Origin of the sequence: Actinocorallia libanotica (genome assembly GCF_039525175.1) — a bacterium.
Taxonomy (GTDB): domain Bacteria; phylum Actinomycetota; class Actinomycetes; order Streptosporangiales; family Streptosporangiaceae; genus Actinocorallia; species Actinocorallia libanotica.
The window spans coordinates 1-55,477 of record NZ_BAAAHH010000026.1 but is presented as its reverse complement, the minus strand read 5'-3'; the positions used below and the strand labels follow the sequence as shown (position 1 = coordinate 55,477).

The window sequence follows — 55,477 nt, the reverse complement described above, 5'->3', positions numbered from 1 at the left end:
CGCCGCCTCCGGTGCGCCGGGCGCGCGGAGGGATAAGCTCCCGGGCATGTCCGATCTGGTCACCCTGGCGGAGATCGAAGCTGCCGCCCGCCGACTGGCCGGGGTCGCGGTGCGCACTCCGCTCGTGCGGTACCCGGACGCGCCGCTGTGGATCAAGCCCGAGTCGCTGCAGCCGGTGGGCGCGTTCAAGCTACGGGGCGCGTACGCGGCGATGACCACCGCGCCCCTGGGCAGCCCGCTCCCCAAGGGCGTCGTGGCGCACTCCAGCGGCAACCACGCCCAGGCGGTCGCCTACGCGGCGCGGGAGCTGGGCATCCGGGCGGTGCTGGTGGTCCCGCACGACGCGCCGGAGGTCAAGGTCTCCGAGTGCGTGCGGCTCGGCGCCGAGGTGGTCCTGGTGGAGCCGACGATGGAGGCGCGGACGGAGACGGCCGAGCGGCTGGCGCGGGCGCACGGCTACGAGCTCATCGCCCCCTTCGACGACCGGCGGGTGATCGCGGGCCAGGGCACGGTCGGGCTGGAGATCATGGCCGACCACCCCGGTCCCGGCGTGGTGCTGGTGCCCGTGGGCGGGGGAGGGCTGCTGGCCGGCACGGCCACCGCGGTCAAGAACCTGCACCGGGACACCCGGGTGGTGGGCGTCGAGCCGGCCCTGGCCGCCGACGCGCGCGACTCCTTCCTGCTGGGCCGCCCGGTGTCCTGGGCGGCGGCCGAGACCCGGCGCACCATGGCGGACGCGCTGCGGGTCGGCCGGGTCGGCGACCTGCCCTTCCGGCACATCGCCGCGTACGTGGACGACATCGTCACGGTGAGCGAGGAGGAAATCCGCGAGGCGATGCGGCTGCTGGCGGTGCGCACCCACCTGGTCGCCGAGCCCGCGGGGGCCGTCGCCGCGGCGGCGTTCCTCTTCCGCCGCGACGAGCTCCCCCCGGGTGAGGGAGTGGCGGTCCTGTCGGGCGGGAACGTGGATCCCGCGCTGCTCTTCCCCGCCTGAGGGCACCCTGAACCGGGGCTCTCCTGACCTGGGGATAACCTCGAAGGACCATGCGTTCAGTCATCCTGTACACACTCGCGCGACTCGTGCTGGTCGCGGCCACCGCCGCGATCCTCTATCTGATCGGCCTGAGCGGTCTGCTGAACCTCGCCCTGGCCTTTCTGATCTCCGGCATCGTGAGCTACGTCGTGCTGTCCCGCCAGCGCGACCAGATCTCGGTCGCCCTCACCTCCAAGATGCGGTCCCGGCGCCAGGGCACCGCCGGAGACGCCTCCCTCGCGGATTAGGCTGCTCCCCATGACCCGCGCTGACCTGACCAAGAAGCCCTCCGACGTGGCCGCGATGTTCGACGACACGGCCGAGCGCTACGACCTGCTCAACACCCTCATGACGGGCGGCCAGGACCGGGCCTGGCGGCGGGCGGTGGCCCGCGCGGTCGACGCGCGTCCGGGCGAGCGGGTGCTGGATCTGGCGGCGGGCACCGGCACGTCCACCGCCGCGCTGGCCGAGAACGGCGCCGAATGCGTCGCGTGCGACTTCTCGCTCGGCATGCTCCAGGTCGGGACGCGGCGGCAGCAGGGCAGGCGCGGTGTGACTTTCGTCGCGGGAGACGCGCTGCGGCTCCCCTTCCAGGACGCCTCCTTCGACGCCGTCACCATCTCCTTCGGGCTGCGCAACGTCGCCGACACCACGGCCGCCCTGCGCGAGATGCTGCGGGTGACCCGGCCGGGCGGCCGGCTGGTGGTCTGCGAGGTCAGCCACCCCACCAACCCGCTGCTGGGCCTCGGGCACCGGATGCACCTCAAGGTGGGCCTGCCGCTGCTGGCCAAGGTCAGCTCCAACCCCGACTCCTACAACTACCTGGCCGAGTCCACGCTGAAGTGGCCGGACCAGCCGGCGCTGGCGGCGCTGGTCGCCGAGGCGGGCTGGGAGCGCGTCCAGTGGCGCGACCTCACCTTCGGCGTCGCCGCGATCCACCGCGCCCGCAGGCCGGAGGACGTCTCCGCCTGAGCGGAGCGGTCCGTGACCCCCGCGTCACCGGGATGTTTCACCTGGTGAAGTTAGGCAGACCTTAACTACTGGTTGGTAACAACCTCGCCAGTCCCTCTTTTGCGCAACGGGTGTAGCCTCGCAACTAAGGGTGCTTGTGAAGTAGTTCACAAACGCACTTGCCGCAGCGTAGCGAAAAGGGTTGGAAGTTGAGCGAGCATTCCCCCGAAGCCGCCGACGTGGTGGTCGTGGGCGCCGGACCGGCCGGTTCCACCACCGCGTACTACCTGGCGCAGGCGGGTCTGAAGGTTCTCCTTCTGGAGAAGGCGACCTTCCCGCGCGACAAGATCTGCGGGGACGGGCTCACGCCGCGGGCGGTGCGGCAGATCATCGCGATGGGCGTGGACATCAACGCCCCCGGCTGGATCCGCAACAAGGGCCTGCGCATCTACGGCGGGGGAGTGCGGCTGGAGCTGCCCTGGCCCGAGCTCGCCACCTTCCCCGACTTCGGGCTGGTGCGCCCCCGCATGGACCTGGACCAGCTGCTGGCCGAGCACGCCGTCAAGGCGGGCGCCACGCTGCTGCAGAACACCACGGTCACCGAGCCGATCATCGACGAGCGCACCGACCGGGTGACGGGCGTGCGCACCAAGGACGGCAGGGAGTTCCGCGCGCCGCTGGTCGTGGCCGCCGACGGCAACTCCGCGCGGCTCGCGCTGGCCATGGGCATCCGCAAGCGCGAGGACCGCCCGATGGGCGTGGCCGTCCGGCGCTACTACGAGACCCCGCGCCACGACGACGACTACCTGGAGTCCTGGCTGGAGCTGTGGGACGGCGAGCGGCTCCTGCCCGGCTACGGCTGGGTGTTCGGGTGCGGCAACGGCACCTCGAACGTCGGGCTCGGCCTGCTCAACACCTCCAAGTCCTTCCAGAACACCGACTACCGCGAGATGCTCCGCCGCTGGACCGCCGGAATGCCCAAGGAGTGGCAGTTCGACGAGGAACACGCGACGGGGCCGATCCGCGGCGCGGCACTGCCGATGGGATTCAACCGGCAGCCGCACTACTCCCGGGGCCTGCTGCTGGTCGGCGACGCCGGGGGCATGGTCAACCCGTTCAACGGCGAGGGCATCGACTACGCGATGGAGTCGGGCCACCTGGCCGCCGACATCATCGTGCAGGCGCTGGCCAGACCGACCGCGGCCCAGCGGGAACGGGCGCTGTACGAATACCCCCGCATCCTCAAGGAGGAGCACGGGGGCTATTTCACGATCGGCCGGATCTTCGTGAAGGCCATCGGCGACCCGCGGGTGATGAAGTTCGCCACCCGGCACGGGCTGCCGCACCCGACGCTGATGCGGTTCACGCTGAAGCTCCTGGCCAACCTCACCGATCCGCGCGGCGGCGACGCGATGGACAGGGTCATCACCGCGATGACCAGGATTGCGCCGAACGCCTGATTTCTGCCCACAACTGAACCCACCGGTACGGACCAATGCGCGTTCTCACTAGGATGATGCAGCTCACACGGGTGAGATGCATCACGAGCTATGAGGGAGGTGTGTAAACCCGTGGACCTCTACTACCCGATCGTCGTACTGGCGGCGCTGGCGGCGGCCTTCGCCATCGGTTCGGTGATCATGGCGGCCTTCACCGGGCCTAAACGCTGGAACAGGGCGAAGCTCGAGGCCTACGAATGCGGGATCGAGCCGACCCCGCAGCCGGTCGGCGGCGGACGCTTCCCCGTGAAGTACTACCTCACGGCGATGCTCTTCATCGTCTTCGACATCGAGATCGTCTTCCTGTATCCCTGGGCCGTCGCCTTCGACGGTCTGGGGATCTTCGGTCTCATCGAGATGGTGCTGTTCATCGTCACCGTCCTCGTCGCGTACGCCTATGTCTGGCGGCGCGGCGGCTTGGAGTGGGACTGATTCACATGGGTCTGGAAGAGAAACTTCCCAGCGGTTTCCTGCTCACCACGGTCGAGCAGGTCGCCGGATGGGCGCGCAAGAGCTCTCTGTGGCCGGCCACCTTCGGGCTCGCCTGCTGCGCCATCGAGATGATGGCGGCGGGCGACCCGAGGCATGACTTCTCCCGCTGGGGCATGGAGCGCGCCTCGGGATCGCCGAGACAGGCGGACCTGATGATCGTCGCGGGCCGGGTCAGCCAGAAGATGGCTCCCGTCCTCCGGCAGGTCTACGACCAGATGTCGGAACCCAAGTGGGTGATCGCGATGGGTGTCTGTGCGTCTTCTGGAGGCATGTTCAACAACTACGCGATCGTTCAGGGAGTGGACCACATCGTACCAGTGGACATCTACCTGCCCGGATGCCCCCCGCGGCCCGAGATGCTGCTGGACGCGATCCTCAAACTCCACGACAAGATCCAGAACACGAAACTGGGCGCGCAGCGCGAGAAGCAGGTCCAGGAGCTGGAGCGGGCGAAGCTGCGGCAGCTGCCGCTGCTGGGCCAGTCGGGAGCGCGGTCATGAGCGACATCGTCCAGCGCCAGGGCATGTTCGGGGCGAACACGACGGGCGACACCTCCGGGTACGGCAGGCTGGTGGTACCCCAGCCGGTGTTGGAATCGACGCCCCGGCCCTACGGCGAGTACTTCGACGAGATCGCGGACGAACTGGAGCGGTCCGGTTTCTCTGACGCGATCGAGCGGGTCGTGGTTCATCGCGGAGAGGTAACTTTCCACGTGCGGCGCGAGCGGCTGCTGGAACTGGCCAGGACGCTGCGCGACGCGCCCGGACTGCGGTTCGAACTGCTGTCCGGCGTCTCGGGCGTCCACTACCCCGCCGAGACCGGCAGTGAACTGCACGCCGTCTACCACCTGCTCTCGATCACCCACAACCGGCGCGTCCGGCTGGAGGTCGGCATCCCCGACGCCGACCCGCACGTCGACTCCCTGGTTCCGGTGTACCCCACGGCCGACTGGCACGAACGGGAGACCTGGGACTTCTTCGGGATCGTCTTCGACGGCCACCCGGCGCTGACCAGGATCGAGATGCCCGACGACTGGGTGGGCCACCCCCAGCGCAAGGACTACCCCCTCGGCGGCATCCCCGTCGAATACCGCGGCGCGGAGATCCCGCCGCCGGACGAGCGGAGGTCGTACTCATGACCACCACCTACGACGCGTACCGGGCGGGCGCCACGGACGACGGAGCGGCCGAAGGCAAGGTGTACAACCTCGCCGGGGCCGACTGGGACGAGGTCGTCGAGGGCGCCAGGGACACCGACACCGACGAGCGGCTCGTGGTCAACATGGGACCGCAGCACCCGTCCACCCACGGCGTGCTGCGGCTCATCCTGACCCTCGACGGCGAGACGGTCGAGCGGGTGCAGGTCGGCATCGGCTACCTGCACACCGGCATCGAGAAGAACATGGAGTTCCGCACCTGGACGCAGGGCACCACGTTCTGCACCCGGATGGACTACCTGGCGCCGATCTTCAACGAGACCGCGTACTGCCTGGCCGTGGAGAAGCTGCTGGGCATCACCGACCGCATCCCCGAGCGGGCGAACGTCATCCGGGTGCTCATGATGGAGCTCAACCGGATCTCCTCCCACCTGGTGGCGATCGCGACGTTCGGCCTGGAGCTGGGCGCGACCACGGTCATGCTCAACGGCTTCATCGAGCGCGAGTACACCCTCGACCTGTTCGAGGAGATCTGCGGCCTGCGGATGAACATGGCCTACGTCCGCCCCGGCGGCGTCGCCCAGGACATCGGCCCGGCCGCCATCGCCAAGCTGCGCGACTACCTCAAGCGCATGCCCGAGCGGTTCCAGCAGATGCGCAAGCTGCTGGACGCCAACCCGATCTACCTGGCGCGGACCAAGGACATCGCCTACCTCGACCTGACCGGCTGCATGGCGCTGGGCATCACCGGCCCGGTGCTGCGCTCCACCGGCCTGCCGTGGGACCTGCGCAAGTCCCAGCCGTACTGCGGTTACGAGACCTACGACTTCAAGGTGCACACGCAGGAGTCCTGCGACGTGTACGGCCGCTACCTCGTCCGGATGGCCGAGATGGAGGAGTCCCTGAAGATCGTCGAGCAGTGCGTCGAGCGGCTCACCAAGGGCTCGGCCAAGGACGGCCCGGTGATGATCGAGGACAAGAAGATCGGCTGGCCCGCCCAGCTGGCGATCGGCACCGACGGCATGGGCAACTCGCCCGCCCACATCGGGCACATCATGGGCGAGTCCATGGAGGCCCTGATCCACCACTTCAAGCTGGTGACCGAGGGCTTCCGGGTGCCGGCCGGCCAGGCGTACGCGGCGATCGAGTCCCCGCGCGGCGAGCTGGCCGCGCACGTCGTCTCCGACGGCGGGACCCGGCCCTACCGCGTGCACTTCCGCGACCCGTCGTTCACCAACCTGCAGGCCACGGCCGCGATGTGCGAAGGCAGCTTCGTCGCCGACGTCATCGCCGCGGTCGCGTCCATCGATCCCGTGATGGGAGGAGTCGACCGATGAGTCACTTCCCCGAGGGCTCCCCGTACGAGGTGGAGACCAGGCAGCGTCTGGAACAGGACGCGAAGGACATCATCGCCCGCTACCCGCAGCCGCGCAGCGCGCTGCTGCCGCTGCTGCACCTGGTGCAGTCGCAGGACGGGCACATCACCCGGCAGGGCGTGCAGTTCTGCGCCGACATGCTCGGGGTGACCCCCGCGCAGGTCGTCGGCGTCGCGACCTTCTACACCCAGTACAAGCGGGCGCCGATGGGCGAGTACCACGTGGGCGTGTGCGTCAACACGCTGTGCGCGGTGCTCGGCGGCGACGAGATCTGGGAGTCGCTGAGCGAGCACGTGGGCGTCGGGCACGACCAGGCCACCGAGGACGGCAAGGTCTCGCTGGAGCGCCTGGAGTGCAACGCGGCCTGCGACTACGCGCCGGTCATGATGGTCAACTGGGAGTTCTACGACAACCAGACCCCCGAGAGCGCCAAGCAGCTCGTCGACGACCTGCGCGCCGGACGCCCGGTGCCGCCCACCCGCGGCGCGAGCGGCATCTGCTCGTTCAAGGAGGCCTCCCGCGTCCTGGCCGGGTTCAACGACGGCCGCGCCCACGAGGGCGTCCAGGCCGGCCCCGAGTCCCGGATCGGCGTGGAGCTGGCCAAGGAGAAGGGTTGGGAAGCCCCATGACCACGCTCACCCCCGTTCTCACGAAGAACTGGGACCAGGCGGACTCGTTCACGCGCACGGCGTACGAGCGCAACGGCGGCTACCAGCCGCTGCGCAAGGCACTGGGCATGGAGCCCTCGGCCATCGTCGAGGCGGTCAAGGACTCCGGTCTGCGCGGCCGCGGCGGCGCGGGGTTCCCCACCGGCATGAAGTGGGGCTTCCTCGCCCAGGGCACGGGCAAGCCCACCTACCTGGTGGTCAACGCCGACGAGTCCGAGCCGGGCACCTGCAAGGACATCCCGCTCATGATGGCCGACCCCCACGTGCTCGTCGAGGGGGTGATCATCAGCTCGTACGCGATCGGCGCGCACCAGGCGTTCATCTATGTGCGCGGTGAGGTCCTGCACGTCATCCGCAGGCTCCGGCAGGCGGTGGAGGAGGCGTACGAGGCCGGATACCTCGGCCGGGACATCCTCGGCTCGGGGTTCGACCTCGACCTCGTGGTGCACGCCGGCGCAGGCGCCTACATCTGCGGCGAGGAGACCGCGCTCTTGGACTCGCTGGAGGGGTTCCGGGGCCAGCCCCGGCTCAAGCCTCCCTTCCCGGCCGTCGCGGGCCTCTACGGCGGGCCCACCGTGGTGAACAACGTCGAGTCGATCGCCTCGGTTCCCTCGATCGTCGACCGCGGCGCCGACTGGTTCGCCTCCATGGGCACCGAGAAGTCCAAGGGCTTCGGCATCTTCTCGCTGTCGGGCCACGTGACGCGGCCCGGCCAGTACGAGGCGCCGCTGGGCATCACGCTGCGCGAGCTGCTGGAGATGGCCGGAGGCATCCGCGAGGGGCACGAACTGAAGTTCTGGACCCCCGGCGGCTCCTCCACGCCGATCTTCACGGCCGAGCACCTGGACGTGCCGCTGGACTTCGAGTCCGTCGGCGCGGCCGGGTCGATGCTGGGCACCCGGGCGCTGCAGATCTTCGACGAGACGACCTGCGTGGTGCGGGCGGTGCTGCGCTGGACGGAGTTCTACGCGCACGAGTCCTGCGGCAAGTGCACGCCGTGCCGCGAGGGCACCTACTGGCTCAAGCAGATGATGAAGCGGCTGGAGGCGGGACAGGGCACCGAAGAGGACCTGTCGACCCTCAACGACATCGCCGACAACATCCTCGGCCGGTCGTTCTGCGCCCTGGGAGACGGTGCGACCAGCCCCATCCACTCCTCGATCAAGCACTTCCGCGAGGAGTACCTGGCGCACTTCTCCCACGGCGGGTGCCCCTTCGACCACGCCAAGTCCACGAAGTGGGGGGCATAGATGACTGCCACCTCTGAAACGGGCGTCGTTCCGCAGGAGGACCTGGTCACCGTCACCATCGACGGCTTCGAGGTCAGCGTCCCCAAGGGCACGCTGGTCATCCGGGCCGCCGAGCTGCTCGGCATCCAGATCCCGCGGTTCTGCGACCACCCGCTGCTCGACCCGGTCGGCGCCTGCCGCCAGTGCCTGGTGGACATCCCCGACGCCGGCAACGGCCGGGGCTTCCCCAAGCCGCAGGCGTCCTGCACCATCCCGGTCGCGCCCGGCATGGTGATCAACACCCAGCTCACGTCCCCGGTCGCCGACAAGGCGCAGAAGGGCGTGATGGAGTTCCTGCTCATCAACCACCCGCTGGACTGCCCGGTCTGCGACAAGGGCGGCGAGTGCCCCCTGCAGAACCAGGCGATGTCCAACGGGCGGGGCGAGTCGCGGTTCGTGGAGCGCAAGCGCACGTTCCCCAAGCCGCTGCCGCTGTCCTCGCAGGTCCTGCTGGACCGGGAGCGCTGCGTGCAGTGCGCCCGGTGCACCCGCTTCTCCGACCAGATCGCCGGCGACCCGTTCATCGACCTCTTCGAGCGCGGGGCCAAGGAACAGGTGGGCGTGGCGGACGGCAAGCCGTTCTCGTCCTACTTCTCGGGCAACACCGTGCAGATCTGCCCGGTCGGCGCGCTGACCGGCGCGGCCTACCGGTTCCGGGCGCGGCCGTTCGACCTGGTCTCCACGCCGTCGGTGTGCGAGCACTGCGCGTCCGGCTGCGCCCAGCGCACCGACCACCGGCGCGGCAAGGTCACCCGGCGCCTGGCCGGTGACGACCCGCAGGTCAACGAGGAGTGGAACTGCGACAAGGGCCGCTGGGCCTTCACCTACGCCACCGAGCCGGACCGGCTGCGCTACCCGCTGGTCCGCAACGCCGAGGGCGTGCTGGAGCCCGCCTCGTGGCCCGAGGCGCTCGCCGCGGCCGCGGCGGGTCTGGCCGGGAGGAAGGCCGGGGTCCTGACCGGCGGGCGGCTGACGCTGGAGGACGCCTACGCGTACTCCAAGTTCGCGCGCATCGCGCTGGGCACCAACGACATCGACTTCCGCGCCCGCCCGCACACCGCCGAGGAGGCCGACTTCCTGGCCTACGGCGTAGCGGGGCACGGCATCGAGGTCTCCTACCAGGACCTGGAGAACGCGCCGGTCGTGCTGCTCGCGGGCCTGGAGCCCGAGGAGGAGTCGCCGATCGTCTTCCTGCGGCTGCGCAAGGCCGTCCGCAAGAAGGGCATGCGGGTCCTGTCGATCGCCCCGTTCGCCACGGACGGGCTGCGCAAGCTCGACGGCGGCCTGCTGCAGGCCGGCCCGGGCGGCGAGCCGGAGGCGCTGAGCATCTCCGGCGAGGCGGCCGAGGCCCTGTCGGCCGAGGGCTCGGTCATCCTGGTCGGCGAGCGGCTCGCGCAGACCACCGGGGCGCTCAGCGCCGCGGTGCGGCTCGCGCAGACCACCGGCGCCCGGCTGGCCTGGGTGCCGCGCCGCGCCGACCTGCGCCGGGCGCTGGAGGCCGGCGAGCTGCCCGGCCTGCTGCCGATCGGCCGTCCGGTCGACAACACCGCGGCGCGGGTCGAGGTCGCGCGGGTCTGGGGGGTGAGCAGCCTGCCGGACGAGCCCGGACGGGACGGCGCGCACATCCTGGCCGCCGCCGCGTCCGGGGAGATCGAGGCGCTGCTGATCGGCGGCGTCGACCCCTACGACCTGGAGCACCCGGGGTTCGCGCTGAGCGCCCTGGAGCGCACCGGCTTCATCGTCAGCCTGGAGCAGCGGGTCAGCGCGGTCACCGACCGCGCCGACGTGGTGCTGCCGGTCGCGGCCGTCCAGGAGAAGTCCGGGACGTTCGTGGACTGGGAGGGCAGGGGCCGCCCGTTCGAGGCGGCGCTGAAGACGCCGAGCGCGCTGTCGGACCTGCGGGTGCTGGGCGCCCTGGCCGACGAGCTCGACGTGCACCTGGGGCTGCCCGACCCGGCCGCCGCCCGCCGGGAGCTGGCCGACCTGGGCGCGCACCGGGGCGAGCGCCCCGACGCGCCGGGCACGCTGGCGGACTTCACCTTCACGCCCGGCGCGGGCGAGGCGGTGCTGGCCACCTGGCGGCTGCTGCTGGACGACGGGCGCATGCAGGACGGCGAGCCGCACCTGAAGGGCACCGCGCGGCCCGCGGTCGCCCGCGTGTCGGCCAAGACGGCGGCGGAGAACGGGCTGAACGGCCTGGTCACCGTCTCCACCGACGAGGGCGCGATCACGGTCCCGCTGCGGATCGACGATCTGCCCGAAGGCGTCATCTGGCTGCCGGCGAACTCGTCCGGCAAGAACCTGCTGCGCGAGCTCGGCGCCACGACCGGCAGCATCGTGAAGATCGGAGGTGTGGGCTGATGGCTCCCGATCCGTCGCTCCCCGCGTTCGGCCAGGACCCCTGGTGGCTGATGCTCGGCAAGGTGCTGGTCATCTTCGTCTTCCTGGTCGTGACCGTGCTGCTGTCGATGTGGGTGGAACGCCGCATCATCGGCCGGATGCAGCTGCGCGTCGGCCCCAACCGCGCCGGGCCGTTCGGCCTGCTGCAGGGCCTGGCCGACGGCGTGAAGCTGGCCCTGAAGGAGGACATCGTCCCCTCGGGCGTCGACAAGATCATCTTCTGGACGGCCCCGGTGGTCGCCGCGATCCCGGCGTTCGTGTCCTTCGTCATCATCCCGTTCGGGCCGACCGTGTCGATCTTCGGCCACCACACGCCGCTGCAGGGCACCGACCTCCCCGTCGCGGTCCTGCTGGTGCTGGCGATGGCCTCCATCGGCGTCTACGGCATCGTGCTGGCCGGCTGGTCGTCCATGTCGCCCTACTCGCTGCTGGGCGGCCTGCGCTCCAGCGCCCAGGTGATCTCCTACGAGATCGCGATGGGCCTGTCGTTCGTGGCGGTGTTCCTCTTCGCGGGCACGCTCTCCACCTCCGGCATCGTCGAGGCGCAGGCCGACCGGTGGTTCGCGGTGGCGCTGCTGCCCTCCTTCGTGGTCTACGTGATCACGATGATGGGCGAGTCCAACCGCATCCCCTTCGACCTGCCCGAGGGCGAGGGCGAGCTGGTCGCCGGCTTCCACACCGAGTACTCCTCGCTGAAGTTCGCGATGTTCTTCCTCGCCGAGTACATCAACCTCGCCACCCTCTCGGCCCTGGCCACCACCCTGTTCCTGGGCGGCTGGCGGGCCCCGGCGCCGATCTCCACCGTGTGGGCCGGCGCCAACGAGGGCTGGTGGCCGGTGCTGTGGTTCCTGGTCAAGATCTGGGCCTTCATCTTCTTCTTCATCTGGCTGCGCGCGTCCCTGCCGCGGGTGCGCTACGACCAGCTGATGAAGCTGGGCTGGAAGGTGCTCATCCCGTTCTCCCTGGGCTGGATCATGCTGGTCGCCACCATGCGCGCGCTCACCCGGGAGGGATACGGCACCGGCACCCTGGTCGTCGTCGCCGCGGTCGTGGTGGCGCTGGCCCTGGGCGCCTCGGTGCTCTACGACATGGTCCGCAAGGACAAGCAGGCGGTCTCCGAACCGGATGACGTCGAGAAGGCCAGGGCCGAGCGGGAGGACCCGTTCGCGGGCGGCTTCCCGGTGCCCCCGATGGACGCCCCGCACTACCACGGGACGTCCCCGCAGAAGGAGGTCGAAAGTGGGGTTCACTGACTTCCTGAACCCGGTGAAGGGCTTCGGAGTCGCGTTCCACCAGCTGTTCACCAAGGTGGAGACCGTCCAGTACCCCGAGGTCAAGAAGCCCACCGCGCCCCGGTTCCACGGCCGGCACCAGCTCAACCGCTGGCCGGACGGGCTGGAGAAGTGCATCGGCTGCGAGCTGTGCGCCTGGGCCTGCCCCGCCGACGCGATCTACGTCGAGGCGGGCGACAACACCGAGGACGAGCGCTTCTCCCCGGGCGAGCGCTACGGCCGGGTCTACCAGATCAACTACCTGCGCTGCATCCTGTGCGGGCTGTGCATCGAGGCGTGCCCCACGCGGGCGCTGACCATGACCAACGAGTACGAGCTGGCCGACGACAGCCGCGAGTCGCTGATCTACACCAAGGAGATGCTGCTCGCCCCGCTGCGCGAGGGCATGGAGCAGCCGCCGCACGAGATGCGGCTCGGCGAGACCGAAGAGGACTACTACCGCCTCGGGCTCGGCGCCAAGGACGGTGACTTCTGATGGTGGCGTTCTGGATCCTGGCGGTGGTCTCGGTGGCCGCCGCCCTCGGCATGATCTTCCAGCGCAAGGCCGTGTACTCGGCGCTGCTGCTGGCCGTGGTCATGCTCAGCCTGGCCGTGCTCTACGCGGTGCAGGACGCGCCGTTCCTGGCGCTCGTGCAGGTGATCGTCTACACCGGCGCGGTGCTGATGCTCTTCCTGTTCGTGCTGATGCTGGTCGGCGTCGCCACCGTCGACTCGCTGGTGGAGACCATCTCCGGCCAGCGGATCTGGGCGGCGGTCGCGGGCCTGGGCTTCGCCGGCCTGCTGGTCTTCGGCATCGGGAGCGCGGTCTTCCCCGCCGACACCGGCCTCGCCGCCGCCAACGGCGAGGGCAACGTCATGGGCCTGGCACGGCTGATCTTCAACAGGTACGTGTTCGCCTTCGAGGTGACCAGCGCCCTGCTGATCACCGCGGCGCTCGGCGCGATGGTGCTGGCGCACAAGGAGCGGGTGTCGCCCAAGGCGGGCCAGCGCCTGCTGTCGGTGCAGCGCTTCAAGTCCGGGGAGCACCCGGGCCTGCTGCCCAGCTCGGGCACCTACGCCCGGCACAACGCGGTCGACATGCCCGCGCTGCTGCCGGACGGCTCGGTCGCCGAGCGCTCGCTCAACCCGGTGCTCACCGGCCGCGGCGACACCGTCGACCGGCACCCCGACCTCGGCGGTGAGAGCCAGGCCGAGGCGATCGAGGCCGACGTCCAGGCCGTCGAGGAGACCGTCGAGACCGTCGAGGAGGTCGGCAAGTGAGCCACTACCTCATCCTGTCGGCGCTGCTGTTCAGCATCGGCGCGGTGGGCGTCCTGATCCGCCGCAACGCCATCGTGGTGTTCATGTGCGTCGAGCTCATGCTCAACGCCACGAACCTCGCCTTCGTGAGCTTCTCCAAGATGCACGGCAACCTGGACGGCCAGGTCATCGCGTTCTTCGTGATGGTCGTCGCGGCCGCCGAGGTCGTGGTGGGGCTGGCGATCATCATGACCATCTTCCGTTCCCGCAGGTCCTCGTCGGTCGACGACGCGAGCCTGCTGAAGTACTGAGGGGCTTGCGGACGTGGAGACACATCTGACCGCGGCCACCGGGCTCCAGGCCTACGCGTGGCTGCTGATCGCCCTGCCCCTCGCGGGAGCGGCGATCCTGCTGCTGGGCGGCCGCGCCACCGACAAGTGGGGCCACTACCTGGCCACCGCGCTGTCGGGCGGCGCGTTCGTCCTCGGCTTCCTCATGTTCTGGCAGATGCTCGGCTACCCGGGCGAGGAGCGCGCCAGGAGCGTGCACCTCTACCAGTTCATCCAGACCGGCTCCGTCGACGTCGACATGGGCCTGCTGCTGGACCAGCTGTCGATCAGCTTCGTGCTGCTCATCACGTTCGTCGGCACGCTGATCCACGTGTACTCGATCGGGTACATGGTCAAGGACGAGAACCGGCGGAAGTTCTTCGCCTACCTCAACCTCTTCGTGGCGGCCATGCTCCTGCTGGTGCTGGCCGACAACTACCTCGGCCTGTTCGTCGGCTGGGAGGGCGTGGGCCTCGCCTCGTACCTGCTCATCGGGTTCTGGCAGCACAAGCCCACCGCGGCCGTCGCGGCCAAGAAGGCGTTCGTCGTCAACCGCGTCGGTGACATGGGCCTCGCGATCGCGATGATGCTCATGTTCGCCACCTTCGGCACCGTCTCCTACACCGGCGTCTTCGGCATGGTGGACGACCCGGCGGTGTCCGAGGGCGTCATGACCGTGCTCGGCCTGCTCCTGCTGCTGGGCGCGTGCGGCAAGTCCGCCCAGCTCCCGCTGCAGTCCTGGCTGCTGGACGCGATGGAGGGCCCGACCCCGGTGTCGGCGCTCATCCACGCGGCCACCATGGTCACCGCGGGCGTCTACCTCATCGTCCGCTCCGGCGTGATCTTCGAGGCGTCGCCGACCGCCCAGCTGGTCGTCGCCATCGTCGGCGCGGTCACGCTGCTGGCCGGTGCGATCATCGGTTGCGCCAAGGACGACATCAAGAAGGCGCTCGCCGGCTCGACCATGTCGCAGATCGGCTACATGGTGCTCGCCGCGGGCCTCGGCCCGGTCGGCTACGTCGTGGCCATCGCCCACCTCATCACGCACGGCTTCTTCAAGGCCGGCATGTTCCTGGGCGCCGGCTCGGTGATGCACGCGACCGAGGACGACGTGAACATGCGCCGGTACGGGGCGCTGCGCAAGCTGCTCCCCATCACCTTCGGCACGTTCTTCCTCGGCTACCTCGCCATCATCGGCGTGCCGCCCTTCGCGGGCTTCTTCACCAAGGAGGGCATCATCGAGGCGGCCTGGGACCAGAACGTGGTCCTGGGCCTCTGCGCGATCGCGGGCGCGGCCATCACCGCGTTCTACATGTCCCGCCTGATGTTCATGACCTTCTTCGGCGAGAAGCGCTGGGACCCGGACGTGCACCCGCACGAGTCGCCCGCGATCATGACCGTCCCGCTGGTCGTCCTGGCGGTCGGCTCGGCCGGCATGGGCGCCTTCCTCATGCTGGGCGGCAGGTTCGCGTCGTTCCTGGAGCCGGTCACCCGCACCCCGCACGGCGAGCACCACCTGATCACCCTCAACGGGGCGATCACCCTGGTGCTGGTCGTCATCGGCGTGGTCGTCGCCTGGGTGAAGTACGGCGCCCGCCCGGTGCCCAAGACCGCGCCCCACGGCTCGGCGCTCACCACGTTCGCGCGCAAGGACCTGTACGGGGACGCCATCAACGAGTCGCTGTTCATGCGGCCCGGCCAGTGGCTGACCCGCCTCGCGGTGTTCTTCGACAACCGCGGCGTGGACGGGGTCGTCAACGGTCTCGCCGCCCTCATCGGCGGCACGTCCGGCCGGATCCGGCGGCTGCAGACCGGCTACGTCCGGTCGTACGCCCTGTCCATGTTCCTCGGCGCGGGTCTCCTCGTCGCCGCACTGCTGGTGGTGAGGATCTGATGCTCTCCGCACTCATCGCCCTTCCCGCCCTAGGGGCGCTGGCCGTCGGCCTGCTCCCCAAGGGGAAGGACCAACTGGCCAAGCTGGTCGCGCTGGCGGTCTCGGTGGCCGTCGCGGTCTACGCGATCGTCATGGCCTCCGGCTACGACACCACCTCCACCGAGCGCTTCCAGTTCACCGAGACGTACTGGTGGATCGAGTCCTTCGGCGTGCACTGGGCGCTCGGGCTCGACGGCGTCTCGCTGACGCTCGTCCTGCTGTCGGTCATCCTCGTCCCGCTGGTGCTGCTGGCCAGCTGGACGCCGGCCGACCGCTACGGCGGGGCGTCCACCGACAACGTCCCCGAGCGCTCGGTGAAGGGCTACTTCGCCCTGATCCTGTTCATGGAAGCGATGATGATCGGCGTCTTCGCGGCGACCGACGTCTTCCTCTTCTACGTCTTCTTCGAGGCCATCCTCATCCCGGTCTACTTCCTGGTCGGCCGGTACGGCGGGCCGCAGCGCTCGTACGCCGCGGTCAAGTTCCTGCTGTACTCGCTGTTCGGCGGGCTGCTCATGCTGGCCGCCGTCATCGGCCTGTACGTGGTCGGCGGCAGGAACTCCTTCCTGCTGTCGGACCTGACCGGGCTGGACATCGACCCGGGCACCGCCAAGTGGCTCTTCCTCGGCTTCTTCATCGCGTTCGCGATCAAGGCGCCGATGGTGCCGGTGCACACCTGGCTGCCGGACACCGCCGGGCAGGCGCCGGCCGGCGCGCTGGTGCTGATCGTCGGCGTGCTCGACAAGATCGGCACCTACGGCATGATCCGGTTCTGCCTGGAGCTGTTCCCGGGAGCGGCGAAGTGGGCGACGCCGGTGGTGATCACCTTCGCGGTGATCAGCATCATCTACGGCGCGATCCTGGCCATCGGCCAGGTCGACCTCAAGCGGCTCATCGCCTACACCTCGATCAGCCACTTCGGGTTCATCGTGCTGGGCATCTTCGCGATGACGACGGCCGCCCAGTCCGGCGCCATGCTCTACATGGTCAACCACGGGTTCTCCACCGGCGCGCTGTTCCTGGTCGTCGGGTTCCTGATCTCGCGCCAGGGCTCGGCCCGGATCGACGCCTTCGGCGGGGTCCAGAAGGTCGCGCCGGTGCTGGCCGGGACCTTCCTGGTGGCGGGCCTGTCGGGGCTGGCGCTGCCGGGCCTGTCGTCGTTCGTCTCGGAGTTCCTCGTCCTGGTCGGCACGTTCTCCCGCTACCAGGTGGCGGCGGTCGTGGCGACCTTCGGCATCGTGCTGGCCGCGATCTACATCCTGTGGGTCTACCAGCGGGTCGCCGGCGGCCCGTCCCTGGTCAGCTTCTCCGATCTCTCCCGGCGTGAGCTGGTGGCGATCGGGCCGATTCTGGCGATCATCGTGGCGCTCGGCTTCTTCCCGCAGCCGATCCTCAAGGTGATCAACCCCTCCGTGGAGCGCACGCTGACCGTCGTGGACCAGAAGGATCCGCGGCCGACCGTCGCCGAGGCTCCCACCAACCCGGGAGTGAGGCCGTGACCGGTTCAGTTCTCGCCGCGGGGAGCATCCCCGCACCGCACGTCGAATACGACCTCGTCGCGCCGCTGCTGCTCGTCTTCGGCACGGCCGTGCTCGGGGTCCTGGTCGAGGCGGTCTTCGGCCGGAAGTGGCGGCCGAGGATCCAGGTGCCGCTGGCGTTCGCCGGCCTGGGCGCGGCGTTCGTGTGGACCGTCATCCTGGCGATCAACAGCGACCCGCACCAGGTGGCGGCCGAGGGCGCGCTCGGCATCGACGGGCCGACCCTCTTCATCCAGGGCACGATCCTGGTGCTGGCGATGCTCAGCATGCTGCTCATCGCCGACCGCCGGCAGGACGCGTTCGCGGCGCAGGCCGCGGCGCTGCCGGGGACCGAGGCCGAGGCGCGCGCCTCGGCCGGCGGGTCCGTGCACACCGAGATCTACCCCCTCACCCTGTTCGCGGTCGGCGGCATGCTGATGTTCCCGGCCTCGAACGACCTGCTCACGATGTTCGTGGCGCTGGAGGTCATGTCGCTGCCGCTGTACCTGCTGTGCGGGCTGGCGCGGCGCCGCCGCCTGCTCTCCCAGGAGGCGGCGGTCAAGTACTTCCTGCTCGGCGCGTTCTCGTCGGCGTTCTTCCTGTTCGGCATCGCGCTGCTGTACGGGTACTCGGGCAGCATGTCGCTCGGCGACATCGCGCAGGTCGTCCAGACGGGGCAGACCATCGTCCCCGAGGAGGTCGCCGGCCGGGTCCAGCCGCAGGAGGCCACCGAGGCGCTCCTGTACGGCGGCGTGGCGCTGCTGGCGGTCGGCCTGCTGTTCAAGATCGGCGCGGTGCCGTTCCACTCCTGGAAGCCCGACGTCTACCAGGGCGCCCCGACCCCGGTCACCGCGCTCATGGCGTCCGGGACGCTGGTCTCGGCCGTCGGCGCGCTGCTGCGGGTGTTCTACGTCGCACTGGAGAACATGCGCTGGGACTGGCGGCCCATGATGTGGGCGGTGGCCATCATCACGATGGTCGTCGGCTCGATCGTGGCGATCACCCAGACGGACATCAAGCGGATGCTGGCCTACTCGTCCGTCGCGCACGCGGGCTTCCTGCTCACCGGCGTGATCGCGACCTCGGAGAACGGCCTGTCCTCGGTGCTGTTCTACCTGGCCGCCTACGGCGCGACGACCATCGGCGCGTTCGCGGTGGTGACCATGGTGCGCGACACCTCCGGCGAGGCGGGGCACCTGTCCCGCTGGGCCGGCCTGGGCAAGCGCTCCCCGGCGGTCGCCGGGATCTTCGCGTTCTTCCTGCTGGCCTTCGCCGGCATCCCGCTGACCAGCGGGTTCACCGGGAAGTTCGCGGTGTTCCGGGCGGCCTTCGAGGGCGGCGCCGCGCCCCTGGTGGTGGTCGGCGTGCTCAGCTCGGCCATCGCCGCCTTCTTCTACGTGCGTGTGATCGTGCTCATGTTCTTCAGCGATCCGGAGCCGGAGGGCCCGTCCGTGGTGGTGGCACCGGCCACCGCGGCGGCTGTGGCCCTGGGTCTTGCGGCTACTGTGGTACTCGGCGTGCTGCCGCAGCCGCTGCTGGACCTGGCCGGACAGGCCGCCGGTCAGCTTTTCGTGCGTTAGAAGGGTTCTACTCCTGTGGGTGCTGCCGTGCCGTTCGGCCTGCGAGTGGACGACGCGATCGCCGCGCAGATGCAGCGGGGGCTCGAGGACGTCGAGTCCCTGCTGCTGGAGACGGTGGACAGCGAGGAGTCGCTGCTCTCCGAGGCGTCCCAGCATCTGGTGACGGCCGGGGGCAAGCGGTTCCGGCCCATGCTGGTGCTGCTGGCCGCGCAGTTCGGCGATCCGGCGGCACCGGGAGTGGTCCCCTCCGCCGTCGTGGTGGAGCTGACCCATCTGGCGACGCTCTACCACGACGACGTGATGGACGAGGCTCCGCTGCGGCGGGGCCAGGCGTCCGCCAACTCGCGGTGGACCAACACCGTGGCGATCCTCACCGGCGACTACCTCTTCGCCCGCGCCTCGGACCTGCTGGCCGACCTGGGCACCGAGGCGGTGCGCATCCAGGCCCGCACGTTCGCCCGGCTGGTGCGCGGCCAGATCCAGGAGACCGTGGGGGTCCCCGCGGACGGCGACCCGCTCAAGCACTACCTGCAGGTGGTCGCGGACAAGACCGCCTCGCTGATCGCCACGTCGGGGCAGTTCGGGGCGATGATGGCCGGTGCCCCGTCCTCGGTCGTGGACACGCTGACCTCGGCGTGCGAGAAGATCGGCGTCGCCTTCCAGCTCGCCGACGACATCCTGGACGTGGCCTCCGAGACCGACCAGTCCGGCAAGACGCCCGGCACGGACCTGCGCGAGGGCATCCGGACGCTGCCGATGCTGCACGTCCTGGCCGGGGACGACCCGGCCGACGCCCGGCTGCGCGAGCTGCTGTCGGGGCCGATCACCGACGACGGCGACCACGCCGAGGCGCTGCGGCTGCTGCGGGCCCACCCGGCGATGGCGCGGGCCAAGGCCGACACCCGGCGCTGGGCGGAGGACGCCCGTGCCGAGCTCCTCACGCTGCCGGACGTCCCGGCGCGGGCGGCGCTGGCGAGCCTGTGCGACTACGTGGTGTCCCGGACGGGCTGAGCGCCGTCCGGTCCCCGGCTCAGCCCTTGGTGAGGTAGAACATGCCGGCCGCGCCGTCCGTGGACTGCGTGGCCTTGGCCAGCCTCTTCAGCGGGATGACGTGGCTGCCGCCGTTGAAGTAGTAGTTGTACGGGTCCCAGACGGTGACGGTCTTGGCCTTCTTGTCGTACCCGTAGGCGATGATCAGATGGCCGGGGTTGCCGTCGATGAGCCCCTTGTACCAGGGCAGGCGCTTCATGTAGACCTGCAGCGGCACGGCCTTGCGCAGCACGCCGACGTTGTGGACGACGCGCTTGGCCAGCCGCCCCGGCTTGTTCGCATCGTAGGCGAGGGTGAACTGGTAGCCCTTCTGCCCGGCGTAGGAGTTGAGCACCCGGATGGCGTCGTAGTCGTACGTGCCGTAGGGGGAGCGGGTCTTCATCTTCTTGGCCAGCGTCTTCTGGTTCACGCTGATGCCGAGCCGCGCCAGGGAGATCGAGGCCCCGGCCGGAGCACACCACAGAGGCCTCGACTGGTACACCTTCTTGATCTTCAGGGTGAGGCGGGCGGGCGAACCCGTGACGCTGATCCCCTTGGCCTCCGCGGGGGCGGGAGGCGGCAGCACGACGAGCGCGGTGGTGAGCACGGTGCCGGACACCAAGCTCGCGAGTACCTTGTTCACTTGGCGGAAACTCCGGACAGTCGGGGTGGTTCGTGCGGTAAGCCTGCCGAAGAGAACCGACCGGTGCAAGTGCCTCAGGCGGCGGTGGTGACGGCTTCTCCGGTGCGCATTTTACGGGTGGCACGTAGAGCGTCCCAGGTGAGTACCGACAACGCCACCCAAACAAGGGTGAAACCCATCCACCGGCTGGGCGGCATCGCCTCGTGCTGGATCAGCAGCCCCACCAGGAACTGCAGCACCGGGGCGACGTACTGGAGCAGGCCGAGGGTGGTGAGCGGCAGGCGCTGGGCGGCGGCGTTGAAGAGCATCAGCGGGACGGCGGTGACGACGCCGAGGAGCATGATCAGCAGAACGTGCCCGGTGCCCGCGTGGCCGAAGGCGGCGGTGCCCTGGACCTGCGTCCAGACGACCAGGCCCAGCGCGGGCAGGACCAGGACGGCGGCCTCGATCCCCATGCTCTCGGCCGAGGGCATGGCGGCGCGCTTCTTCATCAGCCCGTAGGTGCCGAACGTCAGGGCCAGGACGAGCGCGATCCACGGGGGCCTGCCGTAGTCGGCGGTCAGCACGGCCACCGCGGCGGCCCCGACGCCCAGGGCCGCCCACTGCCAGGGCCGCAGCCGCTCGTGCAGCAGGAGGACGCCCATGAGCACGGTGATCAGCGGGTTGATGAAGTAGCCGAGGGAGGCCTCGATGGTGTGCCCGGAGTTGACCGCGATGATGTAGGTGACCCAGTTGACCGCGATCACCACCGCGGCGACGGCCAGCAGCAGCCACTGGCGGCGGGTCATGCGGCGCAGCCACGCCCAGTTGCGGGCGGCCGCCAGCAGGAGCCCGACGGCCGCCAGCGTCCACACGACGCGGTGGGCGAGGATCTCCACCGCGCCGGCCGGCTTGAGGAGGGGGAAGTACAAGGGGAACAGGCCCCACAGGGCGTAGGCCGTGAAGCCGTATACCAGCCCCTTGCGTGATTCCATGCTGCGCAGGTTATCAATCGGTAATGAGTAACGACAGAGTCGCTCATGTCACGCTGTGCTGTCCCCATCGCACCCCCCCGGACGGGAGGGAAGGCGGTCCGGACGGGTTAGTCTGACAACGTGTTCGGATTCGCGAAGACTGAGATGGTCACACCGGAGAAGGCGCTGCCCGGCAGGGACAACCCCATGCCCGTCGCCCCCCGTCACACGGTGCTGACGGGCCCCCTTGCCCCGCCCTATCCCGACGGCGCCGAGGTCGCGGAGTTCGCCCTCGGCTGCTTCTGGGGCGCGGAGCGCAAGTTCTGGCAGCTGGACGGCGTCCTGTCCACCGCGGCCGGCTACGAGGGCGGCTACACCCCCAACCCCACCTACGAAGAGGTCTGCTCCGGCCGGACCGGCCACACCGAGACCGTCCGCGTCGTCTACGACCCGTCCCGCATCTCCTACGAGACCCTCCTCAAGGTCTTCTGGGAGTCGCACGACCCCACCCAGGGCATGCGGCAGGGCAACGACGTCGGCACCCAGTACCGCTCCGCCATCTTCACCCGCTCCGATTCCCAGCAGACCACCGCCGAGTCCTCCCGCGCCGCCTACCAGCAGGTCCTCACCAACGCCGGCCTGGGCCAGATCACCACCGAGATCACCCCCGCCACCGACTTCTTCTTCGCCGAGGACTACCACCAGCAGTACCTGTCCGACGCCAAGAACCCCAACGGCTACTGCGGCATAGGCGGCACCGGCCTCTCCTGCCCGATAGGCGTCGCCCCGGCGGAGTGAGCCGGGCCTGTATGTACCACTGTGGACGGCGGTCCTCCCACTCCTTGGCAGCTTGAGGCGTTGGCCGCCTCGGCCGCCCTCCTCCGGGACCTCCTGCCGGAACTTCCCGGCGGGGGAGGGCGGAAGTACGTCACAGACTTGATCCGGATGGCTGACCTGGTTCTTGCAGCTCCCTGATCCAGCTGTGGGCAAGTCTGCGGCGATCTCTTGACCCGGTACCGGCAGTCCGTGGTCGGTCTGCCGTGCTCCCACAGCTCGGTGGCGGGGAAGGCGAACCGGTCGAACATGCTCATGGCAAGGTGGCCATCGCTGAAACAGGCTTCGATGCTGGTCGCGTCCGAAAGCTTGGACAGTTCGTCCAGCGTGATGCGGATACGGGTTCCGACGATGAAGCGCACACGACATCCCCGTTCGGCCTTCTTACGTGGAAGTCCTGCCTGGTCCCAAACCTGCTCTATAGCATTGATGCTATGAGCTGGGGTACTGTAGAGCTTGAACCGGAGGTGCGGGAATGGCTGGAGCGCTTGCCGACCGCGCAGTTCGCCACCGCGGCGTTCTATATCGAGCTGCTGGCCGAGCAAGGGGTACTGCTGGGCGAGCCGTATACGCGGCAGCTCGACGGGAAGCTACGAGAGCTGCGGTTCCATCTCGATACCGAAGCTGTACGCGTGACGTATTGGATGGCTTCGGGCAGGAGGATCATTCTGCTCACAGTGTTCCACAAGACCCGCATGCGAGAAGATCGAGAAGTTGCGCGGGCTCGTCGAGCGTTGAGGCTGTGCGTGGCTGAAGCCCATACGGTGGACACGGAGGAAGGGGGAGGCCGATGAGTGAGCGGTCCGAATGGGACACGTTGCGGGATCGGCGTATGGCCGAACCCGGAGCGGCTGAGGCTTATGCGGCCACCCGGTTGGCCTACGAACTGGGGCGTACCGTTCGTGTCCTACGAGAGGAACGCGGATGGACCCAGAGCCGACTCGCCGATGCCGCTGAGATGACGCAGTCGGCGGTGGCCAGATTCGAAGCCGGCGGTACCGTTCCGACACTGCCCGTTCTCGAACGCCTCGCCAACGCCCTTGGCGCAGAACTCGTTGTACAACTCCGTACCCCTGCCGCATGAATCAGGCCAGAACACCCGGCAATCGCTACCACCAGCAGTACCTGTCCGATGCCAAGAACCCCAACGGCTACTGCGGCATAGGCGGCACCGGCCTCTCCTGCCCGATAGGCGTCGCTCCGGCGGAGTGAGGCAGAGGGCTTCGTGCGGGTGGGAGACTCCTCGGATGGGGCGGTCTTGGGTTCTTCTCGGCCTGTTGTTCACGGTCGGTTGCTCGGCGTTCGGCTGGGGCGGCCGAGAACTGCGGCCCGGCCCGGACGTGGCGGCCTGGGTCGAGCCCGACCAGCGCACCGTGTTGATCTCGGCTCTCGGCGGTGCCTGCGAGGAATCCGCCAAGGTCAAGGTCCGGGAGACGCCGGATACGGTGGAGATAACGGTGATCGTCCGTTCCAGCGACGGTACTTGCATATTGATCGGTATTCCCCGGGCGTACAAGGTCGTGCTGCGTGAGGTTCTGGGAAGCAGAAAGATCGTTGATGGTGATGCGGTGGAGTACCCGAGGGCCGGGGAACGGCCTGTCGAGGGTTCGGCCGAGTACGAGATCCCGGTGACGGTCGAGTACGACTGATCGCCGGAATTAACCCCTTCTCCGCAGGACTGCCAACAGCAGTACTCCTCCGAGGCCAAAGGTTCCGACGGCTGCTGCGGGCTTGAGTCGCCCGATGGTGTGGTGATGGTGGGCGGGGTGTCGTATCCGCCGCTTATGATGCCGCGGTGATCGATTTTGACGGGCTGCGTGCCGACGGGTCCTGGCGGCTCACCTGGTCCGGCGGCCTGATCGAGGAGGCCGTGTTCCGGCTGGTGCCGGAGACGGCGTCCGGGCGTCGTGCGCTGGTGGAGAGGCTCGGTGCGGACGCGAGCGACCCGGAGCAGTGGGAGGCGGCGCTGATCGAGGCGCTGCTCACCGACCCGGCCTCGGCCGGGTTGCGCGGGTTGGAGTTGCACCTCACCGACTTTCACCACTCCGCGCGCCGTGCTGCGCGGGCGTTGGCCGGGCGGCGGCGCGAGCAGCTGACCAGCATGTACTTCGGTCATGACTTCACCTACCTGTACGAGAACGGCACCACGTCGACCGGGGGTACGTTCGATCCGCTGGGCCGGTTGCATGAGGGCTTCGCCGATGACACGGGCAGCGGGCTGTGGGAGGCGCTGCCGGCGCTCCGGGAGCTGACCGCTGAGGGAGGGCTGCTGTTCGACGACATCGACGGCGACGCGCTGGCCTCGCTGACGGAGCTGCGACTGCGCGGCGCGGTGCTCGCCGACGGCGCGGTCTTCCCGCGCAGGGCGCCCGGCGTCGTCACGCTGGCTCTGGAGATCGGCTCGGACGTCTTCGGCACGGCGTGCCCGGTCGAGCAGCTCGACGAGCTCGATCCGGTCGGCTATCCGGCTCTGCGGCACCTCGATCTGAGCTGCGCGGAGTTCGACGCCGGTGACTTCGCCACCCTCCGGACGCTCGCCGAATCCCCGATCCTGCCCCAGCTGGAGAGCCTGGAGATCAAGAGCCTGTGGATCGAGGAGCACGAGACGGACGGTGATCCCCTCGAAGCGCTCGCCGAACTGGCTCCCGCCTTCGCCCACCTGGCCCTCACCGTGGCCGACGGGGTCGACATCGAGGACGCGGCCGACGTCCTGCCCCTGCGAACGTGCTGAGCCCGTTCCGGCTTTGAAACAGGCTCCGACTCCGGGTGCCGGTCACTGCGGAACGGGCTTGTGGACGTGGGGCGGGTCAGCTGGCGTCGTTCTGGTGCAGAAAGAGCAGGTAGTCGGCGAACCGCTCCAGTGTGCTGATCTCCTCGGGGGCTTGCAGGTAGTACTTGCGTTCGTACTCTTTGATGTCGCCGGCCGCGATCGGGCGTGCGCCGATGTCGAGGCTGGGGTCGTAGTACCGCTGGAGGACCTCGATGTCGAAGGGCTCTCTGCCTGAGGTCCGTTTGGCCTCTTTGACGGCCGCTTCCTCCCTGGCCAGCCGCTCCGCCCTGGCGGCACGCAGGTTCTCCAGCGTCCGGCGCGCGTCTTCGTTGAGGTGCTGCTGTTCCACTCGGCCTCCTGCTGCCCGGATGTCGCCCTCGCAGGTATCGACGACGAGCAGTACAGCCTGGTTCAAGTCGTGGGGTCCTGGGAGGGGGAAACCCCGTCCCGGTGATCTCGTGTCCACCGGGATCTTCGATCATGGGTTGTATGGCTGAGGATTTCGATCAGGGTGCGGCGGCCTCTTCGCCGGGCGCCTCGCAAGCGGAGCGCGGGGTCCTGTACATCATCGCTTGTGCGGCTCCGCCTGCTTCTGGGGTGGCGGAGCTGGTCTCGCTGGCGCGCTCGTCGGGGTGGGGGCGGATCCAGGTCATCGGTACGCCGCTCGGGATGCGCTTTCTCGATCATTACCGGTTGTCGCACGTGCTGGATGAGCCGGTGCGGAGTGAGTGGCGGATGCCGTGGGAGCCGAAGACGATGCCGCCGCCTTCGGCGATGGTCGTCGCTCCGGCCACCTTCAACACGATCAACAAGTGGGCGGCGGGGATCACCGACACGTTCGCGGTCGGGCTTCTGTGCGAGTTCAGCGGTGCGGGTCTGCCCATCCTCGCGGTCCCGTGCCTCCAGGCGGAACTGGCGCGGCACACCGCCTTCTCCCGGAGCCTGGAGGAGCTGCGGTCGATGGGCGTGCGCGTGCTGTTCGATCCTGATGCCCCTCCTCAGGCGCGCATGCCCTCCTGGGAGCAGATTCTGGCGGAACTGAACGGAATGCCGCCCTCCTGACTCGACAAGAGGCATGGCTGCTGCGGGAGACGGCTCGGGGGTCGTCGGGTGCGCCCCAAGGTTCTTTCTCGATCGTCGCTGAGGAGGGCATGTGTCCACGGATATTCATGGCGGGATCGAGGTGCTGGATCCTCATGGCGATGAGGATTTTTGTGGCGAAGGGCCGTGGGTGCTCGCCTTGGACCTGTCGCTTTTGTGCTTTGACAGTGACTACACGGCCTTCGGGTGTTTGTTCGGGGTGCGGAACATCGCCGGGTGGGATCCTGTCGTGCCTGCTCGGGGGCTGCCGGATGACGTTTCGGCGGGGGTTCTGCGACAGTTCGCGATGTTCCCTGATGAATGGCACAGCCCGACGTGGGCGACGTGGGGGGAACTGCGGGACATCGATATGGACGCGGTGCCGGTCGGGGTCGGGTCGCGGGGGCTGGTGACGGCCGTGGACTTTCCCGGGGCGGGCCTTCACCGGCTGTATTGGGTGTCCGACGTGTGGCCGGCTTCGCTGGTCGAGCGGTTCGGGGTTCCGCCGGTGGGGGACGGCCCGGCGGTGGCGGAGTACGGCGAGTGGAGCGTGGGGGAGGCGCGGCTTCGTTATGAGCGGTTCACGCGGCGGCAGGCCATCGGGGCTGGCAGCGACTGGGAGCATGTTTTTCGGGTGATGGAGGCGTTGGCGGGGCGATTCGGGGCGGACGGGGTGCGGATGGTGGTGTATTTCGACTGAGAGGGTTGTGATCGAGCTGTGATGCGGGGGTTTCTGGACGGATGTCCAGGGGGCGGTTAGCTTCTGCGTCATTCGTTCGCGATGTGCGGGAGTGCTCTATGAGGCGTCGCCGCCGTGTTGCCGGGGCCGGGGTCGTGCTGCTCGCGGGGGCGGTGCTGGGGGCGCTGGGGAGAGGGGCGGGGGCGGCGGAGGTCCCGTCGGTGGTCGAGGGCGGGACGCGGTTTCAGGTGCTGAGCTCGACGCTGATCCGGGTGGAGTACGCGGGGGACGGGGAGTTCGAGGATCGGGCGACGTTCAACGTGGCGCGGCGGCGGGCCGTGCCGACCCGGTTCCGGACGTGGGTCGAGGGCGGGGAGCGGGTGATCCGCACGGACCGGCTCACGCTGCGGTACCGGCGGGGGTCGGGGGCCTTCACCACCTCGAATCTGCGGGTCGAGGTCGCGGGAGGGGTCGGGCGGCCCTCGTGGGCGGCCGGGGACCGGGTCTGCTCCTTCGGTACGCGCTGCGAGGCCGAGGAGGGGCGGGGGGCCGTGGTCGAGGGGGACCACAAGGGGTTCACGGGGGCGGGGTTCGCGGCCGGGTTCGAGGAGAAGGCGGCGTCCGCTTCGTTCCGGCTCGTGGATGTTCCGGCCGATGGGGAGTATCGGCTGATGGTGCGTTATGCCAATGCCCGGGGCGGTGACCTCAAGGACGGGACACGGACGCTCGGCGTCCGGGTGGGGGACGCCAGGGTCGCGCGGTTGACGTTGCCGCGGACCGGGGACTGGGACACCTGGCGTGTCGCGGAGACGGCCGTGCGCCTGGAGAAGGGCGACGCGGTGGTCTCGTTGGAGCGGGGTGACGGGGACACCGGGCACGTCAACGTCGACAATCTGGCGGTCGTGCCCGCGGGGGCGGCGTATCCGCCGCATCCGCAGCTCGGGGGATACCGGCGCGGTCTGGACTACAAGTCCGGTCCTGCCGCGCTGGAACCGGGCATTCTCTCCCGTCAGGGCTGGGCGCTGCTCGACGACAGCCGCACCGTGCTGTTCGACCAGGCGGCGAACCGCATCACCCGGCGGCCTGATCACGGGGGCGAGCCTTATCAGGACGGATACCTCTTCGGTTACGGCCGCGACTACCGGCAGGCGCTGGCCGATCTGCGGGCGCTGACAGGTCCGTCCGTCCTGCCGCCCCGGTCCCATTTCGGTGTCTGGTTCTCCCGGTGGCATGCCTACAGCGCGCAGGATTACCAGGAGCTGTTGACCAGGTTCCGGGACGAGAAGGTGCCGCTGGACACCCTTTCGGTGGACACCGACTTCAAGTCTCCTTCCTCTTGGAACGGCTGGAACTGGAACGAAAAGCTCTTCCCCGACCCCGAGAAATTCACCGGATGGGCGCATGAGCAGGGCCTGAATCTGAACTTCAACGTCCATCCCAGCATCCCGCTGAACGACCCCCGGCTCGCCGAGGCCGACGGGATCGCCAAGGGCGGGCTCAAAAACTCGTTCTGCCTGGCGGGCGTCAACGTCTGCAAGGTCTTCGACTGGAGCGATCCGGACCAGGTGGACGCCTACTTCGCCCTGCACCGCCCCTTCGAGCGACAGGGCGTGGACAACTGGTGGCTGGACTGGTGCTGCGAGGACTCCCAGGTCTCCACCCCCGGCATCACCCCGGATTCCTGGATCAACCACCTCTACGCCGCGCACGGTAACGGCCTCGGCCGGCGCGGGCACGTCCTGTCCCGGATGGGAAGCGCGCTGGTCGGCGGCATACCCGGGCAGGGCCGCTCCCCGGTGTACGCGTCGGGGCCGTGGGCGGAGCACCGGTCGACCGTGCACTTCACCGGAGACACCGAGTCGACCTGGCCGCTGCTGGCGTTCGCCGCCGAGATGAGCCATGCCGAGGCGGCCGTCGGAATGCCGTACGTCAGCCACGACATCGGCAGCTTCCGCAAGAAGCACCTGGACGACGACTACTACACGCGCTGGATCCAACTCGGCGCACTCCAGCCGGTCTTCCGCGTCCACTCCTCCAACGGAGAACGCCTGCCCTGGGACTACGGCACGCAGGCGCAACGGGCCGCGACGAAGTTCTTCCAGCTCCGGGAGGCGCTGCTTCCCTACACCTACACGCTCGCCCGGCAGGCACGGGACACCGGCCTTCCGATGGTCCGCCCCCTCTACCTCGACTACCCGGACCGGGCGGAGGCGTACGAGAACCCGACGCAGTACACCTACGGCGACGCGCTGCTGGTCGCCCCGGTGACCGAGCCGAACAGCGGGGACACGGCGCGGACGGAGGTGTGGTTCCCGCCGGGCCGCTGGACCGACTACTTCACCGGCCGCACCTACCAGGGCCCCGGTACCCGCACCGTCGTCTCTGGCCTGGAGACCATGCCGCTGTTCGTCCGCGCCGGAGGCGTCTTCGCCGAACGGACCGGCTACGCCGACAACGCCTCCCAGAACCCGCTCGACCAGGTGACTCTCGTCGTCGGCGCCGGAGCCGACGGTGCCTTCACGCTGTACGAGGATGCCGGGGAAGGCCAGGGGTACCAGCGCGACGAGTACACGACGACCCGGATCACCTACAGGTCAGGCACCCTCACCATCGGCGCACGCCAGGGCGCGTACCCGGGCGCGGTGAGCACCCGCGCCTACACCGTCAGCCTGCGGGACGCCGAACGCCCCAGCGCGGTCACCGCCGACGGCGAGACCCTGCCCACGTCGGCGTGGGGCTACGACGCCGCCACTCGCACCCTCACGGTTCGCCTTCCAGCCGGACCGGCCGGTGCGCAACACACCGTCACACCCGTCCCGTAGCTTCGAGGACACTCGCCTTGCGTTGCTCCGGTGCAGGCAGGGCGAGTGCGGAAAGCACTGCGAGCAGCCCGAGAACGGTCATGGCGGCTGCCATGCCCCACCCTCCGATGTTGAAAAGCGGCGCGATGACGAACCCTCCGGCGAGGGAGAAAGCCCCTGAGAGGAAGCTGAGCAGGCCGGTGTAGGCGCCGAACCTGCCGGATGGCGCACAACGCGCGACGGCCTGGAACAGCGCCGACTGCATGATCCCGGCCGCGAGGCCGTGAAGGACGGCGGCCGCCAGCAGCACGGCGATCCGGCTGCGATGGTCGGAAGGCGTGGCCAGCAGGACGAGGTAGCCCGCTCCCGCGCAGAGCAGGCCGCTCCGAAGCAGCCGGGGATGGTCGCCTCGGCGGCCGCACCACGGCTGGATAGCAGCGGTGACCAGTGCCACCGCGCAGAAGAACAGGGTCGTCGTGCCGGAGTCCGCCTCCTTCAACGGGATCACGGTCGTCACCTGGGAGGTGAGCAGCGTGCTGGGCGCGGCGATCAGCGCGAACCGGAGGAAGCCCCGGTCCCGGAACACCGCCGAGACCCCTGCGGCGAAGCCCCGTACGTTCGGCCGGACACGGTCGGTAGATCCGCCCGGATGAGGCGCGGGCCTGTGGAGCAGGAGGAGGAACAGCACGGCTCCGGCCACCCACGCGCCCGTCGTCACCGCTGACAGCAGTCCGAACCCGCCGGCCAGGAGGAGCAGCCCGAGGGGAGGCCCGGCTACCGCTCCCACCTGACCGGCGATCACGTAGGCGGAGAAGCCGCGGGAGCGGTGCGACGGCGCCGTCCCGGCCAGCACGGACTGGGCGGCCGGATGGAACAGCGCGCCTCCGACCGCCATCACCACCACCGCGACGAGCAGGCCCCCGACGCCTTCGGCGGCGCCCAGCAGCGCGAACGCCGCCGCGCGCAGGACGCAGGCCAGCGCTCCCGTACGCGCTGGGCCGATCGTGTCGGTGAGCACTCCGGCCGGGAGGAACAGCATGTTCTGGACCGCGACGCGTACGGTGAGCACCACCGTGACGACACCGGCGAGCAGGCCGAGGTCGTGGTGCAGGTGCGCGACCACGTGTGTCATCACCGCGTAGTAGCCGAGCGAGATGGCCAGCTGGATCGCCACGACGACCGCGATCACGCGGTGGTCGGCGAGCGCCCGGCGTGCGCGCGACGCGGGTGCGGTGCTCACGGCGTCGGGGTCCTTACGTGGTCAGGCTCGGGGGAGGACGTCGAGGGCCTGCAGCAGGGTGCGGGCGACCGGGATGCGCTTGGCGGTGTCCCCGTCGGCCTCGATGTCGATGTTGAGGGCGAAGGTGTGCAGGCTACCGCCGCGCTCGACCCAGCCGACCCACCAGCCGAGCCCGGGGTCGGTCGACATGCCCCAGCCGGTCTTGGCGAACAGCGCGTAGCCGTCCTTCTCCTCGACCTTCAGGATGTCGCGCACCGTCAGCTGGTTGCTCCTGGACGCCGGCAGCTGCTGCCGGGCCAGCCGGGACAGGAACCGCGTCTGCTCGACCGCCGAGATCTCCAGCGGGCCGTCGAGCCAGAAGCGGTCCACGACGGCGCCGATCTCGCGGTCGCCGTAGTGCAGGCGGTTCACCCACCGCCGCTCCCGCTCGGCGCCGATCCGGCGGGCGAGCGTCTGGAACACCGGCACGTTGGAGGCGCGGACGGCGTCCCGCAGGTTCATGTCCTGCTCCCACTCAGGGAAGGGCTGCGGCTCGCCGCCGTAGGGGATCACCTCGTGCTCGTCCGCGACGGCGCCGGTCTCCAGCGCGATCAGGCTGTGCGGGATCTTGAACGTGGAGGCGGGGATGAGCCGCTGCCGCGCCCGCTGGAGGTCGACGACGGTCGTCCGCCCCCGCTTCACGTCGTAGAGGGCGAACGTCCCGCGCACTCCCGCGTCGCGGAACACCGCCTGGAGGTCGTCCCGCACGACCAGGCCGCTCTGGACGACCGTGGAGGACGCCGTGCCGTGGTCGGCGGCGGGCGCGGCGTAGGCGGCTCCGCCGAGCAGCGCCGAGGCGGCCAGGACCGCCGCGCCCAGCGCCGCGCGCAGCCGGGGCCGGGGATGGGATTCGTACATGTCGGGCTCCTCGCTCTCGATCTTCTGCGGGAGAGCAGACCAGAGGCCGACAGATCATGTCCAATATCGATATAGAAGAAAGATCGATATTTGAACTGATATCAGAGCTGGTGAAAGGAGGTGGGAACCGGAGCCGCCGCCCGGGATTTTCGCGTGGGAAGTCCGTGGCGGGAAGCGCGCGGAGGCTTCCCGCCGGAAGGTGCCGGACTAGCGGGGCGCGGGGACGGACGCCGGGGAGTCGGGGAAGACGAGGTGGCGGGTGGGCAGGGGGATGGAGATGCCCTCGGCCCGGAACCGGGTGTGCAGCCGCTTGACGAACTCGTGCTTGACGACGAACTGGTCGGTGAAGTCGCGGGTGCGCAGGATGACCGTGAAGTCGATGCTGCACTCGCCGAAGGTGTGGAACCGGACCAGCGGGTCGTAGTCGGGGACGCCGCCCTCGACCTCGGTCATCACCTCCTTGCCGACCTCGATGACGACCCGCTCGACGTGTTCGAGGTCGCTGTCGTAGCCCACCTTGGCCTGGATGAGCAGGCCCATGTCCTGCTCGGGCTGGTGGTAGTTGGTGAGGATCGCGGCGGCGAACTTGGCGTTCGGGACTATCACCAGGTTGTCGGACATGGTGCGGACGGTCGTCTTGCGCCAGTTGATGTCGACGACATGGCCCTCCTCGCCGGTGCTGAGGCGGATGAAGTCGCCGGGCACGATCGTCTTGGACGCCAGGATGTGCACGCCGGCGAACAGGTTGGCCAGGGTGTCCTGCAGGGCCAGCGCCACGGCCAGGCCGCCGACGCCCAGGGCGGTCAGCAGCGGGGTGATCGACACGCCCAGGCTCTGCAGCAGCACCAGCGTGCCGACCACGAACACGATGGTGCGGGTGATGTTGGCGAAGATCGTCACCGACTGGGAGATGCCCGACCGGGCCAGGGCGATCGAGCCCACGATGCCGCCCGCCAGCCGCGCGGCGGCCAGCGTCACCGCGAAGATCACCAGGGCGACCAGGACCTGCCCGATCACCGTCCGCACGCTCGGCTGGAAGTGCAGGACCAGCACCGCGACCCAGGCGCCCGCCGTCGCGGACAGGACGACCGCCAGGTCGTACAGCAGCCGCAGGATCAGGTCGTCCCAGACCCAGCTGTTGCCCTCGGCGCGCCGGATCAGCCGGCGCAGCACCACCCGGATGGCCAGGCCCAGGCCCAGCATGACCGCCACCACGACGACGGCACCGATGACACGTCCCCATACGAGCTCAGGCACGATGATCCATTCTGTGAGGGAAAGGGGGATCTCGCATGATCGTAAAGGGATCGCGCGCCCCCCGCCCGGAGAGCGGCCTTTTGGCGAGGTGCCTCTCACTCCCGGGAGGGAGTCCCGGTGCGCGGCGGCGGCCCGTTCAGGACGAGGGCCGCCGGTAGCCGGGATGGACGCCGGGGGCCAGGGCGTGGTGGGCGGCGAGGGCCTCCAGGAGGGAGGCCAGCAGGGCCCGCTGCTCCCGGTCGAGGGGCGCGCAGATCTCGTCCTCGTGGGCGGGCGCGAGGGAGGGCATCGCGGCCATGACGCGGGCGCCCTCCGCGGTGAGGTGCAGTTCCTGGTTGCGGCGGTCCCGGGGGCTGCGGCGGCGTTCGACCAGTCCCTTGCGCTCCAGCGCGTCGACCAGCGCGACGACCCGGCTGGGGACGACGCCCAGGTCTTCGGCCAGGGAGCGTTGGCTGCGGCCGGGCTCCGCGGAGATCAGGCGCAGCAGCCCCACGTCGGAGGGCGAGACGCCCAGTTCGCCCACGCGCTCGGCGAAGCGCTGCGCGGCGTGGGCTCCGACCTGGGAGAGGAGGAACGCGATGCCTCTGGGGCGAGAGCCCGGCGCCGGTTCGCCGGCCGGTCCTGCTGGCGTGCTCATGAGGCGATGGTAGTCGCAGAGAATAGTTCTGTGCTATGAATTATTCACCAATGTGAAGGAGTTTTCATGGCACATCAGCCGCATCGGGCGCAGGGAGGCCCGCCGCTGGGCGTCCTCGGTGTCGTGACCACGATGTTGTTCCTCATGGGGATCGTCGTTAGCACGGTCCTCGCGGACGGGAGCACCTTCCCGTCGCCCTTCGGAGCGGAAGCCGAGATCCTGCGGCACTTCACGGAGAACCGGGACGCCGTGAAGGTGAACGGCTTCCTGCACTTCGCGTCCGCGGTCCCGCTGGCCATCTACGCGGCTACGGCCTCCGCCCGCCTGCACAACCTCGGCGTCCGGGCGCCGGGGGCCACCATCGCCCTGGCCGGAGGCCTGCTGGGTGCGGGGATGCTCGCGCTGTCCGGGCTGTTCTCCTGGGTGCTGTCGCGTCCCGAGGTGCTCGCGGAGCCCGCCCTGGTCCGGGCGCTCCAAGACCTGGCCTTCGCCACCGGAGGCGTCGGGAACGTCGTCTTCGTCGGCCTGCTGGTGGCGGGCATCGCCGTACCCGGCTGGCTGGCGGGCCTGCTGCCGCGCGCTCTGGCGTTCACCGGGCTCGCCATCGCCCTGCTCGCCGAGCTGTCCACACTGGCTCTGCTGGTCTCCGACGCGGCGTTCCTGCTGCCCTTGGCCCGCTTCCCCGCGCTGCTCTGGCTCATCGCCTCCGGTTTCCTGCTGCCCCGCACCTGTCAGAAGAAGGTGACCGCGTGAACGCCCCGCTGACGGAACGGCTCATCCGCTTCCAACACCCGGAGAAGATCCTGGGATACCTGGGCGTCCTCGACGACGAGCGGCTCGCCGCCCTGTTCGGCCTGGACGTCGGCTCCTACCGGCGGCTGCGCCGAACCCACGCCGACCGCGCCGCGGAGGCGGCCGGGGAACTGCTCGCCGAGCCGGGCTTCGCGGCGAAGGTGGACCGCCTGCCCTTCGCTCCCGGCCAGCGGATCGCCGCCCTCGGCGAGAGCACCACCGACGACCTGCTGTCGTGGTTCGAGATCCTGCGCCACCTGCTTCTCCTCCGGCGGCCCGAAGACGGCATCACCCCGGTCAACCTGGCGGTGGGCGGCCAGACGACCACCCAGGCCCTGGCCGCCCTGCCCGCACTGGGCTTCCAGGCGCCCGACTGGGTGCTGTGCATGTTCGGCGGCAACGACGTCCAGCGGTCGGGCCCGGACGGCCCGACCGTGGTCAGCCTCTCCGAGACCGAGCGCAACCTCGGCGTCCTGCGCGAGGAGGCGGCCCGCCGCTTCTCCGCGCGCTGGGTGTGGCTCACTCCCTCGCCCGTGGACGAGGCGCGCGTCGCGGCCTATCCCCCTTTCCGGCGGGCGCGGCTCCACTGGAGGAACACCGACCTCGCCGCCGTCTCCCGGTTCCTGACCTCCCTGCCGGACACCACGGTCGACACGGTGGCCGCCCTCGCCCGGCGTCCCGGAGTCGACACCCATCTCGAGGACGGCCTGCATCTCTCCCTCCGCGGCCAGCAGGCGCTGGCCGCGGCCCTCGTCGAGGCGCTCGCCGACGGGCCGTCGTGAATTCGGCCTTTTCGCGGTCGGTGTGTCCGGGGAACGAGAAGGCCCCCGCCCGAAGGGGAAGGGGCGGGGGCCGGCCGAATCGGGAAGCGGTGATTCCCGGGTTCCGGAAAAAGGCGGATCAGACCAGGGGGCGTTCTTCCTTGTCCCGGAAGCCGCCGGTCAGGATCACGATGAAGTCGATGAGGGCCCAGACGCCCGCGCCGCCGCAGGTGCACAGCTGGAGCAGGCCGGTGCCGGTCTTTCCCACGTAGAAGCGGTGGACGCCCAGAACGCCGAGGAAGAAGCAGAGGAGGGCGGCGGTCGACCGTGATCTGGGCATGGAAAAGTCCTTCCAAAGGGGGGATTGGGAAGATCAATGGTCGGGACTTTAGCAGCGGCGACCGTTCTTCGCGGCCCTTTAGGGAAGTGAATTGACAATTCTCCGATTAATGTGTCGCCTGACACAGGTCGATTATCGGGCGGAGAAATCACGGAAGGCAGTGGCAGAGGGCGTCCAGGGCGGCGGGGAAGGCGTGCTCGGGCGGGGTGCCGTAGCCGACGACCAGGCCGTCGCGGGGCGGCATGGGGCTGTCGGGGTGGCGGTAGGGGGACAGGGGGTCCAGGGCCAGGCCGTGCCGGGCGGCGCGGGCCAGGGTGGCGGCCTCGGTGCCGGGCGGGAGGTCGAGGACGGCGTGGAGGCCGGCGGCGATGCCGGTGGCGCGGATGTGCGGGGCGTGCTCGGCGAGGGCGGAGACGAGCCGGTCGCGGCGGTGGCGGTAGATCTGGCGCATGCGGCGCAGGTGCCGGTCGTAGGAGCCGGACGCGATGAAGTCGGCGAGGGTGAGCTGGTCCAGGGCGCTGGAGAAGGGCTCGCGCTCGCCCTTGGCGGCCGTGACGCCGTCGACCAGGCGGTCGGGCAGGACCATCCAGCCCAGGCGCAGCGCGGGGGAGAGGCTCTTGCTGGCCGAGCCCAGGTAGACCACGTGGTCGGGGTCCAGGTTCTGGACGGCGCCGACGGGCTGGCGGTCGTAGCGGAACTCGCCGTCGTAGTCGTCCTCCAGGATCAGCCCTCCGGTGGCGCGCGCCCGGTCGACGGCCGCGGCCCTGCGTTCGGGGTGCAGGGGGCCGCCGGTCGGGTACTGGTGGGCGGGGGTGAGCAGCACGGTGTCCGCGCCGGTCTCCGGGAGGTCGCCGACCCGGGCGCCGTGCTCGTCGATGGCCAGGGGCACGGTGCGGACGCCCGCCTCGGCCAGGATCCCGCGGTGGAAGGCCAGCCCGTACGACTCGACCGCCACCGGGCCGGGCAGGACCCGCCCCAGCAGCCGCAGCGCGTGGGCGAATCCCGAGCAGACGACGATCAGCTCGGGGTCCGTGCGCACGCCGCGGGCGCGGGCGAGGTATTCGGCCAGCGTCCGGCGCAGTTCGACGCGGCCGCGCGGGTCGCCCACGCCGAACGCCTCGCTCGGCGCCGCGGTCAGCGCCCGCCGGGCCGAGGCCAGCCAGGCCGAGCGCGGGAAGGCCGACGCGTCCGGCGAGCTGGGCCGCAGATCGTGGCGGGGCCGGACGGGCGCGGCCGCCGACGCGCGCGGCCCCTCCCGCCGGAGCGGGGCGGCGCGCCGCGCGACGCGGGTGCCGGAGCCCTGGCGCGCGGTCAGCCACCCCTCGGCGACGAGCTCGGAGTAGGCCTCGGCGACGGTGTTGCGGGCGATGCCGAGGTCCACGGCGAGGGAGCGGTAGGGGGGCAGCAGGGTGCCGGGGAGCAGCCGCCCCGAGCGGATGGCCTCGCGCAGCGCGTCCATGAGGCGCGCACGGTTGCCGCCCGCTCCCCGCAGCTCCAGATGCAGATCGCCGCCCGCCTGATTGACCCATGTTTCTGCCATGGAAATGCACCATACTCCCGGCTTCTCACGCTCCTAGGGTTGTGATCATGACCAGTCAGCGCATGAACTTCACGACCACCGCCCCCCAGGTCTTCAAGGCCGTCTACGCCCTGGACGCGGCGGCGCGCAAGGGGCTCGACCCGATCCTCGTCGAGCTGGTGCAGATCCGGACGTCGCAGCTCAACCGGTGCGCCTACTGCATCGACTACCACACGAAGGACGCCCGCAAGGCGGGAGAGACCGAGGAGCGGATCCACCAGCTCGGCGCCTGGGAGGACTCGCCGGTCTTCACCGAGCGCGAGCGCGCCGCCCTGGCCCTCACCGAGGCCGTCACCCTGCTGCCGGGCGGCGTCTCCGACGCGGTGTACGACCGTGCCGCCGCGCACTTCCCCGAGCGGGAACTGGCCCAGATCATCGCGGTGATCTTCACCGCCAACACCTGGAACCGGATGAACGTCACCACCCGCAAGACCCTGGGCACCGAGTGACCGCCGACCTTCGGGACGGCCGCTCGGCGCTGAAGGGCTGGCTCGCCGTCGCCGCGGTGACGCTGGGCATCTTCGCCCTGATGACGTCCGAGCTGCTGCCCGTCGGGCTGCTCACCCCGGTCGGCGACGCACTGGACGTCTCGCCGGGGACGGCCGGCCTGATGGTGACCGTCCCCGGCCTGGTCGCGGCGTTCTCGGCGCCGCTGGTCACCGTGGCCACCGGCCGGGTGGACCGGAGGCTGGTGCTGGTCGTCCTGATCGGCCTGATGGGCGCGGCCAACCTGGCTTCGGCGTTCGCGACGGACTTCGCGGTCGTCCTGGCGGCGCGCTTCCTGATCGGCGTCAGCGTCGGCGGCTTCTGGTCGATAGCCGGGGGCATCGCGCTGCGGCTGGTGCCCGAGCGGCACGTCGGCCGGGCCACCGCGGTGATCTTCGGCGGCGTCGAGACCGCCTCGGTCCTGGGCGTGCCGACCGGCACCCTGCTGGGCGAGCTCGGCGGCTGGCGCACGGCCTTCGCGGCGGTCGGCGTCCTCGGCCTCGCCGCGCTGCTCTTCCTGCTGTTCCTGCTGCCGGAGCTCCCCGCCGAACGGTCGGTCGCCCTGGCGGACCTGCCGGCCCTGTTCCGCGGCAACGCCGGTGTCCGGATCGGACTCGGCATGGCGTTCCTCCTGATCACCGGGCACTTCGCCGCCTACACGTTCGTCCGCCCGATCCTTCAGGGCGACGGCGTCGACGAGGGCATGATCAGCGTGTTCCTGCTGGTGTTCGGCGTTGCGGGGCTCCTGGGGAACTTCGTCGCCGGAGCCCTGGTGTCATGGCACCTGCGGCGCACCGTCACCGGCGTCGCCGCGGCCTTCACCGCGGTGATGGCCCTGATGGCGCTGCCGCCCGGCGGCACGGCCCGGACCGCGGCGCTCCTGGCGCTGTGGGGCCTGGCTTACGGAGCCGTGCCGGTGACGCTCCAGACATGGATGAACCGGGCGGCTCCCGACGCCCGGGAAGCCGCGTCGTCCCTCTTCGTCTCGGTGTTCAACCTGTCGATCTCCCTCGGAGCGCTGTTCGGCGGCTTCGCCTTCGACTCCTCGGCGGCCGGCGCTCCGCTGTGGCTCGGCGGGGCACTGTGCGCCTTCACCCTGTTCCTGGTCGGCCTGCCGGGGAAGGGGAAGGCCCCCGCCCGAGGGAGAGGGGGCGGGGGCCGGGGAAGGGAGGTCAGCGCCTGAAGGCGGACCTCACCGTGCCGGGGGAGAAGAAGACCGTCTCGCCGGTGGCGTCGTTCACCGCGTCGTTGTCGGTGGCGATCCAGACGCGGCCGGAGCCGGTGACGCCCAGGCCCTCGACCTTCTCCTGGGTCCAGCCGCCGAGGCCGCGCAGGTCGGGCAGGAGGTCGCGGGCCGAGCGCTTGGTGAGGACGGGCAGGCCCGCGCCGGGCGCCTTGGCGGGCGGGTCGACCGCGTAGACCTTCTTGTGGGCGGCGGCGGGGCCGGACGCCTTGTCGCGCTCGACCAGCAGGAGGCGGCCGTCGACGTGGGTGATCTCGGACAGGCCGTTCCAGTTCGCGGTGCTCGCCGAGGGCTCGATCGGGTAGCCGAACCACGCCCACGCGCCGGTGGCGGGCGTGTAGCGGCCGAGGCGGACGACGTTCGCCGGGTCGCCGGCGAGGGGGCGCTGGAGGGTCACCCAGACCTGTTCGGAGGTGCCGGAGCCCGCGACGGTGACGCCTTCGAGGCCCTGGGAGCCGAGCCGGGAGGCGAGGTCGGCGGGCAGCGCGATCTCCTGCCGGACGGCACCGGAGGCGTCGAGGCGCACGAGCCGGTTGTCCGGCCCCTTGGCGCCCTCGGAGGCGAGCCAGAAGCCGCCTCCGGGGCGGGCGGCGATGCCCTCGGCGTCGTAGGAGGCGGGAGCTCCATCCTTGGTGACGGTCAGCGCCCTGGTGATCGTCGCGGGCTTCTCGCCCGTGTCGATCGTGAAGACCTTGGTGGGCTTGTAGGCGGAGTCCCAGACGCCGTACAGGCCGTCGCGGCTGCCGGGGATGGAGGAGAGCCCCGACAGGGCGCCCCAGCCGATTGGCGACCCGTTCTGGGACGCGGAAGTCAGGCCGGGAACCTCCGGCTTGCCGAGCCGGAAGACCTGGACGCCCGCCCGCAGTCCCGCGGAGGCGTCGTCCGTCTCGCTGGAGACGATGAACATGCCGCGTGAAGGCACCGCCAGCAGGCCCTCGGGCCCGGCGTTGGTCGGCAGGAACTGCACGAACCGCGGCTGAGACGGGCGCTCCACGTCGTACACGGCGACGAAGTTCGACCGCTCCGAGCCGACGAAGGCGTAGCGGCGGCCCTTGTAGGTGGCGACGGTGAGGCCTTCGGGCTCGCTGCCCTTGTTGCCGGCACGGTCGTCGTTGTGGTGCCCGTACCGGACGGCCAGGTGCTCGAAGGTGTTCCCCGCGTCCCAGAGGACGTTCCCGCGGTCGTCGAACACCGTCCAGCCGCGGCTGCCGCCCTTCCAGTCGCCCTCGTTGGCGGTGGCCAGCGTACGGTCGTCGATCCAGGAGATCGCGTCGGGCTCGCGGGGGACGTCCTCGACGGTGCCCGTGAGCGAGATCTCGCCGTCCTCTTCGGTGTCGACGCCCGTCACGGTGACGCTGCCTGCGGAGAAGACACGCTCGATACGCCCGGTGCGCAGATCGACGATGGCGACGCCGTTGTTCTCCTGGAGTGTGACGGCGACCTTGCCCCGTCCGTTGATCGTCACGTACTCGGGTTCGGGGTCCTGCGGGGTGTCCAGCCCGGCCTCGATGAACGCGGGCAGCGCGCTCCCGTCGGCCCGGGTGAACGCGACCTTCCGCAGCCCCCACCGGGCCGGGTCCGCGTCCTTGAGGTCGAGGATCTGCAGGAATCCGGCGGGCGCCTGCGGGAGGTCCCCCTCCTGGCCTCCGGCCGGGGTCGCCTCCTCGTCCCGCTCGTTCTCGATGGCGACGGCCGCGTATCGCTCCGCCACCGCGATCGAGTCCGGCTGCCCGCCCAACTCGATGCTCCGGACGGTCTTCCTGTCCTTGATCCGGATCACGGCGATCCGCCCGGAAGGCCGGGTGTGGCTCTCGCTCGTGTCGATGACGACCAGCGCGTACGCCCCCACGACGGCCACCGACGTCGGCTCGGCGTCCCCCAGGCTCAGCGTCCCCAGCCCCCTGGGCCGGTCGGGGACGCTCAGGTCCAGGAAACCGACGCGCTTCCCGGGCGCGTCGGTGTAGACCAGCGTCCGCCCGTCCCGGCTGACCGCGCTGATCTCCGCGACGGCCTCTCCGTCACCGCCGCCGTTCTGGTGCACGGGGTAGGTCGCGAGCCGCTGGAACAGCCGGCCCTCCGGACCGGCCCCGGCCGTCGCCATCCCGGACATCCCGGCGAACACCACGGCCCCCGCCGCCAGCCCGGCGGTCCACCGCACACGTCGTCGCATCACTTCTCCCGCTTCGTTCTCCATCCGCCACCGACCCTCGCAGCGGCCCGGAACGAGCGGATGAACACCGGACGGCCCCCGTCTGAAGCCCGCTGGGAGACTCCGCCTCCGCGGGGCGTCGGAGACGCTCCTCCGGGCGGCGCGGAGAGAGGGATCAGCGGTCGGAGATCGCCGGAGGGGGTTCATGGGGGTCGAGGCTCCGTCTCAGCGGGGCACTCGCGGTGCCGAGCTCCCGGCGTGCGGACTCCAGGAAGGCGTGGCGGCGCTCGCTCTTGGCGGGAGCGCCCTCAGGGGGCGGGTCGCCGCGCAGCAGCGTGTGCAGGGCGAGGGTGTAGTCGTGGGCGGCCTGGGCGGTCTCGGGCGAGCAGACGAGCTCGGGCAGTTTCTTGGCCAGCCAGAGGGCGTGGATCCGCTCCCGGATCTCCGCTTCCTCCGGGGCGCCTCCGGACGTGATCTCGTCGGCGGTGAACTCCGCGCGCTGGGCCGCCGAGAGGAACTCCAGGATCGCCTCTTTGCGCTCCGTGCGCTGCGCGTTCTGCTGCTCCCGCCGTTCGCGGCGGGTGTCTCCACGCGTGGACAGGTACTGGCCGACCAGGGTGCCCAGGGATCCCAGGGCGACTCCGGCGAGGGGCAAGATCGTCACGATCCAGCTCATGCCGGTGGGACGCGGCCGCGCGCCCGGCGGTTCCCCGCGGGACCGGCGGCCGGGGCTCGGGGAGCGCGGGCGGCCGGTCCCCTGACGGGACGGTCTCCGGCGGGCGCCGGGCCTCTCCGGACGGGCGGGGGCTGGCGCGGCGGCTCGGAAGGGGCTGAAGTAGGGTCGGGGGATGCGGATCTGTTGCGAGCGCATGCGGGCTCAGCTGGAGCGGGGCTGCCCTCGGCACGACGATCCGTACCTGTGTCCGGACCGCCTGGTGGTGCACTCGGCGGAGTTCGGCGTGTGGGGTCTGGTCGTGCGGGGTGAGGGGCGGATGGCGGTGCCGATCGCCTTCTGCCCGTGGTGCGGGACTCGGCTGGCCGGCCTCGGGGAGGCCGTCCGGTCATCAGTAGGGAAGGATCCGGCCTGAGGGAGTGCGCAGGTCCAGGGACTGGGGCTTGCGCGGCACCCGTGGAAGCTTGACGATCTGCTGCTGTCGTGCCATTTCGATCATCTCCCCTCATCCGGCGGCGGTGAACCGCCGGAATCGTCACCTGAGGCGGGAGAACCGCCAGGTTCTGGTGAGCTTATGCGACGTCAGGTGGTCGTTCATCCGATTTTCCGGTGCTGGCTTCACTCGGAGCGATCGTATGGTGTCTTGGGGTCAGGTCGCATCCACTTCGAAACGACACGCTTGCGGGGCTGGGAGCCGGTATGGGGGATCGGCGGTGACCCTCCCGGGCTTCCTCGGGGAATACCCAGGGTGAAGCGGGAAAAAACGTTCCAAACCAATTGGCCGTCCCCGGGGCGCCCACAGCCCCGGGGACGGCGGTCTCAGGACGTGACGTCCTTGGCCCGGAAGCGGCGGAACGCCAGTGCGAAGAGCACCACGGCGTAGGAGATCGACAACGCGGCGCCCTGGATCATGCCGTTCCAGGAGATGTCCGGCTGCAGGGCGTCCATCCAGGCGTAGCTGAAGCGGGTCGGCAGCAGGTCGCGCCAGTCGCCCAGCGCGGTCACCGCGTCCAGCATGTTGCTGACGATCACCAGGCCGACGGCGCCGCCGACCGCGCCCAGGGGCGAGTCGGTCAGCACCGACAGCAGGAACGCCAGCGCCGCCACGACGAGCTGGGCGACGAGCGAGTAGCCGACGATGATCGCCATCCGCTCGAAGGCGGCGCTGGCGGGGAAGGTGCCGCCGGTCGGCAGGGTGATGTCGGACCAGCCGAACACCAGCGTCCCGGCCAGCAGCGACATCAGCGGCAGCGTCAGCACGGCCGCCGCGGCGTACCCCAGCGCGACGACCAGCTTCTGCCGCAGCAGCCTGTCGCGCGGCACGGGCGCGGCCAGCAGGTACCGCAGCGAGGACCAGCCCGCCTCGCTGGCCACGGTGTCGCCGCAGAAGAGCGCCACGGTGACCACCAGCAGGAACCCGGTGGAGACGAACAGGGAGAACAGCGCGAAGTTCAGCCCGCCGGTGGTCGCCACGTCGGCCAGGCTCATCCGCCCGTCCGTTTCGTCCCCGCCATCCCCGCCGAACTGGAAGGCCAGTACCAGGATCCACGGCAGGAGCAGCAGCAGCCCGAAGGTGACCAGGGTCCGTCGGCGGCGGAACTGCCGGACGGCCTCGACCCGCAGCGGCAGCGGCCCGCTCATGTCCCACTCCCGATGATCTCCAGGAAGACGTCCTCCAGGCCCCGCCCGCCGACGATCTCGGCGACCGGCCCGTCGGCGACCTTGCGCCCGCGCGTCATCACCACGACCCGGTCGCAGGTCTGCTCGACCTCGCTGAGCAGGTGGCTGGAGACGATGACCGTCCGCCCCCTCTCGGCGTACCGGACGAGCACCTCGCGCATCTGCCGGATCTGCGGCGGGTCGAGCCCGTTGGTGGGCTCGTCGAGCACCAGCAGGTCGGGCAGCCCGAGCATCGCCTGGGCGATCGCCAGCCGCTGCCGCATGCCCTGCGAGTAGGTGCGGACGGGCCGCGCCAGCGCCTCGTCGGTGAGCGCGGCGACCTCCAGCGCCTCCGCCATGTGGGAGTCGGCGGCCGGACGCCCGGTGGCCCGCCAGTACAGCTCCAGGTTGTCGCGCCCCGACAGGTGCGGCAGGAACCCGGGCCCCTCGACGAACGAGCCGAGCCGGGCCAGGACCGGCGCGCCGGGCCCCACCCGGTGGCCGAAGATCCGGATCTGCCCGCCGTCGGGGTGGATCAGCCCCATGAGCATGCGCAGAGTGGTGGTCTTGCCCGCGCCGTTGGGCCCGAGCAGCCCGAGGACCTGGCCCTTCTCGACCCGGAACGACAGGTCGTCCACGGCCTTGTAGCCGTTGCGGTAGGTCTTGGTGAGCCCCGTGATCCGCAACGGCACGTCGGCGGACGCCTCGTCGAAGTCGTCGTCGGCCCTGCGCGGCCGCCGCGCCAGCAGCCCCGCGGCCACGGCCAGCGCGACGACCGGCGCGATCCACACCCACAGGGGCGGCCGCCGCACCGGCGCGGACAGGCCGGGCACGGACGGCACGGACAGCCCGGAGACCGCCGAGATCTCGTATGTCAGCGGCTCGGCCGGCCCCGCGAACCCGTAGTCGGTGGTGGAGAGCACGACCCGGAGCCGGTGCCCCCGGCTGAACTCGTGGTCCAGCGCGGGCAGGACGACCTCGGCCTCGCCGTCGACACGGACGGGCGTCGCGAGCCGCCGGGCGAGGGTCGCGCCGCCGTCGGGGGCGACGTCGTAGAGCTTGGCGAAGAGCGTCGCCTCGCGGTCGGTCCTGATCCGCACCCGGGGCGTGCCCGTCACCCGCAGTGCCGCGTCCAGCGGCTCGGTGGTGAAGGCCGCGTTCTGCCCGGCCATGTCCAGTCCGGGCACCCCGCCCAGGGAGCTCAGCGCGCTCAGTGCGCCCAGGCCGGGCAGCGCCGTGATGGAGGCGGGCACCCCGCCCGCCGGATTCTGCACGGTCTGCTCGCCGCCCTCCAAAGGCAGCTCCCGCGCGGCGTTCTCCAGCCCGGGATAGGCGGCGGAGGTGGCGGCCGAGATCGCGCGCCTCCCGTTGCGGGAGTCGACCCCGCCGCCCCGCGTGACGGTGAAGGCGGGCGGCAGCACGACGTCCTGCTCGCCCTTGAGGTAGTGGTCGAACCAGTCGGACGTCAGCCCGGAGAGCCGCCCGGTCTCCTGCTCGCCCCCGTCATGGCCGCCCTGGAACCAGACGACGGAGACGGGCCCCTGGGCCGCCCGAGCGTTCTGGTCGGCCTGGTCCAGCGGGAACAGCGAGTCGTTCTGCCCCTGGACGAGCAGCATCGGCGCCTTGACGGGCGGCGCGGTCGCGGGCGAGGACGCACGGAGGAGATTCCACGCCTCGTCCGTGGGGCGCCCCGTCTGCGCGACCTCCTGGTACATCTCGCAGACGGACGGCAGGAACCGTCCACAGGCTGTGGATCCGTCGGACTCGCCCGTGAAGAACAGGCCCGCCCACAACTTCTTGAACACCCCGCCGGGCATCAGCGACTGCGACAGGTCGTGCCAGGTGATGGACGGGACGATCGCGTCGACGCGCCCGTCGTAGGCCGCCGTCAGCAACGAGATCGCGCCGCCGTAGGAGGGCCCCGCCATGCCGACGCGGGGGTCGCCCTCCCCGTCCAGCCGCACCTCGGGCCGCTTCGCCAGCCAGTCGATCAGCTGCCGGGTGTCCTTGACCTCGTAGTCGGGGGAGTTCAGCGCGATCTGCCCCTCGGAGCGCCCGAAGCCCCGCGCCGACCACGTCAGCACCGCGTAACCCTCGCGGGCGAGCCGCCGCGCCTCCCCCGCCTGGGAGTCCTTGCTGCCGCCGAACCCGTGCGCCAGCAGCACCGCCGGCGCCTTCGCCACCCCGACGGGCCGGTAGAAGGTCGCGTCCAGCGTCACCTTCTGGTCGTCCTTCGGCCCGTCGACGACCGGGATCCGCACCGCCTCCCGCCGGACGGCGGGTTCGCCGTCCTCGGAGAGGACGAAACCCCCGCCCGCAGCGAGCACGCCGACCGCGGCCGCGCCCGCGACCCATCGCCGCCTCATGGCGGAGATCGTACGCGAGTGACCCGTAAGCCGGAGATCAAGAGAACCGTCCGGTCACCGCCGCGCCGTGTTCACCGCCGGCGCCGCGACCGCCCGCTTCACCGCCGGCGCCGCGACCACCCGCGCCGCACGACCCGCAGCCCCGCCAGGCCCAGAACGGCGGCCAGCAGGCCGCCCGCCGCCACCGCGGCCATGGCGCGCAGGACCGGAGCGTCGGCCTGCGCCTCCTCGCCGACCTCGCTGAGCAGCCCGAGGTCGTTCTCGTCGTCGATGATGTGCTCCACGACGGGGATATGCCAGGAAAGATCACCCGGCAAGCCCAAGGGGAGTTCAGCGTTGCGGTGGGATCAGCTCCGGCCGCCGGTGAGGTCGCCCACCAGCTTCTGCGCGTCGGCGCGGGTGAACCGGCCGGTGATGAGCACCTCGCCGCCGGTGATCGGAGCGTCCACCCAGGGCGCGGTGATCACCTGGTCGCCGATCACCACGGCGATCTGCCTGCCCCGCTGCGCCCGGGTGAGGTCGGCGAACGCCGCGCGGTCGGGGCCCACCAGCCGGAGGGACACCCCGTGGCTGCCGTCCCGCAGCTCCCGCACCTCGGTCCCGCCCACCCTGCGGATGACGATGCCCTCGGTGACCTGGTAGCAGGCGGGCTCGGGCCCGGTGATGCCCCGGGTGCCGGCCGGGCAGGCGCCGTTCGTCCGCTGCGCGACCGGATAGAGCAGCAGCGGCGCGGCCAGCTCGACCCGGCTCTGGCGTGCCGCCGCGACGAGGACGCCGCTCACCGCCACCGCGGCGGAGCACAGCCCGATGACGAGGATCGCGGCCAGCAGCGTGGTCTTCGGCTGTCTGCGCACCCCGCCAGTCTCGCAGAAAGATCGCCGGAAAGCGGGAAGGGCCCGGACACGGGGTCCGGACCCTTCCCGACGAGCGCGCGCCTAGTCGATGCGCCAGGTGTCGCCGCTGCACAGGAGGGCGGCGAGGTCGCCGCGGCCCTGCTTGTCCTTGGCCTCGTTCACCTGCTCGTTGAGCAGCGAGTCGTAGGACGGGCGCGGCGCCGAGCGGAACACGCCGATCGGCACGTGCGTGAACGCCGGCTGGTCCAGCCGCGACAGCGCGAACGCCAGCGACGGGTCCGGGTCGTGGGCGTCGTGCACGATGACGCCCGGGTCCGTCGGGGCGCCGACCCGGAAGCCGAAGCCGTCCTGGATCAGCGCCTTGTCGCGGTCCTTGCCGAAGACGATCGGCTGGCCGTGCTCCAGCCGGACGGTGATGTCGTCCCGCTGGTCGGCGTCCTTCAGCGGCTCGTAGGCGCCGTCGTTGAAGATGTTGCAGTTCTGGTAGATCTCCACCAGCGCCGCGCCCTGGTGCTCGGCCGCCTGCCGCAGCACCGACTGCAGGTGCTGGCGGTCGGAGTCGAGCGTGCGGGCCACGAACGCGCCCTCCGCGCCGATCGCCAGGGAGATCGGGTTGAAGGGGTGGTCCAGCGAGCCCATCGGCGAGGACTTGGTGACCTTGCCGGCCTCCGAGGTGGGCGAGTACTGGCCCTTGGTCAGACCGTAGATCCGGTTGTTGAACAGCAGGATCTTGATGTTGACGTTGCGGCGCAGCGCGTGGATCAGGTGGTTGCCGCCGATGGACAGCGAGTCGCCGTCACCGGTGATCACCCACACCGACAGGTCCTGGCGGGCCGAGGCCAGCCCGGTCGCGATCGCCGGGGCGCGCCCGTGGATCGAGTGGAACCCGTAGGTGTTCATGTAGTACGGGAACCGCGAGGAGCAGCCGATGCCCGAGATGAACACGGTGTTCTCGCGCTTGATCCCCAGCTCGGGCATGAAGCCCTGCACCGCGGCGAGGATGGCGTAGTCACCGCAGCCGGGGCACCAGCGGACCTCCTGGTCGGTCTTGAAGTCGCGAGCCGACAGTTTCACGTCGGACTTCGGAACGAGCGCCAACGCTTCATTCATGGACCGTCACACCCCTCGAATCAGCAACACCGAACCTCGTGGTCCGTCTTGAAGTCCGGAACACCCCCGCCTGCGCGGGGAGCAGGGTGCGACGGTCAACGTCAACCCTACTACTACTCTGAGTCATCCGTTCATCACATCCCGGATCACGTCGGCGAGCTCTTCGGCCTTGAACGGCAGGCCGCGCACGCGGTTGTAGCCGACCACGTCGATCAGGTACTTGGCGCGCAGGAGGGTGGCGAGCTGTCCGAGGTTGATCTCGGGCACGATCACCTTGTCGTAGGACTTCAGGACCTCTTCCATGTTCGCGGGGAACGGGTTGAGGTGGCGCACGTGCGCCTGGGCGACCCTGCCGCCGGCCTTGCGGACGCGCCGCACGGCGGCGGAGATCGCGCCGTACGTGCCGCCCCAGCCGAGCACCAGCACGCGGGCGTCGCCGTCCGGGTCGTCGACGCGCAGCGGCTCGACGTCGTTCGCGATGCCGTCGACCTTGGCCTGGCGGAGCCGGGTCATCAGGTCGTGGTTGTCGGGGTCGTAGGAGATGTTGCCGGAGCCGTCGGCCTTCTCCAGGCCGCCGATCCGGTGCTCCAGGCCCGCGGTGCCCGGGACGGCCCAGGGGCGGGCCAGGGTCTCGGGGTCGCGCTTGAACGGCTGGAAGTCCTCCTGCAGCGGCTCGGCGAAGTTCGCCTCGATCACCGGCAGGTCCTCGACCTCGGGCAGCTTCCACGGCTCGGAGCCGTTGGCCAGGTAGCCGTCGGACAGGATGAACACCGGGGTGCGGTACTTGACCGCGATCCGCGCCGCCTCGACCGCCGCGTAGAAGCAGTCGGCCGGGGACAGCGGCGCGATGATCGGCACCGGGCACTCGCCGTTGCGGCCGAACATCGCCTGCATGAGGTCGGCCTGCTCGGTCTTGGTCGGCAGGCCCGTGGACGGGCCCGAGCGCTGCACGTTGACGATCAGCAGCGGCAGCTCGACGGCGACCGCGAGGCCGATCGTCTCGGCCTTGAGCGCCACACCCGGTCCGGAGGTCGTGGTCAGGCCCAGCGAGCCGCCGAAGGAGGCGCCCAGCGCCGCGCCGATCGCCGCGATCTCGTCCTCGGCCTGGAACGTGCGCACGCCGAAGTTCTTGAACTTCGACAGCTCGTGCAGGATGTCGGACGCCGGGGTGATCGGGTACGAGCCCAGGAACAGGTCGAGGCCGCTGCGGTCGCCGGCCGCCACCAGGCCCCAGGCCAGCGCGGTGTTGCCCGTGATCTGCCGGTACAGGCCCGGCTCCTGCGCCGCGGGCTTGACCTCGTAGGACGTCGCGAAGTCCTCGGTGGTCTCGCCGAAGCTCCAGCCCGCCTGGAAGGCCGCGATGTTGGCCTTCATGATCTCGGGCTTCTTCGCGAACTTCTTCTCCAGGAAGGCGATCGTGCTCTCCACCGGGCGGTGGTAGAGCCACGACAGCAGGCCGAGCGCGAACATGTTCTTCGCCCGCTCGGCGTCCTTCTTGGACAGGTCGAAGTCCTCGAGCGCCTTGACCGTCATCGAGGTCAGCGGCAGCGCGTGCACCCGGTAGTCGGCCATGGAGCCGTCCTCGACGGGGCTGGCCGCGTAGCCCACCTTGGCCAGGTTGCGCTTGGTGAACTCGTCGGTGTTGACGATCACATCGCCGCCCTTGGGCAGGTCGCCGATGTTGGCCTTCAACGCCGCGGGGTTCATGGCGACCAGGACGTTGGGGGCGTCACCGGGCGTCAGGATGTCGTGGTCGGCGAAGTGGAGCTGGAAGCTGGAGACCCCCGGAAGGGTTCCGGCGGGGGCGCGGATCTCGGCCGGGTAGTTCGGGAACGTGGAGATGTCGTTGCCGAACTCGGCCGTCTCCGCCGTGAAGCGGTCGCCGGTCAACTGCATGCCGTCGCCGGAGTCGCCGGCGAAGCGGATGATGACGCGGTCGAGTTGCTGGACCTGTTTGGTCACAGAGGAAGACCTTCCTCGACGCGCAGCCTCGTCCCAGGTGAGGGTCCTGTGACAGGAGGGCTACTTGGGCTTGTGTTCATGGTACGACCCAGTCGAGATGGCTCATCCATCTCGGTTCCAGGCTTTGAGACCCTGCGCCGTGAGCCTCTGCAAGCCGGCCGGCGGCGTCGTGAGGACCCCGCGATACAGGACGTATCACCACGGCCCTCCGGTTCGCTCGCCGACCTGGATATCGGTCGTGGCCAATGTACCGAACCGCGAGGGTGGGGTACTTACGCGCCCTGCTGTTCGGCCTCGAGTTTGCCCGCCAGCGTCTCGGCCCGGCTCTTGGAGACCGACTCGACCTTCAGCCAGGAGTTGAAGTAGTAGCGGCTGGTGCTCCCCGGCTTGATCCCGCGCACCCACGACTTCCAGGTGCCGCTGGTCACCCGGCACTCCAGCGTGGTGGTGCCGGCGCGCACGGAAAGCGTCCGGGTGCACTGGCCCAGTTCCTTGTCGCCGGCCTTGTCCGACCAGATCTTGGCGACGTAGGTGGCGGTGGCGGTCGGCCCGGTGTTGCTGAACTTGCGCTCGATGGTGCAGCCCGAGGCGTTGCAGTCCGAACGGGCGACCGTCGAGACGGGCTTGATCGAGGCGGCGGGGTCGAGGGCGCCCGCGAGGCCGTTGCGGACCTTGTCCTTCAGCTCGGTGTAGAGGGTGTTGACGGCGTCCGCGGTGAGCTCGGCCACCTCGAAGTCGAAGACCTGGGCACCGCCCGTCTTGACCCTGAGCAGCTGGTAGGGGGCGGCGTCGGCGACGTAGTACTGGGCGCCGGCGCCCTCGAAGACGATCGCCTGGCGGCCCGCGACGGGCTCGGTGGACGGCGCGCCGGACGGCGGCACCAGCGGCCGGGCCTGCTGGAGGGATTGGCCGAGCGCGGCGGGCAGGAGCAGCTTGCGGATGTCGAAGGCGCGCAGCGAGTCGGGCGCCTTGGCCCACTTGTCGGCGAAGTCGTCTATGACGTCGTCGCCGATCTCCCGCTGGGAGCGCCAGAAGGACTGCGGCGCCTTCACGTAGAGGTCGCCGTCCAGGAGCATCGCGTCGATGACGTCGCCGCCGACCGTCAGGCTCCCGGCCGCCGTCCCGGCCCGGGTCACCGTCAGGTCGGTCTGGACGGACGTGCCGGAGGCGTCGTACGTCCCGGTGTAGCGCAGACCCGGCAGGGAGTTCAGCTTCGTCACGGTCTGCGAGGACTTCTGCTGCGGGGTGAGCGCCTTCTTCTCCTCCTCGCCGCCGAGCAGGACGATCAGGACCACGGCGAGAACGAGGACGAGCGCCACGGCCGCGCTCAGGACGGCGATCAGCGCGCCCTTGCCGCTCTTCGGCGGCTGCGCGGGGGGCTGCCCGAAGCCGGGCGGCTGGCCGTAGCCGGGCTGGCCGAACGGCGGGGGGCCGCCCGGCGCTCCCGGGCCGCCCGGCCCCTGGAACGGCGGCGGCGTCCACCCGGCCTGCTGCGGCGGCTGGTGCCAGTGGGGCGGGGGCGTCTGCGGCCCCTGCGGGGGCTGCCCGCCCTGGGGGGGCTGCCCCGGTCCGGGCTGTCCCGGTCCGGCGGCCGGATCCGGCTGCGGGGCGTGCGGCTGGCCGGGCGGGCTCCAGTCCTGCCCGGGAGGCTGCCAATTCGGCTGGTCAGATCCCTGCGCCATGTACCCGCACCACCCCGTATTACCTGCGTTCCTGGACAGACCTTATGTTTGTCGCCTAGATCCGTAAAGACGGACGCAAGACGCGCGGCGGCGGTTCCCCACGACGGATTACGCTTCCCTGGTGCGCGACTACTACGGCTCCTATGTTCTCGTCGCCGTCCTGTTCCTCATCGGCGGCGGGATCGTCGCGGGCGGGCTCACGGCCAACCGGCTGCTGCGGCCCTCCCGGCCCACCCCCGAGAAGCTCACCACCTACGAGTGCGGCGTCGATCCCGTGGGGGAGGGCTGGGCCCAGTCCCATGTCCGCTATTACGTGTTCACGTACCTGTACGTGGTGTTCGCGGTGGACGCGATCTTCCTGTTCCCCTGGGCCACCGTCTTCAGCGCCCGGGGGTACGGGGCGGTGACGCTCGGGGAGATGTTCGTCTTCCTGGGCTTCCTGGCCACGGGCCTGCTGTACGCCTACAAGAAGGGGGTGCTCACATGGGTGTAGTGGACCTCCCCGAGCCGACCGTGGGACCGCTGTCCAGGCTGGCGCCCAAGCCGGTCAAATTCGTGCTCAACTGGGGCCGCCGCTACTCGTTGTGGGTCTTCAACTTCGGGCTCGCCTGCTGCGCGATCGAGTTCATCGCCGCCTCGATGGCCCGCCACGACTTCATGCGCCTCGGCGTCATCCCGTTCGCGCCCGGCCCCCGCCAGGCCGACCTCATGGTGGTGTCGGGGACGGTCTCCGACAAGATGGCGCCGGCCGTCAAGCGCCTGTACGAGCAGATGCCGGAGCCGAAGTACGTCATCTCCTTCGGGTCGTGCGCCAACTGCGGCGGCCCGTACTGGGATTCGTACTGCGTCACCAAGGGCGTCGACCAGATCATCCCCGTCGACGTGTACGTGCCGGGCTGCCCGCCGCGGCCCGAGGCGCTGCTGCACGGCATCGTCCGGCTCCAGGAGAAGATCGCGGGCGAGTCGCTCGGGGAGCGCTACACCGGCCCCGGGCCCGCGGAGCCGCCTTCCTGGGAGCACCGGCCGAGCGTGCTGCAGCGGCCGCTCCAGCCCGTGCCCGAGATGCTGGCCGAGGCCGACCTGCCCACGCAGGGCATGCCCGTGGTCGAGCCGGAGCCGCGGGAGCCCGGGAGCACGGTGGTCACCGAAGGCGCGGCGAGCACCGCCAGGACGCAGCGGATCCGGCTCGGCGGCACCCGTCCGAACGAGGTCGTGGACTACTCGATCATTCCGGGGATGTCCGATGACGACGACTGAGGTGGAGGCGGAGCTCATCCGCCGCTTCGGGCCCGAGGTCACGACCGAGGACGCCTTCGGGCAGCCGGTCGCCGACGTGCCCGCGGCGCTGTGGACGGACGCGCTGGAGTTCGCGCGGGACGGCCTGGGCTGCGACTTCTTCGACTGGCTGAGCGGGGTCGACGAGCTGGAGGACGGTTTCCGGATCGTCGCCCACGTCTACTCCCTGGAAGGCCGCCACCACCTCCTGCTGCGCACCCTGGTGCCCCGCGCGGAGCCCGTGCTGGCCTCGGCCGTCGGGGTGTACCGGGGCGCGGCCTGGCACGAGCGCGAGACGTTCGAGATGTTCGGCGTGGTCTTCGAGGGCCACCCCGACCTGAAGCCGCTGCTGCTGCCCGACGGGTTCGAGGGCCATCCGCTGCGCAAGGACTTCGTGCTGGCCGCCCGCGTCGCCAAGGCGTGGCCGGGGGCCAAGGAGCCGGGCGAGGGCGGCGGCGCGCCGTCACGGCGCAAGAACCTCCCGCCGGGAGTGCCGCAGGGCTGGGGGCCGAATGCGTGACGTCGTGGCCCTGGCGCTGGTCACCGTCGCCTTCCTGACCCTCCCGCTCGTCATCGGCCAGGCCGAGCACAAGGTGATGGCGCACATGCAGGGCCGGCTCGGCCCCATGTACGCGGGCGGTTTCCACGGCTGGGCGCAGCTGGTGGCCGACGGCGTGAAGTTCGCCCAGAAGGAGGACACCGTCCCGGCCGCGGCCGACCGGCGGATCTTCCTGCTGGCGCCGGGCGTGGCGCTGGTGCCCTACCTGGTGGTGCTCGCGGTGGTCCCGGTCGGGCCGGGACAGGTCGCGGTGGATCTGTCGCTCGGATTGTTCTTCGCGCTGGCCGTCATGGGCGTCGGCGCGATCGGCTCGATCATGGCGGGCTGGTCGTCGGCCAACAAGTACTCGCTGCTGGGCGGCATGCGCGTGGCGGCCCAGCTGGTCTCCTACGAGCTGCCGATGGTGCTGGCGGCGGCGTCCGCGGCGATGGCCGCGGGCACGCTGAACCTCGGCGGCATCGCGGAGGCGTGGCAGTGGTGGTGGCTGGCCTGGCAGGCGCCGGCCGCCGCGGTGTTCTTCCTGTCGGGCCTGGCCGAGCTGCGCCGGCCGCCGTTCGACATGCCGGTCGCCGACTCGGAGATCATCTTCGGCCCGTACACCGAGTACGGCGGGTTGCGGTTCGCGTTCTTCCTGCTCGCCGAGTACGCCGGGATCCTGGTGGTCTGCTCGCTGACCACCGTGCTCTTCCTGGGCGGCTGGCAGGGACCGCTGCTGCCCGGCTTCCTGTGGACCCTGATCAAGGTCTTCCTGCTGGCGTTCGTGGTGATCTGGTTCCGTGTCGCCTTCCCCCGGCTGCGCGAGGACCAGCTCCAGCGCCTGGCCTGGGTGTACCTGGTGCCGATCGCCCTGGGCCAGCTGGCGCTGACCGGTGTGGTGAAGGTGGTGACCGGAGCGTGAAACCAGGCCTGGCCAAGGGATTGGCCGTCACCCTGCGGACGATGATGAGGCGTTCGGGGACCCGCCAGTACCCGGAGGCGGCGCCGGACCTGGCGCCCCGCTCCCGGGGCGTGATCGCGCTGTTCGAGGAGAACTGCACCGTCTGCATGCTGTGCGCCCGCGAATGCCCCGACTGGTGCATCTACATCGACTCCCACAAGGAGACGATGCCCGCGGAGGGCTCGGCGCGCCCCCGCTCGCGCAACGTCCTCGACCGCTTCGCGATCGACTACTCGCTGTGCATGTACTGCGGGATCTGCGTCGAGGTGTGCCCGTTCGACGCGCTGTTCTGGTCGCCGGAGTTCGAGTACGCCGCCTACGACATCGCCGAGCTGACCCACGAGCGGGAGCGGCTGCGCGAGTGGATGTGGACGGTGCCGCCGCCGCAGGCGCACGAGCCCAACGCCGACCCGCCCAAGGAGCTGCGTTGACCACAGCGGAAGTCGTGTTCACCGCGCTCGGCGCCGTCGCCGTGGGGGCGGGCGTGCTGGTCGTGACGACCAGGCAGATCGTCCACGCGGCGCTGTGGCTGGTGGTGACGTTCGGCGCGCTGGCCGGGATGTACCTGGTGCTGACCGCGGAGTTCGTCGCCTGGGTGCAGGTGCTCATCTACGTCGGCGCGATCGTGGTGCTGCTGCTGTTCGGCATCATGCTGACCCGCGCGCCCATCGGGCCGGGCGAGGGGCTGGACTCCGGGAACCGCCTGCCCGCCCTGGCCGTGGCGGTCGGCACGGCCGCCGTCCTGGTGACGCTGCTCGTCCGCGGCTTCAAGGACGCCCGGATCGACCTGGAGCCCGGCGGAGGCTCCGGCGACGCGCTCGGCGAGGCGATCTTCCGCGAGTGGGTCCTGCCGTTCGAGGTCCTCTCGGTCCTCCTGCTCGCGGCCCTCGTGGGGGCGATCGTGCTGTCCAAGGGGAGGGGGCGCTGATGTCGGTCGCCTATCCGGTGGTGTTCTCGGCGCTGCTGTTCTCCGTCGGCGTGTACGGGGTCCTGGCGCGGCGCAACGCGATCCTCGTGCTGATGTCGGTCGAGCTGATGCTCAACGCCGTCAACCTCAACCTCGTCGCGTTCGACGTGTGGCTGCGCGACGCGCTGCACGGCGGCCAGGTGCTCACCCTCTTCACGATCGTCGTGGCCGCGGCCGAGGTCGGGCTCGGCCTGGCGATCGTGCTGCTGCTGTACCGCAACCGGCAGAACATCGACGTGGACCGGCAGGACACCCTGCGGGAGACGAAGCAGGAGGCACGGTGACGCTCCTCGCCGCGCAGGCGGTCGTCCTGCCCTTCCTCGGGGCGCTGTGCGGGCTGCTGCTCGGGCCCTGGCTCACCCGCGTCCTGGTGGCGGGGGGCGTGCGGACCGAGGACGGCCCCGCGGGGCCGCCGACCGAGGCGCGGGGCGTCGAGGAGCACGTGGAGGCCGTCCCCGGGGTGCCGGGGGAGCCGGTGCCCGCCGAGGGGCGCGCGGCGCCCGCCGGGT

General features: G+C 70.5%; 58 protein-coding genes and 1 pseudogene. 41 read left to right on the top strand and 18 right to left on the bottom strand.

Features of this window, described 5'->3' with window-relative positions; translation table 11 throughout:
• The first annotated feature begins 46 nt into the window (after positions 1 to 46).
• From ABD140_RS27175 to ABD140_RS27085, 19 genes are all read left to right on the top strand, one after another.
• Positions 47 to 994: a threonine ammonia-lyase gene (locus ABD140_RS27175; RefSeq protein WP_344243837.1), complete on the top strand. Its 948-nt coding sequence runs from the start codon at positions 47 to 49 to the stop codon at positions 992 to 994.
• 50 nt (positions 995 to 1,044) lie between these two features.
• On the top strand, positions 1,045 to 1,281 hold the full coding sequence (locus ABD140_RS27170) for a DUF4229 domain-containing protein (protein ID WP_344243836.1): 237 nt from the start codon (positions 1,045 to 1,047) through the stop codon (positions 1,279 to 1,281).
• 10 nt (positions 1,282 to 1,291) lie between these two features.
• Positions 1,292 to 2,005, top strand: a complete 714-nt coding sequence (locus ABD140_RS27165) for a demethylmenaquinone methyltransferase (protein WP_344243835.1) — start codon at positions 1,292 to 1,294, stop codon at positions 2,003 to 2,005.
• 188 nt (positions 2,006 to 2,193) lie between these two features.
• Positions 2,194 to 3,444: a geranylgeranyl reductase family protein gene (locus ABD140_RS27160; protein ID WP_344243834.1), complete on the top strand. Its 1,251-nt coding sequence runs from the start codon at positions 2,194 to 2,196 to the stop codon at positions 3,442 to 3,444.
• A 111-nt stretch (positions 3,445 to 3,555) separates the two neighbouring features.
• A complete protein-coding gene (locus ABD140_RS27155) occupies positions 3,556 to 3,915 on the top strand; it encodes an NADH-quinone oxidoreductase subunit A (protein ID WP_344243833.1) in 360 nt (119 codons plus the stop codon).
• A gap of 5 nt (positions 3,916 to 3,920) precedes the next feature.
• Entirely contained in the window at positions 3,921 to 4,475 is a 555-nt protein-coding gene (locus ABD140_RS27150) for a NuoB/complex I 20 kDa subunit family protein (RefSeq protein WP_344243832.1), read from the top strand.
• Positions 4,472 to 5,113, top strand: coding sequence for an NADH-quinone oxidoreductase subunit C (locus tag ABD140_RS27145; RefSeq protein WP_344243831.1), 642 nt, complete (start codon positions 4,472 to 4,474; stop codon positions 5,111 to 5,113). The genes ABD140_RS27150 and ABD140_RS27145 overlap by 4 nt, the downstream gene beginning before the upstream one ends.
• Positions 5,110 to 6,468 (top strand): NADH-quinone oxidoreductase subunit D, encoded by a 1,359-nt coding sequence (locus ABD140_RS27140; protein ID WP_344243830.1) that lies wholly within the window; start codon positions 5,110 to 5,112, stop codon positions 6,466 to 6,468. Before ABD140_RS27145 ends, ABD140_RS27140 begins: the two co-directional genes overlap by 4 nt.
• Positions 6,465 to 7,136, top strand: coding sequence for an NADH-quinone oxidoreductase subunit NuoE (nuoE, locus tag ABD140_RS27135; protein WP_344243829.1), 672 nt, complete (start codon positions 6,465 to 6,467; stop codon positions 7,134 to 7,136). Before ABD140_RS27140 ends, nuoE begins: the two co-directional genes overlap by 4 nt.
• A complete protein-coding gene (gene nuoF, locus ABD140_RS27130) occupies positions 7,133 to 8,425 on the top strand; it encodes an NADH-quinone oxidoreductase subunit NuoF (protein WP_344243828.1) in 1,293 nt (430 codons plus the stop codon). The genes nuoE and nuoF overlap by 4 nt, the downstream gene beginning before the upstream one ends.
• Positions 8,426 to 10,825, top strand: coding sequence for an NADH-quinone oxidoreductase subunit G (locus tag ABD140_RS27125; RefSeq protein ID WP_344243827.1), 2,400 nt, complete (start codon positions 8,426 to 8,428; stop codon positions 10,823 to 10,825).
• Positions 10,825 to 12,117, top strand: coding sequence for an NADH-quinone oxidoreductase subunit NuoH (gene nuoH / locus ABD140_RS27120; RefSeq protein ID WP_344243826.1), 1,293 nt, complete (start codon positions 10,825 to 10,827; stop codon positions 12,115 to 12,117). The genes ABD140_RS27125 and nuoH overlap by 1 nt, the downstream gene beginning before the upstream one ends.
• A complete protein-coding gene (gene nuoI, locus ABD140_RS27115; RefSeq protein WP_344243825.1) occupies positions 12,104 to 12,631 on the top strand; it encodes an NADH-quinone oxidoreductase subunit NuoI in 528 nt (175 codons plus the stop codon). Before nuoH ends, nuoI begins: the two co-directional genes overlap by 14 nt.
• Complete coding sequence (locus ABD140_RS27110; protein WP_344243824.1) at positions 12,631 to 13,416, top strand: NADH-quinone oxidoreductase subunit J; 786 nt, start codon at positions 12,631 to 12,633, stop codon at positions 13,414 to 13,416. Before nuoI ends, ABD140_RS27110 begins: the two co-directional genes overlap by 1 nt.
• Positions 13,413 to 13,706, top strand: coding sequence for an NADH-quinone oxidoreductase subunit NuoK (gene nuoK / locus ABD140_RS27105; RefSeq protein ID WP_106397207.1), 294 nt, complete (start codon positions 13,413 to 13,415; stop codon positions 13,704 to 13,706). Before ABD140_RS27110 ends, nuoK (ABD140_RS27105) begins: the two co-directional genes overlap by 4 nt.
• Positions 13,707 to 13,719: 13 nt before the next feature.
• Positions 13,720 to 15,618 (top strand): NADH-quinone oxidoreductase subunit L, encoded by a 1,899-nt coding sequence (gene nuoL, locus ABD140_RS27100; protein ID WP_344243823.1) that lies wholly within the window; start codon positions 13,720 to 13,722, stop codon positions 15,616 to 15,618.
• Positions 15,618 to 17,156: an NADH-quinone oxidoreductase subunit M gene (locus tag ABD140_RS27095; RefSeq protein ID WP_344243822.1), complete on the top strand. Its 1,539-nt coding sequence runs from the start codon at positions 15,618 to 15,620 to the stop codon at positions 17,154 to 17,156. Before nuoL ends, ABD140_RS27095 begins: the two co-directional genes overlap by 1 nt.
• Entirely contained in the window at positions 17,153 to 18,754 is a 1,602-nt protein-coding gene (nuoN, locus tag ABD140_RS27090) for an NADH-quinone oxidoreductase subunit NuoN (RefSeq protein WP_344243821.1), read from the top strand. The genes ABD140_RS27095 and nuoN overlap by 4 nt, the downstream gene beginning before the upstream one ends.
• 15 nt (positions 18,755 to 18,769) lie before the next feature.
• The gene (locus ABD140_RS27085) at positions 18,770 to 19,765 is read left to right on the top strand and encodes a polyprenyl synthetase family protein (RefSeq protein WP_425544156.1); all 996 of its coding nucleotides are present in this window, start codon (positions 18,770 to 18,772) and stop codon (positions 19,763 to 19,765) included.
• A 19-nt stretch (positions 19,766 to 19,784) separates the two neighbouring features.
• On the opposite strand, the gene ABD140_RS27080 is transcribed toward ABD140_RS27085, so the two are convergent.
• Both ABD140_RS27080 and rarD read right to left on the bottom strand, forming a co-directional pair.
• Positions 19,785 to 20,426 (bottom strand): C39 family peptidase, encoded by a 642-nt coding sequence (locus ABD140_RS27080; protein WP_344243819.1) that lies wholly within the window; start codon positions 20,424 to 20,426, stop codon positions 19,785 to 19,787.
• Positions 20,427 to 20,500: 74 nt separating this feature from the next.
• On the bottom strand, positions 20,501 to 21,400 hold the full coding sequence (gene rarD / locus ABD140_RS27075) for an EamA family transporter RarD (RefSeq protein WP_344243818.1): 900 nt from the start codon (positions 21,398 to 21,400) through the stop codon (positions 20,501 to 20,503).
• A 120-nt stretch (positions 21,401 to 21,520) separates the two neighbouring features.
• On the opposite strand from rarD, the gene msrA reads away from it, so the two are divergent.
• From msrA to ABD140_RS27045, 6 genes and pseudogenes are all read left to right on the top strand, one after another.
• A complete protein-coding gene (gene msrA, locus ABD140_RS27070; protein ID WP_344243817.1) occupies positions 21,521 to 22,177 on the top strand; it encodes a peptide-methionine (S)-S-oxide reductase MsrA in 657 nt (218 codons plus the stop codon).
• Positions 22,178 to 22,476: 299 nt separating this feature from the next.
• On the top strand, positions 22,477 to 23,007 hold the full coding sequence (locus ABD140_RS27065; RefSeq protein ID WP_344243816.1) for a type II toxin-antitoxin system RelE/ParE family toxin: 531 nt from the start codon (positions 22,477 to 22,479) through the stop codon (positions 23,005 to 23,007).
• Positions 23,004 to 23,297 (top strand): helix-turn-helix domain-containing protein, encoded by a 294-nt coding sequence (locus ABD140_RS27060; protein WP_344243815.1) that lies wholly within the window; start codon positions 23,004 to 23,006, stop codon positions 23,295 to 23,297. Before ABD140_RS27065 ends, ABD140_RS27060 begins: the two co-directional genes overlap by 4 nt.
• A 26-nt stretch (positions 23,298 to 23,323) precedes the next feature.
• Positions 23,324 to 23,425, top strand: a pseudogene (locus ABD140_RS27055) (peptide-methionine (S)-S-oxide reductase MsrA); the annotation flags it as partial.
• Between the two features lie 65 nt (positions 23,426 to 23,490).
• Positions 23,491 to 23,862 carry a hypothetical protein gene (locus ABD140_RS27050; RefSeq protein ID WP_344243814.1) on the top strand — a complete coding sequence of 124 codons (372 nt, stop codon included), beginning with the start codon at positions 23,491 to 23,493 and terminating at the stop codon, positions 23,860 to 23,862.
• Positions 23,863 to 24,008: 146 nt separating this feature from the next.
• Positions 24,009 to 24,944 (top strand): hypothetical protein, encoded by a 936-nt coding sequence (locus ABD140_RS27045; protein ID WP_344243813.1) that lies wholly within the window; start codon positions 24,009 to 24,011, stop codon positions 24,942 to 24,944.
• Positions 24,945 to 25,020: 76 nt separating this feature from the next.
• On the opposite strand, the gene ABD140_RS27040 is transcribed toward ABD140_RS27045, so the two are convergent.
• A complete protein-coding gene (locus ABD140_RS27040) occupies positions 25,021 to 25,398 on the bottom strand; it encodes a hypothetical protein (protein WP_344243812.1) in 378 nt (125 codons plus the stop codon).
• Between the two features lie 182 nt (positions 25,399 to 25,580).
• Here ABD140_RS27040 and ABD140_RS27035 point away from each other — a divergent pair, with 182 nt between their 5' ends.
• From ABD140_RS27035 to ABD140_RS27025, 3 genes are all read left to right on the top strand, one after another.
• Entirely contained in the window at positions 25,581 to 26,045 is a 465-nt protein-coding gene (locus ABD140_RS27035) for a flavoprotein (protein ID WP_344243811.1), read from the top strand.
• Positions 26,046 to 26,136: 91 nt separating this feature from the next.
• A complete protein-coding gene (locus ABD140_RS27030; protein ID WP_344243810.1) occupies positions 26,137 to 26,763 on the top strand; it encodes a hypothetical protein in 627 nt (208 codons plus the stop codon).
• A 98-nt stretch (positions 26,764 to 26,861) separates the two neighbouring features.
• Positions 26,862 to 29,564 carry a TIM-barrel domain-containing protein gene (locus ABD140_RS27025; RefSeq protein WP_344243809.1) on the top strand — a complete coding sequence of 901 codons (2,703 nt, stop codon included), beginning with the start codon at positions 26,862 to 26,864 and terminating at the stop codon, positions 29,562 to 29,564.
• Here ABD140_RS27025 and ABD140_RS27020 read toward each other — a convergent pair.
• The 4 genes from ABD140_RS27020 to ABD140_RS27005 all read right to left on the bottom strand — a co-directional run bounded on the left by ABD140_RS27020 (position 29,548) and on the right by ABD140_RS27005 (position 33,574).
• A complete protein-coding gene (locus ABD140_RS27020) occupies positions 29,548 to 30,783 on the bottom strand; it encodes an MFS transporter (protein WP_344243808.1) in 1,236 nt (411 codons plus the stop codon). The genes ABD140_RS27025 and ABD140_RS27020 overlap by 17 nt on opposite strands.
• Before the next feature lie 21 nt (positions 30,784 to 30,804).
• Positions 30,805 to 31,680, bottom strand: a complete 876-nt coding sequence (gene blaOXA, locus ABD140_RS27015; protein ID WP_344243807.1) for a class D beta-lactamase — start codon at positions 31,678 to 31,680, stop codon at positions 30,805 to 30,807.
• 207 nt (positions 31,681 to 31,887) lie between these two features.
• Complete coding sequence (locus ABD140_RS27010; protein ID WP_344243806.1) at positions 31,888 to 32,937, bottom strand: mechanosensitive ion channel family protein; 1,050 nt, start codon at positions 32,935 to 32,937, stop codon at positions 31,888 to 31,890.
• A gap of 136 nt (positions 32,938 to 33,073) precedes the next feature.
• Positions 33,074 to 33,574: a MarR family winged helix-turn-helix transcriptional regulator gene (locus ABD140_RS27005; protein WP_344243804.1), complete on the bottom strand. Its 501-nt coding sequence runs from the start codon at positions 33,572 to 33,574 to the stop codon at positions 33,074 to 33,076.
• 66 nt (positions 33,575 to 33,640) lie between these two features.
• Here ABD140_RS27005 and ABD140_RS27000 point away from each other — a divergent pair, with 66 nt between their 5' ends.
• Both ABD140_RS27000 and ABD140_RS26995 read left to right on the top strand, forming a co-directional pair.
• Complete coding sequence (locus ABD140_RS27000; protein ID WP_344243803.1) at positions 33,641 to 34,327, top strand: hypothetical protein; 687 nt, start codon at positions 33,641 to 33,643, stop codon at positions 34,325 to 34,327.
• Positions 34,324 to 35,148: an SGNH/GDSL hydrolase family protein gene (locus ABD140_RS26995; RefSeq protein WP_344243802.1), complete on the top strand. Its 825-nt coding sequence runs from the start codon at positions 34,324 to 34,326 to the stop codon at positions 35,146 to 35,148. The genes ABD140_RS27000 and ABD140_RS26995 overlap by 4 nt, the downstream gene beginning before the upstream one ends.
• A 118-nt stretch (positions 35,149 to 35,266) precedes the next feature.
• Here the strand turns inward: ABD140_RS26995 and ABD140_RS26990 are convergent, their stop codons facing one another.
• Both ABD140_RS26990 and pdxR read right to left on the bottom strand, forming a co-directional pair.
• Positions 35,267 to 35,467 carry a TM2 domain-containing protein gene (locus tag ABD140_RS26990; protein WP_344243801.1) on the bottom strand — a complete coding sequence of 67 codons (201 nt, stop codon included), beginning with the start codon at positions 35,465 to 35,467 and terminating at the stop codon, positions 35,267 to 35,269.
• 148 nt (positions 35,468 to 35,615) lie between these two features.
• The gene (pdxR, locus tag ABD140_RS26985; protein ID WP_344243800.1) at positions 35,616 to 37,007 is read right to left on the bottom strand and encodes a MocR-like pyridoxine biosynthesis transcription factor PdxR; all 1,392 of its coding nucleotides are present in this window, start codon (positions 37,005 to 37,007) and stop codon (positions 35,616 to 35,618) included.
• A 47-nt stretch (positions 37,008 to 37,054) separates the two neighbouring features.
• Here pdxR and ABD140_RS26980 point away from each other — a divergent pair, with 47 nt between their 5' ends.
• On the top strand, positions 37,055 to 37,495 hold the full coding sequence (locus ABD140_RS26980; RefSeq protein ID WP_344243798.1) for a carboxymuconolactone decarboxylase family protein: 441 nt from the start codon (positions 37,055 to 37,057) through the stop codon (positions 37,493 to 37,495).
• Positions 37,492 to 38,715 (top strand): MFS transporter, encoded by a 1,224-nt coding sequence (locus tag ABD140_RS26975; RefSeq protein ID WP_344243796.1) that lies wholly within the window; start codon positions 37,492 to 37,494, stop codon positions 38,713 to 38,715. The genes ABD140_RS26980 and ABD140_RS26975 overlap by 4 nt, the downstream gene beginning before the upstream one ends.
• Here the strand turns inward: ABD140_RS26975 and ABD140_RS26970 are convergent.
• A complete protein-coding gene (locus ABD140_RS26970) occupies positions 38,705 to 40,945 on the bottom strand; it encodes an esterase-like activity of phytase family protein (protein WP_344243795.1) in 2,241 nt (746 codons plus the stop codon). The genes ABD140_RS26975 and ABD140_RS26970 overlap by 11 nt on opposite strands.
• A 154-nt stretch (positions 40,946 to 41,099) precedes the next feature.
• Positions 41,100 to 41,588 (bottom strand): hypothetical protein, encoded by a 489-nt coding sequence (locus ABD140_RS26965; protein ID WP_344243794.1) that lies wholly within the window; start codon positions 41,586 to 41,588, stop codon positions 41,100 to 41,102.
• A gap of 184 nt (positions 41,589 to 41,772) precedes the next feature.
• On the opposite strand from ABD140_RS26965, the gene ABD140_RS40210 reads away from it, so the two are divergent.
• Positions 41,773 to 42,012: a DUF6980 family protein gene (locus ABD140_RS40210; RefSeq protein ID WP_425544155.1), complete on the top strand. Its 240-nt coding sequence runs from the start codon at positions 41,773 to 41,775 to the stop codon at positions 42,010 to 42,012.
• A gap of 404 nt (positions 42,013 to 42,416) precedes the next feature.
• Here ABD140_RS40210 and ABD140_RS26960 read toward each other — a convergent pair whose 3' ends face one another.
• The 7 genes from ABD140_RS26960 to ABD140_RS26930 all read right to left on the bottom strand — a co-directional run bounded on the left by ABD140_RS26960 (position 42,417) and on the right by ABD140_RS26930 (position 51,230).
• Complete coding sequence (locus ABD140_RS26960; protein ID WP_344243793.1) at positions 42,417 to 43,238, bottom strand: ABC transporter permease; 822 nt, start codon at positions 43,236 to 43,238, stop codon at positions 42,417 to 42,419.
• Positions 43,235 to 45,622 carry an alpha/beta fold hydrolase gene (locus tag ABD140_RS26955; protein ID WP_344243792.1) on the bottom strand — a complete coding sequence of 796 codons (2,388 nt, stop codon included), beginning with the start codon at positions 45,620 to 45,622 and terminating at the stop codon, positions 43,235 to 43,237. Before ABD140_RS26955 ends, ABD140_RS26960 begins: the two co-directional genes overlap by 4 nt.
• 98 nt (positions 45,623 to 45,720) lie before the next feature.
• Positions 45,721 to 45,906: a hypothetical protein gene (locus ABD140_RS26950; RefSeq protein WP_344243790.1), complete on the bottom strand. Its 186-nt coding sequence runs from the start codon at positions 45,904 to 45,906 to the stop codon at positions 45,721 to 45,723.
• Positions 45,907 to 45,969: 63 nt separating this feature from the next.
• Entirely contained in the window at positions 45,970 to 46,476 is a 507-nt protein-coding gene (locus tag ABD140_RS26945; RefSeq protein WP_344243789.1) for a SecDF P1 head subdomain-containing protein, read from the bottom strand.
• Between the two features lie 81 nt (positions 46,477 to 46,557).
• Positions 46,558 to 47,586: a 2-oxoacid:ferredoxin oxidoreductase subunit beta gene (locus ABD140_RS26940; protein WP_344243788.1), complete on the bottom strand. Its 1,029-nt coding sequence runs from the start codon at positions 47,584 to 47,586 to the stop codon at positions 46,558 to 46,560.
• A gap of 123 nt (positions 47,587 to 47,709) precedes the next feature.
• Complete coding sequence (locus tag ABD140_RS26935) at positions 47,710 to 49,548, bottom strand: 2-oxoacid:acceptor oxidoreductase subunit alpha (protein WP_344243787.1); 1,839 nt, start codon at positions 49,546 to 49,548, stop codon at positions 47,710 to 47,712.
• A 272-nt stretch (positions 49,549 to 49,820) separates the two neighbouring features.
• Entirely contained in the window at positions 49,821 to 51,230 is a 1,410-nt protein-coding gene (locus ABD140_RS26930) for a hypothetical protein (protein WP_344243786.1), read from the bottom strand.
• Positions 51,231 to 51,351: 121 nt separating this feature from the next.
• On the opposite strand from ABD140_RS26930, the gene ABD140_RS26925 reads away from it, so the two are divergent.
• The 8 genes from ABD140_RS26925 to ABD140_RS26890 all read left to right on the top strand — a co-directional run.
• Positions 51,352 to 51,723: an NADH-quinone oxidoreductase subunit A gene (locus ABD140_RS26925; protein ID WP_344243785.1), complete on the top strand. Its 372-nt coding sequence runs from the start codon at positions 51,352 to 51,354 to the stop codon at positions 51,721 to 51,723.
• Positions 51,714 to 52,487, top strand: a complete 774-nt coding sequence (locus ABD140_RS40205) for an NADH-quinone oxidoreductase subunit B (RefSeq protein ID WP_425544154.1) — start codon at positions 51,714 to 51,716, stop codon at positions 52,485 to 52,487. Before ABD140_RS26925 ends, ABD140_RS40205 begins: the two co-directional genes overlap by 10 nt.
• Positions 52,474 to 53,025 (top strand): NADH-quinone oxidoreductase subunit C, encoded by a 552-nt coding sequence (locus ABD140_RS26915; protein WP_344243784.1) that lies wholly within the window; start codon positions 52,474 to 52,476, stop codon positions 53,023 to 53,025. The genes ABD140_RS40205 and ABD140_RS26915 overlap by 14 nt, the downstream gene beginning before the upstream one ends.
• Positions 53,018 to 53,962 (top strand): complex I subunit 1/NuoH family protein, encoded by a 945-nt coding sequence (locus ABD140_RS26910; RefSeq protein ID WP_344243782.1) that lies wholly within the window; start codon positions 53,018 to 53,020, stop codon positions 53,960 to 53,962. The genes ABD140_RS26915 and ABD140_RS26910 overlap by 8 nt, the downstream gene beginning before the upstream one ends.
• Positions 53,959 to 54,432, top strand: a complete 474-nt coding sequence (locus ABD140_RS26905; RefSeq protein WP_344243780.1) for a NuoI/complex I 23 kDa subunit family protein — start codon at positions 53,959 to 53,961, stop codon at positions 54,430 to 54,432. Before ABD140_RS26910 ends, ABD140_RS26905 begins: the two co-directional genes overlap by 4 nt.
• Positions 54,429 to 54,929 carry an NADH-quinone oxidoreductase subunit J family protein gene (locus ABD140_RS26900; RefSeq protein WP_344243779.1) on the top strand — a complete coding sequence of 167 codons (501 nt, stop codon included), beginning with the start codon at positions 54,429 to 54,431 and terminating at the stop codon, positions 54,927 to 54,929. The genes ABD140_RS26905 and ABD140_RS26900 overlap by 4 nt, the downstream gene beginning before the upstream one ends.
• A complete protein-coding gene (gene nuoK / locus ABD140_RS26895) occupies positions 54,929 to 55,252 on the top strand; it encodes an NADH-quinone oxidoreductase subunit NuoK (RefSeq protein ID WP_344243778.1) in 324 nt (107 codons plus the stop codon). Before ABD140_RS26900 ends, nuoK (ABD140_RS26895) begins: the two co-directional genes overlap by 1 nt.
• Positions 55,249 to 55,477, top strand: a 229-nt coding sequence (locus tag ABD140_RS26890; protein ID WP_425544153.1) for a hypothetical protein, incomplete at its 3' end; no start/stop codon positions are given. The genes nuoK (ABD140_RS26895) and ABD140_RS26890, both read left to right, overlap by 4 nt.

Excerpts from the sequence above, each read along its gene's own strand:
- ABD140_RS27175 (WP_344243837.1), top strand. The coding sequence starts at position 47 with ATGTCCGATCTGGTCACCCTGGCGGAGATCGAAGCTGCCGCCCGCCGA.
- ABD140_RS27170 (WP_344243836.1), top strand. The coding sequence starts at position 1,045 with ATGCGTTCAGTCATCCTGTACACACTCGCGCGACTCGTGCTGGTCGCG.
- ABD140_RS27165 (WP_344243835.1), top strand. The coding sequence starts at position 1,292 with ATGACCCGCGCTGACCTGACCAAGAAGCCCTCCGACGTGGCCGCGATG.
- ABD140_RS27150 (WP_344243832.1), top strand. The coding sequence starts at position 3,921 with ATGGGTCTGGAAGAGAAACTTCCCAGCGGTTTCCTGCTCACCACGGTC.
- ABD140_RS27145 (WP_344243831.1), top strand. The coding sequence starts at position 4,472 with ATGAGCGACATCGTCCAGCGCCAGGGCATGTTCGGGGCGAACACGACG.
- ABD140_RS27140 (WP_344243830.1), top strand. The coding sequence starts at position 5,110 with ATGACCACCACCTACGACGCGTACCGGGCGGGCGCCACGGACGACGGA.
- nuoE (WP_344243829.1), top strand. The coding sequence starts at position 6,465 with ATGAGTCACTTCCCCGAGGGCTCCCCGTACGAGGTGGAGACCAGGCAG.
- nuoF (WP_344243828.1), top strand. The coding sequence starts at position 7,133 with ATGACCACGCTCACCCCCGTTCTCACGAAGAACTGGGACCAGGCGGAC.
- ABD140_RS27125 (WP_344243827.1), top strand. The coding sequence starts at position 8,426 with ATGACTGCCACCTCTGAAACGGGCGTCGTTCCGCAGGAGGACCTGGTC.
- nuoH (WP_344243826.1), top strand. The coding sequence starts at position 10,825 with ATGGCTCCCGATCCGTCGCTCCCCGCGTTCGGCCAGGACCCCTGGTGG.
- ABD140_RS27110 (WP_344243824.1), top strand. The coding sequence starts at position 12,631 with ATGGTGGCGTTCTGGATCCTGGCGGTGGTCTCGGTGGCCGCCGCCCTC.
- ABD140_RS27095 (WP_344243822.1), top strand. The coding sequence starts at position 15,618 with ATGCTCTCCGCACTCATCGCCCTTCCCGCCCTAGGGGCGCTGGCCGTC.
- rarD (WP_344243818.1), bottom strand. The coding sequence starts at position 21,400 with ATGGAATCACGCAAGGGGCTGGTATACGGCTTCACGGCCTACGCCCTG.
- ABD140_RS27060 (WP_344243815.1), top strand. The coding sequence starts at position 23,004 with ATGAGTGAGCGGTCCGAATGGGACACGTTGCGGGATCGGCGTATGGCC.
- ABD140_RS27025 (WP_344243809.1), top strand. The coding sequence starts at position 26,862 with ATGAGGCGTCGCCGCCGTGTTGCCGGGGCCGGGGTCGTGCTGCTCGCG.
- blaOXA (WP_344243807.1), bottom strand. The coding sequence starts at position 31,680 with ATGTACGAATCCCATCCCCGGCCCCGGCTGCGCGCGGCGCTGGGCGCG.
- ABD140_RS27005 (WP_344243804.1), bottom strand. The coding sequence starts at position 33,574 with ATGAGCACGCCAGCAGGACCGGCCGGCGAACCGGCGCCGGGCTCTCGC.
- ABD140_RS27000 (WP_344243803.1), top strand. The coding sequence starts at position 33,641 with ATGGCACATCAGCCGCATCGGGCGCAGGGAGGCCCGCCGCTGGGCGTC.
- ABD140_RS26990 (WP_344243801.1), bottom strand. The coding sequence starts at position 35,467 with ATGCCCAGATCACGGTCGACCGCCGCCCTCCTCTGCTTCTTCCTCGGC.
- pdxR (WP_344243800.1), bottom strand. The coding sequence starts at position 37,007 with ATGGCAGAAACATGGGTCAATCAGGCGGGCGGCGATCTGCATCTGGAG.
- ABD140_RS26980 (WP_344243798.1), top strand. The coding sequence starts at position 37,055 with ATGACCAGTCAGCGCATGAACTTCACGACCACCGCCCCCCAGGTCTTC.
- ABD140_RS26970 (WP_344243795.1), bottom strand. The coding sequence starts at position 40,945 with ATGCGACGACGTGTGCGGTGGACCGCCGGGCTGGCGGCGGGGGCCGTG.
- ABD140_RS40210 (WP_425544155.1), top strand. The coding sequence starts at position 41,773 with ATGCGGATCTGTTGCGAGCGCATGCGGGCTCAGCTGGAGCGGGGCTGC.
- ABD140_RS26960 (WP_344243793.1), bottom strand. The coding sequence starts at position 43,238 with ATGAGCGGGCCGCTGCCGCTGCGGGTCGAGGCCGTCCGGCAGTTCCGC.
- ABD140_RS26955 (WP_344243792.1), bottom strand. The coding sequence starts at position 45,622 with ATGAGGCGGCGATGGGTCGCGGGCGCGGCCGCGGTCGGCGTGCTCGCT.
- ABD140_RS26940 (WP_344243788.1), bottom strand. The coding sequence starts at position 47,586 with ATGAATGAAGCGTTGGCGCTCGTTCCGAAGTCCGACGTGAAACTGTCG.
- ABD140_RS26930 (WP_344243786.1), bottom strand. The coding sequence starts at position 51,230 with ATGGCGCAGGGATCTGACCAGCCGAATTGGCAGCCTCCCGGGCAGGAC.
- ABD140_RS40205 (WP_425544154.1), top strand. The coding sequence starts at position 51,714 with ATGGGTGTAGTGGACCTCCCCGAGCCGACCGTGGGACCGCTGTCCAGG.
- ABD140_RS26915 (WP_344243784.1), top strand. The coding sequence starts at position 52,474 with ATGACGACGACTGAGGTGGAGGCGGAGCTCATCCGCCGCTTCGGGCCC.
- ABD140_RS26910 (WP_344243782.1), top strand. The coding sequence starts at position 53,018 with ATGCGTGACGTCGTGGCCCTGGCGCTGGTCACCGTCGCCTTCCTGACC.
- nuoK (WP_344243778.1), top strand. The coding sequence starts at position 54,929 with ATGTCGGTCGCCTATCCGGTGGTGTTCTCGGCGCTGCTGTTCTCCGTC.